The 52260-nt window shown below is 61.5% G+C and carries 40 protein-coding genes, 1 tRNA gene, 4 pseudogenes and 1 CRISPR repeat array (1 of these 46 cut by a window edge); of the genes and pseudogenes, 27 read left to right on the top strand and 18 right to left on the bottom strand.

Annotated features, from left to right (window positions below):
* Window positions 1-578: 578 nt before the first annotated feature.
* From hsdR to IEX25_RS05250, 14 genes are all read left to right on the top strand, one after another.
* A complete protein-coding gene (gene hsdR, locus IEX25_RS05315; protein ID WP_188714305.1) occupies window positions 579-3035 on the top strand; it encodes an EcoAI/FtnUII family type I restriction enzme subunit R in 2457 nt (818 codons plus the stop codon).
* Window positions 3035-3889 (top strand): FRG domain-containing protein, encoded by an 855-nt coding sequence (locus IEX25_RS05310; RefSeq protein ID WP_188714304.1) that lies wholly within the window; start codon window positions 3035-3037, stop codon window positions 3887-3889. The genes hsdR and IEX25_RS05310 overlap by 1 nt, the downstream gene beginning before the upstream one ends.
* On the top strand, window positions 3886-5331 hold the full coding sequence (locus tag IEX25_RS05305; protein ID WP_188714303.1) for a class I SAM-dependent DNA methyltransferase: 1446 nt from the start codon (window positions 3886-3888) through the stop codon (window positions 5329-5331). The genes IEX25_RS05310 and IEX25_RS05305 overlap by 4 nt, the downstream gene beginning before the upstream one ends.
* Window positions 5328-6401, top strand: a complete 1074-nt coding sequence (locus IEX25_RS05300; protein WP_188714302.1) for an endonuclease NucS domain-containing protein — start codon at window positions 5328-5330, stop codon at window positions 6399-6401. Before IEX25_RS05305 ends, IEX25_RS05300 begins: the two co-directional genes overlap by 4 nt.
* Window positions 6398-8128, top strand: coding sequence for a restriction endonuclease subunit S (locus IEX25_RS05295; RefSeq protein ID WP_188714301.1), 1731 nt, complete (start codon window positions 6398-6400; stop codon window positions 8126-8128). Before IEX25_RS05300 ends, IEX25_RS05295 begins: the two co-directional genes overlap by 4 nt.
* Window positions 8129-9285: 1157 nt before the next feature.
* Window positions 9286-10452 (top strand): transporter substrate-binding domain-containing protein, encoded by a 1167-nt coding sequence (locus IEX25_RS05290; RefSeq protein ID WP_229665055.1) that lies wholly within the window; start codon window positions 9286-9288, stop codon window positions 10450-10452.
* Window positions 10449-11075, top strand: a complete 627-nt coding sequence (locus IEX25_RS05285) for an ANTAR domain-containing response regulator (protein WP_229665054.1) — start codon at window positions 10449-10451, stop codon at window positions 11073-11075. Before IEX25_RS05290 ends, IEX25_RS05285 begins: the two co-directional genes overlap by 4 nt.
* Before the next feature lie 32 nt (window positions 11076-11107).
* The gene (locus tag IEX25_RS05280) at window positions 11108-12343 is read left to right on the top strand and encodes an urea ABC transporter substrate-binding protein (RefSeq protein ID WP_103171010.1); all 1236 of its coding nucleotides are present in this window, start codon (window positions 11108-11110) and stop codon (window positions 12341-12343) included.
* Window positions 12344-12396: 53 nt separating this feature from the next.
* Window positions 12397-13269 (top strand): ABC transporter permease subunit, encoded by an 873-nt coding sequence (locus IEX25_RS05275; protein ID WP_103171009.1) that lies wholly within the window; start codon window positions 12397-12399, stop codon window positions 13267-13269.
* 2 nt (window positions 13270-13271) lie between these two features.
* Window positions 13272-14339 carry an ABC transporter permease subunit gene (locus IEX25_RS05270; protein WP_188714299.1) on the top strand — a complete coding sequence of 356 codons (1068 nt, stop codon included), beginning with the start codon at window positions 13272-13274 and terminating at the stop codon, window positions 14337-14339.
* Window positions 14339-15055 (top strand): ABC transporter ATP-binding protein, encoded by a 717-nt coding sequence (locus IEX25_RS05265; RefSeq protein WP_188714298.1) that lies wholly within the window; start codon window positions 14339-14341, stop codon window positions 15053-15055. Before IEX25_RS05270 ends, IEX25_RS05265 begins: the two co-directional genes overlap by 1 nt.
* A complete protein-coding gene (locus tag IEX25_RS05260) occupies window positions 15048-15758 on the top strand; it encodes an ABC transporter ATP-binding protein (RefSeq protein WP_103171006.1) in 711 nt (236 codons plus the stop codon). Before IEX25_RS05265 ends, IEX25_RS05260 begins: the two co-directional genes overlap by 8 nt.
* Before the next feature lie 22 nt (window positions 15759-15780).
* Window positions 15781-16779 (top strand): acetamidase/formamidase family protein, encoded by a 999-nt coding sequence (locus tag IEX25_RS05255; RefSeq protein WP_188714297.1) that lies wholly within the window; start codon window positions 15781-15783, stop codon window positions 16777-16779.
* A 5-nt stretch (window positions 16780-16784) separates the two neighbouring features.
* Window positions 16785-18302 carry an amidase gene (locus IEX25_RS05250; protein ID WP_229665053.1) on the top strand — a complete coding sequence of 506 codons (1518 nt, stop codon included), beginning with the start codon at window positions 16785-16787 and terminating at the stop codon, window positions 18300-18302.
* 109 nt (window positions 18303-18411) lie between these two features.
* Here the strand turns inward: IEX25_RS05250 and IEX25_RS05245 are convergent, their stop codons facing one another.
* From IEX25_RS05245 to IEX25_RS05220, 6 genes are all read right to left on the bottom strand, one after another.
* Window positions 18412-19767, bottom strand: a complete 1356-nt coding sequence (locus tag IEX25_RS05245) for an RtcB family protein (RefSeq protein ID WP_229665052.1) — start codon at window positions 19765-19767, stop codon at window positions 18412-18414.
* Between the two features lie 32 nt (window positions 19768-19799).
* Entirely contained in the window at window positions 19800-20303 is a 504-nt protein-coding gene (locus tag IEX25_RS05240; protein WP_188714295.1) for an SH3 domain-containing protein, read from the bottom strand.
* A gap of 184 nt (window positions 20304-20487) precedes the next feature.
* The gene (locus tag IEX25_RS05235) at window positions 20488-21777 is read right to left on the bottom strand and encodes a TRAP transporter large permease (RefSeq protein WP_188714294.1); all 1290 of its coding nucleotides are present in this window, start codon (window positions 21775-21777) and stop codon (window positions 20488-20490) included.
* A complete protein-coding gene (locus IEX25_RS05230) occupies window positions 21770-22264 on the bottom strand; it encodes a TRAP transporter small permease (RefSeq protein ID WP_188714293.1) in 495 nt (164 codons plus the stop codon). Before IEX25_RS05230 ends, IEX25_RS05235 begins: the two co-directional genes overlap by 8 nt.
* 4 nt (window positions 22265-22268) lie before the next feature.
* A complete protein-coding gene (locus IEX25_RS05225) occupies window positions 22269-23237 on the bottom strand; it encodes a TRAP transporter substrate-binding protein (RefSeq protein WP_188714292.1) in 969 nt (322 codons plus the stop codon).
* Between the two features lie 206 nt (window positions 23238-23443).
* Window positions 23444-24481, bottom strand: coding sequence for a fatty acid desaturase (locus IEX25_RS05220; RefSeq protein ID WP_188714291.1), 1038 nt, complete (start codon window positions 24479-24481; stop codon window positions 23444-23446).
* A 642-nt stretch (window positions 24482-25123) separates the two neighbouring features.
* Here IEX25_RS05220 and IEX25_RS05215 point away from each other — a divergent pair.
* Entirely contained in the window at window positions 25124-25843 is a 720-nt protein-coding gene (locus IEX25_RS05215) for a gamma-glutamylcyclotransferase (protein WP_188714290.1), read from the top strand.
* 271 nt (window positions 25844-26114) lie between these two features.
* Here IEX25_RS05215 and IEX25_RS05210 read toward each other — a convergent pair.
* Both IEX25_RS05210 and IEX25_RS20560 read right to left on the bottom strand, forming a co-directional pair.
* A pseudogene (locus IEX25_RS05210) lies at window positions 26115-26249 on the bottom strand (integrase core domain-containing protein); the annotation flags it as partial.
* Window positions 26250-26268: 19 nt separating this feature from the next.
* Window positions 26269-26478 carry a hypothetical protein gene (locus IEX25_RS20560; protein ID WP_188714289.1) on the bottom strand — a complete coding sequence of 70 codons (210 nt, stop codon included), beginning with the start codon at window positions 26476-26478 and terminating at the stop codon, window positions 26269-26271.
* Window positions 26479-26878: 400 nt separating this feature from the next.
* On the opposite strand from IEX25_RS20560, the gene IEX25_RS05200 reads away from it, so the two are divergent.
* The 7 genes from IEX25_RS05200 (at window position 26879) to cas2 (ending at window position 35038) form a co-directional block, all read left to right on the top strand.
* Window positions 26879-29146 (top strand): CRISPR-associated endonuclease Cas3'', encoded by a 2268-nt coding sequence (locus tag IEX25_RS05200; protein WP_188714288.1) that lies wholly within the window; start codon window positions 26879-26881, stop codon window positions 29144-29146.
* 333 nt (window positions 29147-29479) lie between these two features.
* Window positions 29480-30298 carry a type I-C CRISPR-associated protein Cas5c gene (cas5c, locus tag IEX25_RS05195; protein WP_440589941.1) on the top strand — a complete coding sequence of 273 codons (819 nt, stop codon included), beginning with the start codon at window positions 29480-29482 and terminating at the stop codon, window positions 30296-30298.
* A complete protein-coding gene (gene cas8c, locus IEX25_RS05190) occupies window positions 30295-32043 on the top strand; it encodes a type I-C CRISPR-associated protein Cas8c/Csd1 (protein WP_188714286.1) in 1749 nt (582 codons plus the stop codon). Before cas5c ends, cas8c begins: the two co-directional genes overlap by 4 nt.
* 59 nt (window positions 32044-32102) lie before the next feature.
* Window positions 32103-33059 carry a type I-C CRISPR-associated protein Cas7/Csd2 gene (gene cas7c, locus IEX25_RS05185; protein ID WP_188714285.1) on the top strand — a complete coding sequence of 319 codons (957 nt, stop codon included), beginning with the start codon at window positions 32103-32105 and terminating at the stop codon, window positions 33057-33059.
* Between the two features lie 5 nt (window positions 33060-33064).
* Window positions 33065-33715, top strand: a complete 651-nt coding sequence (gene cas4, locus IEX25_RS05180; protein ID WP_188714284.1) for a CRISPR-associated protein Cas4 — start codon at window positions 33065-33067, stop codon at window positions 33713-33715.
* A complete protein-coding gene (gene cas1c / locus IEX25_RS05175; RefSeq protein WP_188714283.1) occupies window positions 33712-34746 on the top strand; it encodes a type I-C CRISPR-associated endonuclease Cas1c in 1035 nt (344 codons plus the stop codon). Before cas4 ends, cas1c begins: the two co-directional genes overlap by 4 nt.
* Window position 34747: 1 nt before the next feature.
* Window positions 34748-35038 (top strand): CRISPR-associated endonuclease Cas2, encoded by a 291-nt coding sequence (cas2, locus tag IEX25_RS05170; protein WP_188714282.1) that lies wholly within the window; start codon window positions 34748-34750, stop codon window positions 35036-35038.
* A 184-nt stretch (window positions 35039-35222) separates the two neighbouring features.
* A CRISPR array of direct repeats spans window positions 35223-38243; the repeat unit is 32 nt; unit sequence GTCGCCCCCCACGCGGGGGCGTGGATCGAAAC.
* 41 nt (window positions 38244-38284) lie between these two features.
* Here the strand turns inward: cas2 and IEX25_RS05165 are convergent.
* The 8 genes and pseudogenes from IEX25_RS05165 to phaC form a co-directional block, all read right to left on the bottom strand.
* Window positions 38285-39452, bottom strand: a pseudogene (locus IEX25_RS05165) (IS66 family transposase).
* A gap of 59 nt (window positions 39453-39511) precedes the next feature.
* A pseudogene (tnpB, locus tag IEX25_RS05160) lies at window positions 39512-39859 on the bottom strand (IS66 family insertion sequence element accessory protein TnpB).
* Window positions 39856-40221 carry an IS66-like element accessory protein TnpA gene (gene tnpA / locus IEX25_RS20055; RefSeq protein ID WP_440589940.1) on the bottom strand — a complete coding sequence of 122 codons (366 nt, stop codon included), beginning with the start codon at window positions 40219-40221 and terminating at the stop codon, window positions 39856-39858. The pseudogene tnpB and the gene tnpA overlap by 4 nt, the downstream one beginning before the upstream one ends.
* A gap of 186 nt (window positions 40222-40407) precedes the next feature.
* Window positions 40408-41111: pseudogene (locus IEX25_RS05150) on the bottom strand (IS5 family transposase).
* A 77-nt stretch (window positions 41112-41188) separates the two neighbouring features.
* Window positions 41189-41278 (bottom strand) — tRNA-Ser (locus IEX25_RS05145).
* Between the two features lie 39 nt (window positions 41279-41317).
* Window positions 41318-41929, bottom strand: a complete 612-nt coding sequence (phaR, locus tag IEX25_RS05140; protein ID WP_188714280.1) for a polyhydroxyalkanoate synthesis repressor PhaR — start codon at window positions 41927-41929, stop codon at window positions 41318-41320.
* 147 nt (window positions 41930-42076) lie between these two features.
* Entirely contained in the window at window positions 42077-42541 is a 465-nt protein-coding gene (locus IEX25_RS05135; protein WP_103172781.1) for a Phasin, read from the bottom strand.
* Between the two features lie 193 nt (window positions 42542-42734).
* Entirely contained in the window at window positions 42735-44519 is a 1785-nt protein-coding gene (gene phaC, locus IEX25_RS05130; RefSeq protein WP_229665049.1) for a class I poly(R)-hydroxyalkanoic acid synthase, read from the bottom strand.
* Between the two features lie 427 nt (window positions 44520-44946).
* Here phaC and phaZ point away from each other — a divergent pair, with 427 nt between their 5' ends.
* On the top strand, window positions 44947-46254 hold the full coding sequence (phaZ, locus tag IEX25_RS05125; RefSeq protein ID WP_370463835.1) for a polyhydroxyalkanoate depolymerase: 1308 nt from the start codon (window positions 44947-44949) through the stop codon (window positions 46252-46254).
* 31 nt (window positions 46255-46285) lie between these two features.
* Here the strand turns inward: phaZ and IEX25_RS05120 are convergent, their stop codons facing one another.
* Window positions 46286-47239, bottom strand: coding sequence for an alpha/beta hydrolase (locus IEX25_RS05120; RefSeq protein WP_188714278.1), 954 nt, complete (start codon window positions 47237-47239; stop codon window positions 46286-46288).
* Complete coding sequence (locus IEX25_RS05115) at window positions 47226-47966, bottom strand: alpha/beta hydrolase (protein ID WP_188714277.1); 741 nt, start codon at window positions 47964-47966, stop codon at window positions 47226-47228. Before IEX25_RS05115 ends, IEX25_RS05120 begins: the two co-directional genes overlap by 14 nt.
* 119 nt (window positions 47967-48085) lie before the next feature.
* Between IEX25_RS05115 and thrS the strand changes: the two genes are divergently transcribed.
* The 4 genes from thrS to IEX25_RS05095 form a co-directional block, all read left to right on the top strand.
* Complete coding sequence (thrS, locus tag IEX25_RS05110) at window positions 48086-50032, top strand: threonine--tRNA ligase (protein ID WP_188714276.1); 1947 nt, start codon at window positions 48086-48088, stop codon at window positions 50030-50032.
* Window positions 50033-50235: 203 nt separating this feature from the next.
* Complete coding sequence (locus tag IEX25_RS05105) at window positions 50236-50442, top strand: cold-shock protein (protein WP_089388183.1); 207 nt, start codon at window positions 50236-50238, stop codon at window positions 50440-50442.
* 78 nt (window positions 50443-50520) lie between these two features.
* Window positions 50521-51147 (top strand): DsbA family oxidoreductase, encoded by a 627-nt coding sequence (locus IEX25_RS05100; RefSeq protein ID WP_188714275.1) that lies wholly within the window; start codon window positions 50521-50523, stop codon window positions 51145-51147.
* A 60-nt stretch (window positions 51148-51207) separates the two neighbouring features.
* Window positions 51208-52260, top strand: partial view of a multidrug effflux MFS transporter gene (locus IEX25_RS05095; protein WP_229665048.1) — the 5' portion only. It continues 162 nt past the right edge of the window; only the first 1053 of its 1215 coding nucleotides appear in the window; it begins with the start codon at window positions 51208-51210; the stop codon falls past the right edge of the window.

Genomic DNA, 52260 nt, shown 5'->3' with positions numbered 1-52260 from the left:
CGCCGAACGAAGCAGAGGAGGCCTTCTACGCAAGCTTGAACGCAGCCGAAAAAGCAGCCTAATCATTGAACCACAAACTCTCCGGTAAACCCGGGGCGGTTCAGACTCCGTTTTACTGCAAATTCCAGCCCATCATTCCTTTAGTAGATATGACATCTTGTACTGCAAAACCGCCGATGGACTGACTTTGCCCGCGGTGATGGATCGGCCTTCCCCGCTGAGGTGGTTCATTTCCAGTCTTAGTGTATGTCCGGCGGCGGTAAATGGGACTGTAGGACCGTTATGTGATTCAGAGTAGCTCATAGTCCGTCACTCGTTGAAGGCAGCCGTGCTGATCCCCTGCTCGCGCCAAAGCCCGGCACGTGCAGCCGCCTTTGGCTAAGTGCAGCACGCGTATGATCTGAGGCTTGGCGAAACAGTTCTCCTCATCGGCGTCCCTTGGACCGTCTTATTGAGACACCTCTCCTTCCGTATCCTTCGGCCGCAAGGGGAATACCCTAAGATCCGGCGCTGGCAGCCAAGCTTGTGTTGGTGGCCGCGATCTCTACTGTGTGCAGGAGGAACGAGGGTCGGACGAAATGGAAAAGCGGCTTCTTTCGGAGCGGGATATATGCAGCAAGTATATCCTGCCGGCGTTGGTAAGCGCGGGCTGGGATCTGCAAACTCAAATCGCTGAAGAACGCACGCTTACCGCCGGTCGCATCGTGGTGCGTGGAAAGCTGGTCGCGCGGGGCCAGAAGAAGAGGGCTGACTTCGTTCTTTACCTGAAGCCGAGTATTCCGATCGCCGTCATTGAAGCAAAAGATAATCGCCATGCAGCGAGCGACGGAATTCAGCAGGCCCTCAGCTACTCCAAGATGCTGCGCGTGCCTTTCGCGTTCTCTTCGAACGGAGAGAGCTTTGTCTTCCACGACGCGACCGGCCAATCTCACCAGACCGAAACCGAAGTCAGCCTCGACAGCTTTCCATCTCCCGACGAGCTTCGAGCGAAGTTATTGGCGTGGAAAGGACTCACTGAAGCAGAGGCAGGTACGGTCCTCCACCCTTATTTTGATAGCGGGAAAGAGCCTCGCTACTACCAAATGAACGCTGTCAATGCGTCCTTGGAGGCGATCGCGAAGGGTCGGAAGCGGCTGTTGCTCGTCATGGCGACTGGCACCGGGAAGACATTTACTGCCTTCCAGATCATCTGGCGCTTGTGGAGGTCAGGCAAGAACAAGCGGGTCCTGTTTCTGGCAGACAGGAATGTTCTCGTGGACCAGACGATGGTGAACGACTTCCGTCCATTCATCGGATCAATGGCGAAGCTGTCAACTCATTCAAAGACCATCGAGCGCCCGAATGGCACACACGAAAAGCTGGCCGTGGCCATAGACCGGCGTCGACGCATTAATACCGCCTACGAGGTGTACCTCGGTCTTTACCAAGCGCTCACAGGGCCGAACGAAAGCCAGAAGATCTACCGCGAGCTCAGCCCCGACTTCTTTGATTTGATCATCATCGATGAGTGCCATCGCGGCAGCGCGGCTGAGGACTCGGCGTGGCGGGAGATACTCGAACATTTTTCGGATGCGACGCAGATTGGCCTCACGGCGACACCGAAGGAAACCGAATATGCGTCCAACATCAACTACTTCGGCGAGCCCGTCTATTCTTATACCTTGAAGGAAGGCATCAAGGACGGTTTTCTCGCGCCCTACAAGGTCATCAAGTGTCATTTGGATCGGGATGTCGAAGGCTATCGTCCGGAACCGGGGCAACTCGACCGAAACGGCAGCGAAGTTGAGGACCGTATCTACAACATCAAGGACTTTGACCGAACGCTCGTCATCGACGACCGCACCAAACTCGTTGCGCAGCGCGTCACCCAGTTCCTGAAGGAAAGCGGCGATCGGATGCAGAAGACGATCATCTTCTGCGTGGATCAGGAACACGCCGGCCGCATGCGGCAGGCGCTAATCAACGAGAACCAGGATCTCGTCACCAAAGACTCCCGCTACGTCATGCGGATCACCGGGAACGACAAGGACGGGCTGAACGAGCTGGCGAACTTTATCGACCCGGAGTCTGACTACCCCGTCATCGTCACGACATCGCGCCTCTTGAGCACAGGTGTCGACGCCCAGACCTGCCGTCTCATTGTTCTTGACCGAGAGATTGGTTCGATGACCGAGTTCAAACAGATCGTCGGTCGTGGGACGCGCATTCACGAAGACACCGGAAAATACTTCTTTACACTTATGGATTTCCGCGGCGCCACGTCGCACTTCGCTGATCCCGAGTTTGACGGCGATCCGGTTCAAATTTACCAGCCTGGCCCAGATGATCCTGTGATGCCGCCTGACGATGGAGGAACGTCGACAGGCAGGGACGTCAATGGCACCGAAACCATTGTAATCGATCCAGTCGCACCAGGGCAGCCAGGAGAGCCTGCTGGCCCTGATGATCTCGGCGGGGATCAGAGGCCTCGACGGAAGATCTACGTCGACGGGATCGGCGCGACTATTATCAAGGAGCGCGTGGAATATTTGGACGCGGACGGAAAGCTCGTCACCGAGACTTTGCGCGATTTTACCCGGAAGCACCTCACGCGCCGGTTTGCATCCATGGACGATTTTTTGCGCCGATGGCGGGCAGAGGATCGCAAGCAGGTCATTGTCGATGAGCTGGCCGAGGAGGGCCTCGACCTTGAGCTGATCGGCCGGGAAATCGACGCGGGTCTCGATCCCTTCGATCTCGTCTGCCACGTTGCATTCGGCGTCAAGCCTTTGACCCGTCGCGAGCGCGCGGAGAACGTCAAAAAGCGCGATGCCTTTACCCGGTATGGTGAGCAGGCGCGGGCTGTGCTTGAGGCTCTCCTTGACAAGTACGCGGACGAAGGTGTGCTGACCCTCGACGACACGAACATCCTTCAGATAAACCCGTTTTCTAACATGGGAACGCCCGTCGAACTCATGCGTGCCTTTGGCAAGAAGCCCGACTACCTGCGAGCGATTCATGACTTGCAGGGAGCTCTATACGAAGAAAGCGCTTGATGAAAAGAATTGGCGAAGAAAAGCTGACCTATATCGATCCGGAAACGGGGCACACTGAACGTGCGTGCAATAGGACCATTCGGAAGAGTGAAGCTATTCATGTGGAAAACTACCTCGATTTGGCAGACCGAGTAGCAGAGCTCCAATATCTTAATCCACAATACGTGATGATGTTTCGCGGCCAGCGCTTTGACCACAGAGACGGAACTGGTGCAACTACTCTTCGACCAAGTATTTTTCGCGGCGCAGATTTGCAGGTGCGTGACCACATTCTGATGCCGTTGTTCGATCGCTTGCAAAATGCCGAGCGACTTCTGGTAGATGCCTACCAACGGCGTCGGATCGAAAGACGCGAAGAAATTAGGAGATACCGAATCCTTCGCTGGTCTATCCTTCAGCATTATGAGATATGCGCCACCCCACTTCTGGACGTTACGCATTCATTGCGGATTGCTGTGTCTTTTGCGTCTGACAATAATAGAGATGAGGGATATGTATTTGTCTTAGGTATTCCACACTTGGCGGGAGCCATTACCACCAGTATTGATGCTGGACTTCAGGCAATTAGGCTTGCAAATGTCTGCCCTCCTCGCGCGCGACGACCCCACATTCAAGAAGGTTACCTGCTCGGAGAATTTCCTGACATTCAGGCCTACGAGCAAAAGCAGATGTACTCCGCTCATGAAGTTGATTTTGGTAGGCGCTTAATTGGCAAGTTCAAGTTTAACGTTTCTGACTTTTTGGCTGATCCGATTTTTCCGATCGTGCCGCATGATGCCCTGTATCCAAATAACGATGACAGGTTCGTCGAACTTGTGCATGAAATAAATCACAACCTTGGTGCGCAACCATGAGTATGAGAAACCTTGTTAAATCCATCCAGGACATTATGCGCAAAGACGTGGGCGTCGACGGTGATGCGCAGCGCCTGTCGCAGCTTGTCTGGATGTTCTTCCTCAAGATTATCGATGACCAAGATGAGGCGCTCGAATTCACGCGCGACGACTATGTCTCGCCTATCCCCATTCACTTGCAATGGAGGAACTGGGCCGCGGATCCTGAGGGTATTACCGGCGACGAATTACAAGACTTCGTCAACACGCAACTGTTCCCAACCTTGAAGGAGCTCCCGGCCACCTCACCCCGCGCTCGCGTAGTTCGTTCCGTCTTCGAGGATGCCTACAACTACATGAAATCTGGCCAACTTATGCGCCAAGTGATCAACAAGATCTCCGAGGTCGACTTCAACAGCCTGTCCGAGCGCCAGCATTTCGGCGACATCTACGAGCAGTTGCTCAACGACCTCCAGAACGCGGGCAACGCCGGCGAATACTACACTCCCCGCGCTGTCACCGCCTTCATGGTCCAGCAGATAGACCCAAAACCGGGCGAGATCTTGATGGATCCAGCCTGCGGCACGGGCGGCTTTCTGACGTGCGCCCTGCGCCATATGCGGGAACACTACGTAAAGCGCCCTGAGGATGAAGCGAAGATGCAGGCTTCGCTGCGCGCGGTGGAAAAGAAGCCACTGCCACACATGCTCTGCACGACGAACATGCTGCTCCACAACATCGAAGAGCCCTCCTGGGTAAAGCACGACAACACGCTGGCCCGTCCCCTCATCAGTTGGACCAAGGGCGAGCGCGTCGACATCATCCTCTCCAACCCACCTTTCGGTGGCAAGGAAGAGGACGGGATCGAGAATAACTTTCCGCAGTTCAAGACGCGCGAGACCGCCGATCTTTTCCTCGCCCTCATCATCCGGCTGCTGAATAAGAACGGCCGCGCGGCCGTTGTTCTCCCAGATGGCTCGCTCTTTGGCGAGGGGATCAAGACTCGTCTCAAGGAGCACCTGCTGACCGAGTGCAACCTGCACACCATTGTCCGGCTACCAAACTCGGTTTTCAAACCTTACGCCTCCATCGGCACCAACCTGCTGTTCTTCGAGAAGGGCTCGCCGACGGAGGAGGTCTGGTATTGGGAGCACCGGCTCCCAGAGGCGCAGAAATCCTACTCCATGACGAAACCGATCAGACTGGAGCATCTGGACAACTGCACCGCCTGGTGGGGCGGGCCGAAGCGAGCGGGACGCGTGGAGAGCGAGCGCGCCTGGAAGGTCTCCATCGACACAATTAGGGAGCGTGGCTTCAACCTCGACATCAAGAATCCCCATGTAGTCGAGGACGACTGGGGCGACCCGGAGACGCTGCTCAACGATCTTACCAAGACCGAGGCCTCGGTCGAAAGCCTGCGCGCGGAGCTGAAGTCAATTCTTGCTGAGGCGCTGGCCCGATGAACGCTCATAGCTTTTCGGACCTTGCACTCGGCCAACTTCGTGCCGCGAAAGCCGCGATGATTGAGGATGGCGAGATAAAGAAGATCCTGGAGGCTCAAGACGAAGTTCTTGCGCGCTACAGCCCGGCCTTCCAGCCTGGCCGGATCGAAGCCATAGAAGAGGACGTGCTGAGGTCCTTTCTCTACATCGAAAACAACCACCACTGGTCGGGTCTCAACCGTCAGGTAAACCGGGTCTGCGCCGACATGGCCGCCACCCGCGCAGCCCTGGCCGAGTTGGTTGATGAATCGCGCCCCATCGCCGCAAGGATGAAGTCCGCCACCGACATCAAAGGTATGGGAAAAGGCATCATCACAGCGATCCTGCATGTCGCATACCCAGACAGATATGGCGTCTGGAACAACACCTCGAACGATGGCCTGGTGGAACTCGGCCTGTTCCCTCAAGCTGAGCGTGGTGCCAGCTTCGGCGCGCGCTATGCCGCCGTAAACGACGTCCTCGTGGGACTTTCCCACGCTCTTGAGGTCGATCTCTGGACCCTCGATACCATTTGGTGGTTTCTGAACGCTGAAGAGGACGACGTGGGGCCGTCGATACCCTCTGTGGCTGAAGGCGTCCCGGCGGTTCCAAACGTCCGGACCGCCCGCTTCGCGTTAGAACGTCATCTGCACGATTACATATTCGACAATTGGGACATGCTGGACCTCGCACGCGACTGGGAGATTTACGCGCGCGATGGCGAACCCGAAGCAGGTTACGAGTTCCGAACACCGATCGGCCGTATCGACTTGCTGGCCCGGCACAAGCGGGATCGGCGCTGGCTGGTGATCGAACTCAAACGCGAAAAATCCTCCGATGCGGTGGTCGGACAGGTCCTCCGTTACATGGGCTGGGTGCAGCGGCACCTCGTGGAAAATGGCGAAACGGTCGAGGGCCTCGTCGTGGCCACCGAAGGCGATCCACAGCTTCACTACGCGCTCGACGTCGTTCCCGCCGTGTCTTTCAAGTCCTATGAGGTCGAGTTTCGCCTTAAAGCCGGGCCATCCTTCGCGGAGTTCGCCAGGCCATGAATGCCGATCGTCTTTTGGAAGTATACGAGCAGATCAGCGAGGCCCCCGACGCCATAGCGCGGCTGCGGCGGTTCGTGTTGGATTTGGCAGTGCGTGGAAAGTTGGTGGAGCAGGTTGCTGGGGATGAACCTGCTTCGAAGCTTCATTTTCGACTTTCGCAAGGGTTCAAGAATGCCAACAGGACTTCAGGCAGAGGCCGACGCTCAGAATCCGCCGGAATAGTCTCACAACCACCCTTCTCCGTTCCCCCCAACTGGACTTGGGCTGCTATGGGTGAACTTGGCCAGACCAACATCGGCCTAACATACTCACCTGCTGACGTTGGTGAGATCGGTATACCCGTCTTGCGCTCGAACAACGTGCAGAACGGCAAGATTGACCTTAAGAATCTGTTAAGGGTCAATGTTAATCCGAAAAATTCAGTTTTGGTTGCTGAGGGCGACCTTTTGATCTGCGCCAGAAATGGAAGTCGTGCGCTCGTCGGGAAGGCCGCAATTATAAATCAATTGCATGAACCTATGGCGTTTGGCGCCTTCATGGCATTGTTCCGCAGTCCACTTAACCCGTATCTAAATTTATTCTTGGCATCGCCAGTTTTTCGGCAGGTTATCGACGAAGTAAATACTACGACAATCAATCAAATCACGCAGTCTAACCTCAAATCGACTCTTGTTCCGCTCCCACCCCTCGCTGAACAACGTCGGATTGTCGCCAAGGTCGATGCGCTCATGGCGCTAAGTGATCGGCTGGAGGAGGCCCGGAAGACCCGCGAGGAGACGCGTGACAAGCTCACCGTCGCCAGCCTCGCCCGCCTGACTGCCCCCGACACCACCCCCAAGGACCTCACGGCCCACGCCGCCTTCGCCCTCGAAGCGCTGCCCGCCCTCACCAAGCGCCCCGACCAGATTAAGACCCTCCGCCAAACCATCCTCAACCTCGCCGTCCGGGGCAAGCTGGTTGAGCAGGACCCGGCGGATGAACCGGCATCGCATTTGCTCGCGCGGATGGTAAAGGAACGGAGGTCAACCATTGCGAGGCGAAAGATCAGGGGCGCAACGCCCCCGAAGGCACCGTCAGCCGAAATTGAAGGTTTTGATCTTCCCATTTCGTGGGAGCTATGCGCACTCGGGCAGATCACGCTGATCACCGATCCGAACCCGAGTCATCGCTACCCCGACTACACTGGTGGGACCGTGCCCATTCTCTCTACCCGTGAGTTCGCTGGAGACGGAGGATGGAACCCGGAAACAGCGAAGCTTACCACACAAGCGTTCTGGGAATTTCAGAAGGAAATTTGCGACTTCGCTCAAGGTGACATTATCTTCGCGCGAAAGGGTCGCTTGGGACTTCCACGTTTCCTTCCGTCTTTCGAGAAATTCACGTTCAGCCACACGCTATTCTCCATCAAACCGATGACAGGACTCTGTCCGTTTTACCTACTCTGGCTGCTTCGGCGCGATGAGGTGGTGGAATGGCTGACGAACGAGATGAACCAGAACACCGGCGTACCGACCCTCGGGAAAGCAAAGACCGAGCGGTTACCAATCCCCCTTCCACCCCTCCCCGAACAACACCGCATCGTCGCCAAAGTCGACGCCCTCATGGCTCTCTGTGACCAGTTGGAGGCCGCCCTGACCTCTGCCGACTCCACCCGATCCCGCCTCCTTGAAGCCCTTCTCCATGAGGCGCTGGAGCCAGAAACCAAAGTTTTGAAAGCCGCCGAATGACTCTCTCCCCGAACGACGCGGAGCGGAATCTTCTTGCCCGCAATGGCCAACCTGCCAAGCTCCCCACAGACTATGTCATCGGGTTTCGCACCAATGTTGGTCGCGTTCTTGCAATCCACCGTACTGCCCCAGTTACCGCAACGGTGATGGTCGCCTCATAGGCGGCATCGCTCCCGATCACTCGCCGGCGGGCCTTAGGCCGTAATTTGGGCCCATCGCGACGGAGTCAACACTTTGGGAGGCCATCGGGATTGTAAGTTTTCCGTTTCCAAGGATTATTCTCCTGGGCCTCACTCGCGCAGACTGAACGTTTGGAGCGCTTTCCGAACAGTCACATAAGCTGATCGTCGGCTTGCACCGGTGGCCTCCATCAAACATTCTGTCACCAAGGATACAGGCGGAAGGCTTCCTCGTTTCTGCAGTAACTCTGCGATGATCACTTCTGCCTTCAGCCGAGAAGCAGAAATCTGGGGGGACCTTCGCATTTGCCATGGAAAAGGCGCAGAGATTTCAACTATATACGAGTTCTCACTTTCATCTCTGTCGGCCCGCCACTTGTCCCTAAAAATTTTCAATTTTAACATCTTAGCGTTTAATCTGCTGCTATTATACAACCAGAGTGATCGGTTCGTACCGATTTACTGCGGATAAGGACACGTCAATGTAGGCTCCAGACCCACTGTCTTCGAGCGCTTTGCATGGTTCAGGCCCTGCAAGAAGACCTGATCCCTGAGCGATCTTTTCCAACTGATAGAAGTGCAGATGGAGCGCTTAAAGCCCTTCTTTCCAAAAGCCGTGACAAGCCTCGCGTCGATGATCGATGGGTGATCAGCGGCATGATCTTGTTCACCGCAAGGGGTTCTCCACTTCGACCCTCGCACAATGATACAGTCGGGAAAAGGCTCCGACACTTCATCAAACGCCGGGAATACTCTTTACCCTTTTTTTTGCACCCTCCATCCAATTCCCGATGTGCTGCTTAAATTCAAGGCACGCGCCGCCCCTCATCCTCTTTGCTGATTGACAGGTCTGTTCCTGCGGCCCTAGCTTGAGACATGTGCAAGGCAACTGAGCCATTACGCACAGATCTGACGACATCGACATAATGGCAATTCCGCCCTGGGCACTCGCTGCCTCAGGGCTGTTTTCACGTGGACATGAACTTGGAACGCACCTCACTTCAGATCGGTCTGCTGTTCTCAACCGAAGGGCCTTACGCCACGGTTGCTCAAGCACTTCTGAATGGGGCGATGCTGGCGTGCCGGGAGGTGAACGAGGATCCATCCTTGCACCTGCAGCTGGAGCCTCTGCACGTGAACCCTCGGGGACAACTGGACAACTACCGAGACGGAGTCCAGTCGATGCTGGATCGGGGCATTGTCCATATCTGCGGTTGCTATACCTCCTCCAGCCGCAAGGAGGTGCTGCCAATCATCGAGAAGCACGATGCGCTGCTGTGGTATCCCAGCCATTACGAAGGCTTCGAAACCTCGCAGAACGTGATCTACACCGGCTCCTCTCCAAACCAGCATCTGACGCCGCTTATTGGGTTTCTGTTCAAGGAATACGGCAGTACGGGCTATTGCATTGGGTCGAATTACATCTGGGCCTGGGAAAGCAACCGGGTCTTCCGCGAAGGCATTACGCGCCTGGGAGGACGGATCGCAGCCGAACGCTATGTGCCCATCGGGGAAACTGACTTAGACCAGTATGTCATCGAGATCCTGGACCTTCGGCCCGACTACATCTTCAATTCCCTGATCGGGTCTTCATCCTATGAGTTCCTGCGGCGCCTGCGCCGCGCCAGCGCTGCTGCCGGGATTGACCAGCCCCGGAGCATACCGGTGGCAAGCTGCACCTTGTCCGAACCAGAACTGCACGCCATCGGCGCCGAGGCGGCGGATGGACAGATCACCTCCAGCGTCTATTTCTCATCGATCCAAACGGCACGCAATGCTGACTTTGTCGCAGCATATCGCCGTGCGTTTCCGAATGGACCGGCCGCCTGCGCGGACGCAGAATCCAGCTATATTGCCATCCACCTGCTGGCACGCGCCGTCGCGCGGGCAGGCGACGAAGACATTGCAAAGGTTCGTGCCGCTGTGACTGCCTGCCGCTTCGATGCGCCGCAAGGACCGGTGATGATCGATCCAGCAACGATGCACGCCTATCTGACGCCGCATATCGGTATCTCGCGCGCAGATTTCGAATTCGACGTGTTGATCGAAAGTCCGGGGCCGGTGCGGCCGGACCCGTATCTGGTGCAGTGGTCGCGCACCACAGAACCGTCTTCCCTGCCCTCGCAACTGAGGATCGTGAAATGAAACAGCCCCGCGTGACGCAGAACTTCCGCGATTTCCGAGCTTCGATCATCACATCCGACAGCCGTAGCACGAATACATTGCAGATTGTTCTGCCGCGCCTTGGATTGACGGTCGATGCAATCCACCAGAGCTTGATCTTTGAGCCATCGGCTGGCCCCCGCGTGGCCTTCATTGACGGCGACATGGCGCTGCCTGCAGCGGGCGAGGAACCTGACATACCGGCTGATTGCGCCATTGTTGGTCTGGTCGGGTCAGAAGCACCCAGCCGACTGCGCGGGCTGGTCAGCCTTGGTGCACAGGCCTTCCTGACCAAGCCCATCCACAGCGGATCGGTCTATTCCGCCCTCTTTTTGGCGGTCAATTCCCTTACCCGCAGCATGGCGATGCAGGCCCAGATCGAGGAACTGAAGCAGCGGCGAAAAGGCCGCGCCCATGTCCTGCGCGCAGTGACCGACATGGTACTTCGTGACGGCATCGGCCCTGACCAGGCCTATGATCGCCTGCGTCGCAGTGCCATGCACGCCCGGCAGAGTGTCGAGGACTTCTGCGAGGGTCTGCGAGCTTCAAGATATAACGAGGACGAAGAAGCCTCGGCGACTGATGAAAGGCGACGCTGGGCCTGATCCCCACGTCGAGAACCAACAAGGAGTTGTCAATGTTGATCACGTCGAAAAGCGCCGCTTCGGCGCTCGGAGTTCTGTTGCTTGCCGGTGCCGCGTTCGGACAGGATGCCGAACCGATCAAGCTGGGTGTCCTGGAAGACCAGTCCGGCGATTTCGCCCTTGCCACGATCGGCAAGGTCCACGCGATCCAGCTTGCGGCAGAAGAAATCAATGCCGCCGGCGGCATCGACGGCCGCCCGCTGGAACTGGTCGAATACGACACCCAATCCGACAATACCCGCTTCCAGGAATTCATGCGCAGGGTGCTGCAGCGCGACAAGGTGGATGCCGTCTTTGCGGGATTTTCCTCGGCCTCGCGCGAGGCTTATCGGCCCATCGTCAACCAGTTCGACGGGCTGGCCTTCTACAACAACCAGTATGAAGGCGGAGTTTGCGACGCGAACATGATCGTCACGGGCGCCGTTCCGGAACAGCAGTTCTCGACACTATTGCCCTACATGATCGAGAACTATGGGCCCAACGTCTATACGATTGCGGCCGACTACAACTTCGGCCAGATCTCGGCCGAATGGGTGCGCAACATCGTCGCTGAAAATGGCGGCACCATGGTGGGCGAGGAATTCATCCCGCTGGGCGTGTCGCAGTTCTCTCAGACCATCCAGAACATCCAGGCAGCAAAGCCCGATTTCGTAGTGACGCTGCTGGTTGGAACGGCGCAGGCGTCCTACTACGAACAGGCGGGCGCCGCGAACCTGGGCCTGCCGATGGCATCCTCGGTGAACGTGGGCCAAGGCTATGAACACAAGCGCTTCACGCCGCCCAGCCTCAAGGACATGTATGCGACGGTGAACTATGTCGAGGAAGTCGACACCCCCGCCAGCAAGGAGTTCGTCGAGAAGTTCCGCGCGAAGTTCCCCGACGAGCCCTATATCAACCAGGAGGCCAGCAACTCCTACGCCGCCGTCTATCTCTACAAGCAATTGGTCGAACGCGCGAAATCGACCGACCTGGCCGAGATCCGCAAGGTCATCGCCGAAGGGGATGTCTGCGTGGATGGTCCCGGTGGCCAGATGTGCATCGACCCGAAAAGCCAGCACGTCTCGCACACGATCCATCTGGCGCATGTCACCGAAGATCACTCGGTCGAGTTTCCGACCAAATGGGACGCGATCCAACCCTATTGGCTGGGCGAGGCGGGCTGCGATCTGACCGTCAGCGACCCCAGTGAACAGTACACGCCGTCGAACCCGCCCCCGGCCAACGGCTGACCTGTCCGGGCGGCCCGCCCGCCCGGACGCCACCACACCAAAGGGGCCGCCTTGTGGACATCTTCAATCTGATCTTCAGCTTTCTTTACCAGTTTGGCGATGCCTTTGCCTTTCTGGTCCTCAGCGCCTGCGGGCTGGCCGTCATCTTCGGCATGATGGGCGTCATCAACCTTGCCCATGGCGAATTCATCATGTGCGGGGCCTATGTCTCGACCAGTGCGGTCCATGCGGGCCTGCCTCTGCCGCTTGCGATCATCGCGGGCGCCGTTGCCGCGGGCATCGCTGGCATGATCGTCGAACTGGTCGTGATCCGCCCGCTGTATCAGCGTCCGCTGGACACCATCGTCGCGACCTGGGGCATTTCCATGATCGTGACCCAGGGAACGCTGATCGTCCTTGGTCCCAGCATGCAGGGCGTGGGCACCCCCTTCGGCAGCTTCACGATGGGCGGCTATTCTTATTCCATCTACAGGGTCATCCTGATGATCGCCGCTATCGGCACGTTGGCCCTGTTGTGGCTGATGTTCACGCGCACGCGGTTCGGCCTTCTGTCGCGCGCCACGATCCAGGTCCCCCATGTGGCCGAGGCCATGGGCGTCAACACCAACCTGATCTACAGCCTGACCTTCGGCCTGGGTGCGGCCCTGGCCGGACTGGCGGGCGGGCTTTACGCGCCGACCATGACGCTGGTGCCCACCATGGGGGCGTCCTTCATGGTCGAGGCCTTTGTCACCGTCGTTGTCGGCGGGGCGGACATCTTCCTGGGAACGGCCCCTGCCGCCGCTATCCTCGGCATCATCAAGGCCGCGCTGACGGGCTGGCAGGGCCAGCTTGCCGGGCAGATCGGCCTTTTGATCGCCGTCATCATCGTCATCCGCATCCTGCCACGCGGGATCAGCGGCAAGATCCTGAAAGAAAGGGCCTGAGAATGGCCGAGACATCCCGGCTGCGCGGCATCCTGCGCCTGGTCGAGGGGCCGCAGACTCTTGGCCGAGGGCCAAAGTTCTGGGCGGGCTTCGCCCTTGTCCTGGCCTGTGCCTGCGCCTATCCGATGTTTGCCGACAGCTATGACGTTGGCAACAACGTCTACTTCTTCAACTGGCTGTTCATGGCCATGGGGCTCTCGCTGATCTGGGGCTATGGCGGATCGTTGAGCTTCGGGCAGACCGCCTTTTTCGGCATCGCGGGCTATTGCTACGGGGTGCTGACAATCAACCTGGGCGATGCCTACGGACTGACGCTGCTGTCGCTTGTGATGGCCGTGGGCTTCAGCGCATTCTTTGCGGCCGTCCTAGGCTACTTCCTGTTCTTCGGCCGCATCAATGGCGTGTTCCTTGGCATCGTGTCCCTGTCTGTGACCCTGGTGCTGGAACGCTTCATGGCTCAGACCGCAGGACCGCAGTGGGCAATCGGTTCGGCGCGGCTGAACGGGTTCAACGGCATGGGCAGCATGCCGTCCCTGACGATCCCCTGGCCCGGCGGAAGCATCGTCCTGTTCCCTGACCTGCCGCTGTATTACCTGACCCTTGCGCTGCTGGTGGTCGTCTATCTGGCCCTGCGGATGCTGGTGAATTCGCGCTTCGGCAATGTGCTGGTCGCAATCCGCGAGAATCCCCAGCGCGCCGAGATGCTTGGCTATGACATCCGCAAGTTCCAGTTGGGCGCATTTGTCATCGGCTCGTCCCTCGCCGGGCTGTCGGGGGTGCTTTACACCTCGTGGGGCAACTACATCACCCCCGCCTCGATGGGGATGACGGCCGCTGCCTTGCCCATTGTCTGGGTGGCGGTCGGCGGCCGCGGCGACCTGACCACCACGCTGGTAGGCACCTTGGCCGTACTGATCGTGTTCCAGATGCTGACGATCTATGGCAGCCAGTATGCCTTGATCGTCATGGGTGTTCTGCTTGTCGTCACGGTGCTGGTTGCTCCGCGTGGCATTGTGATGGGCATCGTGGACGCATCACGCCGCCTGTTCCGCCGGAAGGAGGCGCGCTGATGACCATTCTGGAAACCCGCAAGCTGAACAAGCATTTTGGCGGCCTGCATGTCACCGGGAACGTGGATTTCACCCTCCAAACCGGAGAGATGCATTGCCTGATCGGCCCGAACGGTGCGGGCAAGAGCACCTTCTTCCGCCTGATCCTGGGCGAACATCAGCCTGACAGCGGCCAAATCCTGTTTGCGGATGAGGATATCACCCGCGCCAAGCCGTTTCAGCGCATCCGCAAGGGGATCAGCGTCAAGTTCCAGGTTCCCGGCATCTTCAAGGAACTCAGCACCCGCCAGAACCTTGTCATCGCCCTGCAGCACCATGTTCCTGCCGGCGATCTGACCGAGGAAGTTGATCGGCTGCTGGAATTCCTGAAGCTGTCGCAGGATCACACCCAACTTGCCGGCAATCTCAGCCACGGCCAAAAGCAGTGGCTGGAAATCGGAATGGCGATCGCCTTGAAGCCGCGCCTGCTGTTGCTTGACGAGCCGACTGCAGGAATGACGCCCGACGAGACCCACGCCACGGGCGAGATGCTGCACCGGCTGAATGCCGAGGGCATGACCGTGCTGGCAGTGGAACACGACATGGCCTTCGTGCGCCAGATCGCCCATCGGGTGACCGTGCTGCATCTGGGCAAGGTTTTCGCCCAAGGCAGCATCAACGAGATCACCGCCGACCCCCGGGTCGCCAAGATCTATCTGGGAGAGGTCCATGCCTGAACCGCTTCTGCAAACATCTGCACTGAACGGCGGATATGGCGGCAAGCCAGTTCTGCAAGGCGTCGACATCGATGTGAAGGAAGGCGAGATCGTCGCCATCATCGGTCGCAATGGCGTGGGCAAGTCCACCCTGATGAAAACGCTGATCGGGCTTCTGCCAAGCCAGCGTGGAGAGATCCGGGTGAAGGGCCGGCAGGTCGACGGCCTTTCGGCGCATCGCCGCGCGCGCCTTGGGATCGGCTATGTCCCCCAGGGTCGGGATGTCTTTCCGCGCATGACCGTGCTGGAAAACCTGATGGTCGGCCAGTCGATTTCCGGCCGCAAGCTGGATGGCAAGCTTGAGGAAGTCTATCACTACTTCCCCATCCTGCAGGAACGCGCCCACCAGCGCGCAGGCACAATGTCGGGCGGCCAACAGCAGCAGCTTGCCATCGGCCGTGTGCTGATGGGCGGGCCGTCTCTGGTCCTTCTGGACGAACCCTCAGAAGGCATCCAGCCCAACATCGTCCAGTCAATCGCCCGGATCATGGTGGAGCTGAACGCCAAGACCGGCCTCAGCGTCGTCTTTGTCGAACAGAACATCGACATGATCCGCGCCATGGCACAACGCTGCTATGTCATGGACAAGGGCCGCATCACCGCCGCGCTGACTCGCGCCGACCTGGACGATCAGGACCTCATCCGCAGCTATCTGTCCGTCTGACCCATCCAAGAAAGGTATTCCCATGAGCTGGTTCGAAGACTCCATCATGGCCCGCAAGGGTGTCGCAAAGGGCGAAGTGCGGGCCGAAGCATCGCTGACCGAAGCGCAGCAGGGCAGCTATCACTACGTCTACAGCGCGGCCATCCCGCCGGTCCTGAAGATTGACCCTGGCACGGTCCTGACCTGCGAAACCCATGACGCCTTCGAGGGGGCGATCACCTCTGAATCCGACACGCCTACCGAGAAGCTGAACTTCCCGTTCCTCAATCCGCAGAACGGACCGGTCTGGATCAACGGCGCGGAAAAGGGTGATACGATCGCTGTCCACATCGACAGCATCGTCCCACGTGGTCCCCAGCCACGCGGCACCACCGTCATCATGCCCGAGTTCGGCGGCTTGGTGCCCACGGCGGACACCGCATTGCTGACGGCGCCCCTGCCCGAACGCGTGCGCAAGCTGCATGTCACCGCCGAGGAAGGCACCGTCTGGAACGACCGCATCACCCTGCCTTACGAGCCCTTCATCGGCACGATCGGCACCGCCCCGCAGATCGAGGCCATCTCCTCGCTGGTGCCGGACTATTATGGCGGCAACATGGACCTGCCGGACGTGGCGCCTGGCGCGGTCGTCTATCTGCCCGTCCAGACCGAAGGCGGGTTCCTGTTCCTGGGCGACTGCCATGCCGCCCAAGGCGACGGCGAATTGTGCGGCGTCGCGATCGAACACCCGACCGTCACCACCGTCCGTGTCGATCTGATCAAGGGCTGGACCATCAAGACCCCGCGGCTCGAGAACGAGAAATTCTACATGACCATCGGTTCCTCGCGCCCGATGGAAGACGCCGCCCGCGGCGCCTATCGCGAGCTGATCCGCTGGATGGCCGCCGACTTCGGCTTTGACGAGATCGACGCCTATATGCTTCTGACGCAGTGCGGCCGGATCCGGCTGGGGAACATGGTGGATCCGAAATACACGGTGGGCGCCTCGGTCCTGAAATCCATCGTTGGAATCGCCCGATGAAGGACATGCTTTCTTCCTTGGGCGAGTTGACGGTGGCCGGCATTCGCGAGGGCCTGGCCAGAGGCGCATTTACCGCCGAGGCAGTGACATCGGCTGCAATCGCCCAGATGCAGGCGACGAACGGCACTTATAACGCGGTGATCTTCGAAAACGACGCGGCACTGGACACCGCCCGCGACATCGACCGCCGGATCGCCGCAGGCGAGAAGGTAGGAGCCTTGGCGGGTGTTCCCATCGTGGTCAAGGATCCCATGGACATGGTGGGCTTTCCATCGACCGCAGGCTGGCGGCTGCTTTATTCCGGTGCGGGCGGCGTCGATCTGATGCCCGAACGCGACAGTCCGGTGGTGGCCCGCATGCGTGCCGCCGATGCCGTCATCATCGGCAAGACCAATGTCCCGATCCTCAGTTGGACCGGAACCCATGCCAATGACAGTTGGGCCGGACCGACGATCAATCCCGCTGCACCCGACCGCGTGCCGGGGGGATCCAGCGCCGGCTCGGCTGCGGCGGTCGCCGCCCACATGGCGGTGATCGGGCTGGCCGAGGAAACGGGCGGATCCATCCAGAACCCCGCCTCGGCACAAGATCTGGTGGGCATCAAACCAACGATCGGGCTGGTGCCCAATGCAGGCGTGGTGCCCCTGTCAGCCAATCGCGACGTGGTGGGACCAGTCGCGCGCACGGTGACCGATGCCGCCGAATGCCTGACGGCGCTGGCGGGCTTCACCACCGAGGATCCGAAGACATTGGCCTCCGTCGGAAAGGTTCCAGCAGACGGCTATGCAGCACGGTTGTCAAATGACGGGCTGCAAGGAAAGCGGCTGGGGCTTTATGGCCCGGGCTGGCGACCGGATCTTCTCTCGGACAAGGCCGCGCGGCTTTACGAGCGTGCAAAGCGCGAACTGGTGGCGGCGGGCGCGATCTTGATTGAGGATCCTTTTGCTGGAACGGATTTCGCCAGCCTGCGCCAGGTCACACCGGGAACACCCTTCTTCGACGGTCGCGGCCTTGAGTCGCTGCCTTATGACATGACCTGCTACCTGCGTCGCCTTGGACCCGACCCCGCGCTTAAATCCTGGAACGAGTTTGTCGCGGCCACGGCGTCCGAGAATGTCCTTGGGAAGGGCGCGATCCTTGGCTATCTGCAAGAACTTCCCGATTTCGCGCCATGTCTTGCCGATCCCGAAACGCCCCCTGCCCTGCCGGCCTTTACAGAACTGAAACGCCGGTACTTGGAGCTGCTGGATCTTGTTTTCGCAAAGCACAGCCTGGACAGCTTGGTTTATCCCCAGATGCTGAATGAGCTTCCCGAACTTCACTCGGGCCAAGCGCTTCGCGAAACCACCGTTGGCGAACTGAACATTGCCGGAATCCCAGGTGTCACTGTCCCTGCCGGTTATTACGCCTCAGGAGCGCCCTTTGGCCTGATCTTCCTTGGGCTGCAATGGTCAGAGGCAGAACTGCTGAACCAGGCTTATGCCTACGAACAGCATACGCGGCACCGCAAACCGGCTGTCTGATGCAGCAGGCGCCAGCAGATCGGGGAAATGGCCTGCTGTCGCCACCTTCATCGTGAATGGCGGTACTGTATCGCACCAACGCAGCAGGCGATAAGCGAAGCCGCGTCGATCAGTCCTTATAGGGATCGAACTCGTCTCCTCCGGCCATACAGACGATCAGCGGCCTGAGCGTGTGGATGATTTTCACGGTGCTGCCATGGTGGGCAAGAACGTCCGAAAGCTTCTTGTAGACTTCGGGCGCCTCATCAGCCCCGGCTCCACGCAGATGTGTTCCCGCTTGCGCGATCCTGAGCCGCACCGCGTCAAAGTCCACCGCGCCGCCCTCGGTGTACCACTGGGTGATCTTCTTCATCTTGCCGTTCGCCTGCTTCTGCTCGACAATGCGCTTGCGCCGCTTGCCGGCGGCCTTGGTCCGCGACATGATCCGGCCCGCCCCGTGGATGGTCGAATAGAAGGCTGCCCGCGACAGATCGCTGTCCACTCCCTCGACGATCACCGAAACATCGCCCATCGACGATCCGATGAAGCTGCGCTGACCGGGGAAGGCCGGCGTGGCACCCTTTCGGACGACCCAATAGCTCTCTCCGCCATGGGTTTCCTGCCACGCAAAGTTATGGTGGTTGTGAACTTCCTCGATGATCTTGCCGCCCAGGATGCCCACCACCGTCTCGCATACCCAGTCGCGACCGGCATAGGCATAGTCGCCGGCCAGCCGCATTGCCTTGATGTAGTCGCGCCCGTGGCGGCTACCGACCTCAAGGGTGTTGGGTGTCTCATCCACGATGTTCGGGTTGTCGCCGGCGCGCTTCATGAAATGCGTGGCGATGGCATGGCCCAGCCCGCGAGAGCCGAAATGCGCGCCCACCCAGATGCGATCGGCCTCGTCCGCAAAGACATCGACATAATGGTTTCCGGAACCGATCGTCCCCAGCTGATCCAGTGCCTTTTTCTTCAGATCGGGATGGCTTTTCAGAAATCCGACCTCATCCCAGGCGGGATCGTCGAAAACACGATGAACGACAGGCGTGGCATTCTTTCGTCCGATCCCGAAGGAAAGGCTTGCGAAGATCTCGTCGGCAAGCCTCGACAGCCGACCTTCGATGTCCCCCAGATTGAGGTTCGTCAGGACAGCCTTGTTCCCGCAGGCGATGTCGAAGCCCACGCCGGCGGGTGGAACCTTGTCCTTGTAGACGGCGACGCCGCCGACAGGCATGCCATAGCCCTTGTGATTATCAGCCATCAGCAACATGGCCTCTGCCTCCAGGGCGCAACGCTCTGCCTGCGCCAGCGTTGCGGCGTCCGCCTCACCGAAGACCGTGACCGTCATTGCCCACTTCTCCCGCGGCTGTCCTCCATCCTGCTGTTTCAGCGTTTCGGGGACGTGCTCAGTTCCAATGGCCGTCGAAGAGCGACGCCCTCTTGGTGCGGCACCGGCGGGATCGGAGCACCCGTATGCTGGCAACATGTCGGATCAGGCGCGGGCGTTGCTGACAGCCATCAGTCTCCCGTGTGGGCCAGTCCCGCCTGGGGCAGCCAGCCCTCCCATCCATCCACGCGGGCCTTCTGCCAACCCTCCACGATGTAGGGAAGCGGCCTGATCCCGCATTGTTTGGCCGGCAACTCGGTCACGATGCGCGAGCCGGAGGACGGCCAGGCGCGGAGGAGCCGCAGTTCGCGCGACGCCGCAGCGGTAAAGCAGAACTCCACGTCAGGCAGCGCGGCGATGTAGTGCCGGTGCACCCAACCCGAATGGTGTCCATCCTCGACCGGACACCATGATCCCTTGCAAGCGGCAGTCACCATGATCCCGCATGAACCATAGGCGAAACGCTCGCGAACCGCGGCTTCCGCCTTGGGCGCGGCCCGGAGGTTCAGCCGGTCATCAGCACGGACGTTTACGACACAGTGCTCTGCGCCCTTTACGACCGGGTCCGCAGCCGACGGCGTGACGGCGCCAAGAAAGACAGCAAGAATGACAAGCGGCAGCGCGGATCTGGGCAAGGGTGGCCTCGTGCAATAGGAGTTCGCGGTTGGAGGTCTGTTGAGTCAAGCGCCGACATAGTCAAGTGGCCCCCATGGGCAGGCGCAATCCGAAGCCCGCGATAAAGCATCCTTGATCAGCCTGTTTCGCTGACACGCCCGCTGAAGAAACTGCCCTGCAAAGTGATGCTCGAAGCGGGGATGGTCACCGGGCGAAACCGCTGATCGCGGGCAGCCAGGTCGACAGCGCGGGCACGAATGTCAGGATCAGCAGCGACGCGATTGCCGCAAGGAAGAAGGGCGGCAACTCGCGCACCAGCGCGGATGGCTTTTGCTTGGTGGCCGAGGCCACGACGAAGATAAGCCCCCCTACCGGCGGAGTCATGAGCCCGAACGTCAGATTGACAATGACAATGATGGCGAAGTGATCCGGCGCGATGCCAAGCCCGTGGGCGATTGGCGCCAAGATCGGAACCAGGATCATGACGCCGGGCAGCGGATCCATGAACATGCCGAAGAACAGCAGCAGCAGGTTGACCATCAACAGGAAGGCGATGGGCGACAGATCCATCGCGATCACCGCATCGGCCATGGCCTGGGGCACACCCTCGATGATCAGCACCCAGGCGAAGGCGCGGGCCGCGGCCAGGATCATCAGCACCGCGACCGACATGATGGCGGACCGAAGGAAAGCGCCCCACAGATCGGCGAAAGTAAAGCCGCGATAGATGACGGCGCTGGCGATGATGGCATAGAAGACGGCCACCACCGATGCCTCGGTCGGCGTGAACAGGCCGCCCCGGATGCCGCCGACGATCAGGACGATCAGCAGCAGCGCAGGCAGGGCGGCAATGGTGTTGCGCAGCATCTGCGAGGCGGGTGGGCGCAGCTCAAGGCTGCGGTAATCCCGCTTGCGGCTGATCCACCAGTTCACTCCGGCGATGAGGGCAGAGATCAGCAATCCCGGCAGCAGGCCCGCCATGAACAGAGACCCGACCGAGACGTTGCGGTCCTGCAGGGCATAGATGATCATCGTGATTGACGGAGGAATGATCGGATCGACAACGGCGACCGAAATGGTCAGCGCCCCGGCATAGGATTTCGAATAGCCGCTGCGCTCCATCATCCGGGCCATCATCGCCCCCGGTCCCGCGGCCGATGCCAGGGCCGAGCCCGAGATCCCCGCAAACAGGGTTCCTGTCAGCACATTGGCATAGCCAAGGCCGCCTCTCAGGTGCCCGACGAACTGCGAGGCGAAGCGCAGGAGCATGCGCGATATCGCGCCCGTGGACATGATTTCCGCGGCCAGGATGAAGAATGGCACCGCCAACAGGGGAAAGCTGTCGAGGCCGGTGAACATCTCCTTGACGACGACGACCATCGGATAGCGCCCGTCGATGGCAACGGCCGCGAAGGTTGCCATGGCCAAGCTGAATGCGACGGGGACCCCCATGACCATCAGGATCAGGAAGGCGACGATCAGGATTTCAGCCAAGGGCGGTCTCTTCCGGGTGTTGCAGGCCAGCGCGCAGATAGCGTGGCGCGATCAGGACCAGATGCACGATCATCAGCGCAAAGCCCACAGGCATTGCGGCATAGACCCACTTCATCGGGATACGCAGGGCGGCGGACCGCTGGACCGCCATCCGATTCATGTAGTCGATCCCGACCCAGACCATGAAAGCGAAGAAGCCCAGCAGCACCAGGAGGATCAGCGCCCGCAGAGCCCGCTGACCCTGGCCGGGAAGGGCCTCCTGGGCGTTGGTGATTGCGGCATGTGCCCCCTCGCGCAGGGCAAGCCCGCTGCCCAGAAAGGTCAGCCAGATCATCGAATAGCGCGCCACCTCGTCTGCCCAGGTCAACGAATTGCCCGTCAGATAGCGGCCCAGGACATTCCAGCCCAGCATGACCGCCATCGCCATCAGCCCCATCACCAGGATGGAGCCGTTCAACGTGACGAAGGCATTCTCGAGGCGGCGCATGCGATCACTCGACCGCCTGGATGCGGTCCATCAGGTCCTTGCCGAACTGCGCCTCATAGTTCTTGTAAGGCTCGGCCAGCGCGTCGCGGAAGGCGGCTTTCTGCTCGGGCGACAGTTCGTTCACCGTCATGCCCGCTTCCTGCATCTGGGCAACACCGGATGCGTCCACCTCGTCCACATAGGCGCGCATGGCCACGACGGCATCATCCGCGGCCTTCTCGAACGCGGCCTTCTGATCATCATCCAGCCTGCCCCAAAGCGACGGCGATACGAGGATGATCGTGGACGAATAAACATGACCGTCCAGCGTCAGGTTCTTCTGAACCTCGTTCAGCTTGGCCGAGACGATGACGGAAAGCGGGTTTTCCTGCCCGTCGATCGCGCCTTGCTGCAACGCGCCGATCACTTCGGGCCAAGCCATCGGCGTAGGGGCTGCGCCAAGCGCGCGAAATGCCTCGATGTGGACCGGGTTTTCCATGGTCCGGATCTTCAGGCCCTCAAGATCGGCCGGGGTTTCGATGGGCCCACGATTGCTGGTGATGTGGCGGAAGCCCTGCTCTCCCCAAGCCAGGGCGTGCAGCCCTGCGTCCTCGAACTTGGCAAGCATCTCCTCGCCGATCTCGCCGTCGAGAACGGCGCGAGCATGTTCCTTGTCACGCAGCAGGAACGGAATTCCCAGGACGCCGACTTCCGGCACAAAGTTCGACAGCGTCCCGTCCGAGGCGATCGTCATCTCGACCGTGCCCAGTTGCAGCCCTTCCAGAACCTCGCGTTCACCCCCAAGACCCGAAGACGGGAAGTGACGGAAGCTGAACTGGTCGCCCAGACTGGCCTTCAGAGACTCCTCGAAAGCGCGGGCGCCTGCGCCGTAATGGCTGTCTTCGGCCAGCGCATAACCGATCTTGATCTCCTGCGCGGCGACAGGCGCGGCAAATACCGAGCCAAGCAAAGCGGCAGCAACAAAATGCTTCATATTTCAGGTCCCTCCCTCGGATCGGGGCAAAACTAGCGTCAGCAGGCGTGCATGCGCAACCTGTGAACGAAGAAGAAGTGAACTGCAGGCATCCGAACCGCCACAAAGGGCACCGTTGATCGGCACCACAGGGGCAATCGAAGTTCTAGGGTGAGACGAGCAATCCTGTGCCGTCACGTCCGTCGCCCTGCTTGCACCCGCCGGACCTATGCAGGACCATATCGCCGCTTTGCCTCTCTGAACGAGGTCAGGCGGTTCAGTTTGTCGTCCCACAGATGCAGGTTCACTGACCGAAGACTTTCGCGCAGCGTCAGCCGCTGGGCGACCGCAAGCTCGGCGTGATCATCCAGTATCTGCGGAAGCCGATAGAACGGGATGCGGCTGTAGAGATGGTGGACATGGTGAATTCCGATGTTGGCGGACAGCCAACGCAGGGGCGCGGGCAGGACGTAATGGGATGATCCCGCAAGCGCCGCTTCGTGCACCTGCCACGCATCGCCTTTCGCCCAGTGAGTGTCCTCGAACTGATGCTGCACATAGAACAGCCACATCCCGATGGTGGCGGCCACAAGGACCGTGGGAAGATAGATCAGCAGCACCGGCTTCATCCCACCCAGCCAGATCATCACCGCAAGAACAAGCGCGATCATGGCATTGGTCCCCATGGCCGAAACCCAATAGCGCCTTCCCGCGGCCATCAGGCCAAGGGGCAAACGGTTCTGCAGCAGGAACAGATAGCCGGGGCCCACTCCGAACAGCACGACCGGGTGACGGTAAAGGCGATACATCAGTCTGCCCAGACGGCTGCGAGCCTGATACTCGGCCACTGTCAGCGTCAGCACGTCACCGATGCCGCGCTGATCCAGGTTGCCATGCTGGGCGTGGTGGAGGGAGTGGGTCCGGCGCCAGACGTCATACGGCGTCAGGGTCAGCACCCCCAGGCAGCGGCCCACCCAATCCTGAACCCTGCGGCTGTGAAAGAACGAGGCATGGCCGCAGTCATGCTGGATGCAGAACAACCGCACCAGGAAAAAGCCGTTCAGGATCGCGATCCCGACCGCCAGCCAGGAACTGATCGACATCGCGGCCCAGGCCAGCACCCAAAGCAACGTGAACGGCACCAGCGTGACAAGAAGCTCAAGGATACTGCGGGCGGTCGAAGGCTCACGATACCTTGCCAGGATCCGGACCCAGTCCTTGGCCGAACGCACTTGCACCTGCATGGTGTCGGAAGAAGTCATCATCACCGCCTTGAAGCTTGAGCCACGTCTGCCCATCGGCCCGCACGGCGTTTTCTTGTGCTGCGTCCTCTAGAACAGGCATTTGGGCCGAGCAAGACACGGACGACGGAAACCTGACAGGCGGGACCCAAGGGTCAGACACAGCCGGCCGATCGGCAGACTGAAAATGCCCGCAGCCCTTCAAGCATTGGCCATGGATGAGCCGACAGCAGGGTTCAGTATCCTCTTGGGCTGCCCTACCACATTTGCTCGCTGGATTGTATGGCCGGCCTTCTTGCCAAGACGGACGGCATAGATGGCGTGCATCTCTCGGCGCAGGCGCATGAGAAGATCGGCCAAGGTGCCGCCGAAAAGGTGAAATCGGTATACGACTAGAAGGATCACACGGCGCGCTTGTTTCGGCTGTGGGCCGTGCGCCCATGGCTACAACCAGGACGGGCGGTTGGCTAAGGCCTTGTCACCCAAGCTGAGCGAGGCCACTGCCCGGGGAAGCTGCAACAGCACCCTTTCACGCTTCCGAATTAAAGCCGCGAAACGGAAGTCATGCCTGAGGACTAAGATGGCAAAAGGCGTGGCTTCTGCGATTGACCTCGTCTTGATAACACCCACATTGCACGAAACCATGCCCGTATCCCAAGGAACTCGATGGCGACGCCCTACCCCATTGTCCTTTCCGACGCTCATGTTGCCCGGATACCTTCTGTCGAGGGGCCCCTGCACGATCCACGCTGGCGGATGCTCGACGACGCCGATCTCGACAGCCTGGCCGAAGATTTGACCCGGGGACGGCCGCGGCCAGTTCCGATCTTTGCCTATGGCTCTCTGATCTGGAACCCCGGCTTTGCCGTGCAGGCACGACGTCGCGCCACAGCCGTCGGGTGGCATCGCAGTTTCTCGATCTCGCTCGATCACTTCCGCGGCTCGCCCGAACGGCCGGGGCTCATGCTTGCCCTTGCTTCGGGTGGGCAATGCGAAGGTCTGGTGCTGGACATTGCCGAGGGGACGGAGGCCGAGTCCCTGCGCGCCATCCTCAAGCGCGAACTTGTGGCCCATGAACTAGCAGCCAATGCCTGCTGGATCGCCGTTGATACCGAGCGTGGTCGCGAGGAGGCCCTGACCTTCTACGCGGACCCGGTGGGAACCCAGATTGCCCAACTGACGATCAAGGAACAGGCGCATCGGCTTGCCCACGCCGCCGGGTCCGCGGGATCTGGGGCAGAGTATCTTTTGCGCACGGTCCGCGGTCTTGTCGAACACGGTATCCACGACGACTACATCTGGGCTCTGCAGCGCCATGTCGCGGAGGAAATAGAGGCCGCATTGACCGAAACGGGTCGCGCGGCAAGCAAGGCGGCGTCCGCATAGATCCATGCCGGCTTTTGCCCCATGCGCTAGAGCTTGCTTGGCATGCCTTGTAGAGGCTCGTTTCCGCATTGAGAGGCTGGAAACTCTGCGCGGCAGCCATGACCTCGCCATGGTTTATGACCCATGCAGGAGCGCCGCCGGGAAACCGGCACTGCAGCACAACTAAGGTGCTGAGAGGTGGTCCGGGATTTCCGACCATTTTGCCGCCTTGCTAAGCTCTGGCATGGGGGTCATGTCAGGCAGCGGCTTTCAGGTTCTGGTTGGCGGTATCATAGGCATCGGCTGGCGTCAGCAATCCATGCGATGAGTGCGGGCGTTTTTCGTTGTAATAGCTGATCCAGGCGCCGATCCCCCCGTGGGCCTCGGACCCGGTCTGGAAGGCGTTCAGGTAGACGCATCCGTATTTCGCTGCGCAGACCTTCGGTTCAGCGACCGCCCAGTGCTTCCTTCAAGGCCTCGACGCAGAAGCTCGCGTCCATGGAAATCACCGGCTCGGCAGCGTTCTTGCCATCAAAGACCGAGGCCATGTTCTCAATCGCGGCTCTTTCCCAGCCCGTGATCATGGTGGGATGGATGTCGTATTTCTTGACCAACTCGGCCGTCGTCAGGTCCTCGCGGATAGCCGCCAACGCCACCTTAGCCTTGAACTCGGCCGAATAGCCTTCCGTCTCGTCAGGCGGATCACTCCTCCGTCAATCGCCAAAGCTTAGCGACTGGTCCGAATTCCTGCGCTACCTCTCAGCGTGACGCTGCTTGCACCTAACGTCATCGAGGACATTCTCAATGCCAAGCACGGACCCGAACTGACGCCGCCCCGCCTGCTGGAGCCTTTTCCCGAGGAGTGGACGGCCCAGCGCGTATGACCGGGACCTGGCGGTAGCGGGACAGCAGTAGCAACTTGCCGATCGGCGAAGGAACCTCCGGGCCGAAGCAGGCCATGGTCTTCAGGACGATCGCCATCTCCAGCAAAGTGCCTGATGCTTTTCAGCTTCCCTGAAGATAGTCTGTGTACGAAGCTTCAGAGCAGGATCGAGAATGCAGTCACACGTGTCATACGCCTGCTTTGCGCACTCTGGAAAGCAAGACGACTGCAGCGATTGGCAAAATCTTGAAGACCATTTATACCACACTGCGCAGCGTGCGGCGGGTACGGCTGATGCTGCTGGCCTGCCGCTCTGTGCCTGCATGGCCGCTCGGTTTCACGACTTTGGCAAATATGACCCTGCCTTCCAAAGGCGCTTGAAGGGCGACAAGACGGCGGTGGATCACTCGACTGCGGGAGCCAGCTTGCTGCTGCAGCGCGCCCGGTCCGGCCCACAGACCTGGGTGGCCGAGGTGCTGGCCCATGCCATCCTGGGCCATCATGCTGGCCTGCCGGATGCCACCGGTTCGGAGGCCGCCCGTATCCGCCGGATCGAGAATTTTCGCCAGCGCGACCCCATCCCGCCTGAAATCAGCGCCGGAGCCGAGGTGGATCTTGGACGGCTGGTGCCGGAACTTCTTGCCAAGATCCGCCCGGGCGCGAACAGCGGCTTCGATCTGTCGCTTTTCGGACGGATGGTGTTTTCCTGTCTCGTGGATGCCGATTTCCGGGATACCGAAGATTATTATGATCGGCTGGAGGGGCGGAAGCATGATCGGGACTGGCCTGCGCTGACCGAAACCCTGCCAAGAATGCGCGAGGCATTCGACAAGAAGATGTCAGGCTATGTCCCTGACTCCGACCTGAACCGGTTGCGGGCAGAGATCCTGTCCAGCATCCGAGCCGGGGCGAAGCTGGCCCCGGGCCTGTTTACCCTCACTGTTCCTACAGGGGGTGGCAAGACGCTGGCATCCATGGGTTTCGCCCTGGATCATGCCGCCCGGCACGGGCATCGACGGATCATATTCGCGATCCCTTACACTTCTATCATCGACCAGACCGTCACGGCGTTCCGCGACCTGTTCCGCGACATCGGCGATCTGGTGCTGGAGCATCATTCCTCGATCGACATGGAACATCCCGGCCAGCAGGGACGCGACAAGCTGCGCCTTGCCATGGAAGACTGGGCTGCGCCCATCGTCGTCACCACCAATGTGCAACTGTTCGAAAGCCTGTTCGCGGCCCGCCCATCGCGTTGCCGCAAGCTGCACAACATCGCCGGGTCCATTATCATCCTGGACGAGGCGCAAAGCCTGCCCCGCCCCTTGCTGATGCCGGCGCTGCGGATGCTTGACGCCCTTGCCGTGCATTACGGATGCACCATTGTTCTTTGCACGGCGACCCAACCGGCTTTCGACAGCAGCCAACTTAAACAGGGCGGCCTGCCGCTTGCGGGGCGCGAACTGGCACCCGATCCTACGGGTCTGGCCCGGCGATTGCGCCGCGCGCGCATCCTCGACGGCGGCCAGATGGATAATGACGCACTGATCGCTGCGCTCGGGGCGGTGCCGCAGGGCATGATGATCGTCAACAGCCGGTCTCATGCGCTGGAACTGTTCCAGGCAGCTCAGGCCGAGGGACTTGCAGGGGTGGTCCATCTGACCACGCGCCAGTATCCTGCCCATCGTCGCCGGATCATTGCCGACGTCCGGCAGCGTCTTGCCGCGGGTCAGCCCTGCCGTCTGATCGCCACCAGCCTGATCGAAGCGGGGGTCGATCTCGATTTTCCCAAAGGCTGGCGGGCCGAGGCGGGCTTGGACAGCATCGTGCAATCGGCAGGACGCGTGAATCGCGAAGGCAAGCGCCCGCTGGAGGACAGCACCTTGACGGTGTTCAGGGCGCCGGACCATCCGCCACATCGGCAGATCAAGCCGCTTGCGGATGCGATGCACGGCACCGCTGCCCGTCTTGGCTATGAGAACCTGCTGGAGACTGCAGCGATCCGCGACTGGTTCGAGCAGGTCTACTGGCGCAGCGGGCCCGAGCAGATGGGCCAACCGATGGTCGCGGCCTTCAAGTTTGCTCCTTCCGGCACGGACTTCCCTTACCGCAGCACCGCCGAAGCCTTTCGCATGATCGAAAGCCCGATGGTTCCCGTCATCATCATGATCGAGGACAAGGCCCGCAAGGCTGTCGAGCGGCTGACGATTGCAGACGTTCCGTCAGGCAGCATCGCACGCGAATTGCAGGTCTTCACGGTGCAGGTCCCCGCCAGGGCACGCGATCTTCTGCTGGCCAACGGCCATGCCCGCTTTCATGCCCCGGAGCTGCGCGGCGACCAGTTCTGCGTGCTGGAAAGCGACGGACTTTATCGCGAGGATTTTGGCCTATGGTGGGAAAGGGCAGATTATCTGGCTGCAGATCAAAGCATTATTGGATGAGGGACCATTGGTATGTCTCGGTACAAGATCATTTATAAAGTGACTTGGCCAAATGGAAAAATCTACATTGGAAGCGACTTGACGGATTCCACAAGTTACTTCGGCAGTCCAAACCCGGCCCGATTGGAGGCTGATTTTCCGACACGAGAATCTCGCCGGCTGATGAGCGTGACCCGCGAGATACTCTGGGAGTCCGCAGATGCCGACGATGCCGAAGTTAGGGCTCGCGAACGGGACTTGATCCTGAGCCATCGGGCCAGCGATCCTGCTATCGGCTACAATCTTGTGCCAAGACCCAGACCAGCCTCACTTGATTAACCAGACGCGAACATCATGCTTGCGCAATTGCGCGAGTTGAATAATCTGGTTGGAAGCGGAGTATTTACATTGTCTTATGGTATTCGACTGCATGTCTGGGGGCGTCATGCCCTGTTTACCCGACCTGAATTGAAAGTCGAACGCACGACTTATGATGTCATGCCGCCTTCGGCTGCGCGCGGGATCCTGGAAGCAATTCATTGGAAGCCTGCGATCCGTTGGGTGATCGACCGCATTCATGTGCTGGAACCGATCCGCTTCCAGTCCATCCGCCGCAACGAGGTGGGCCACAAAGCGCCGGCGGGCACGATCAAGCGGGCGATGAACCGAGGTGATCTGGGCGGCTTGCAGCTTCTGGTCGATGAGGATCGGCAGCAGCGGGCCTCGACCGTGCTGGTGAACCCCGCCTATGTGATCGAGGCGCATTTCGAACTGACCGCCCGCGCCGATGCCTCGGACAATGAAGGCAAGCATCTCGACATCTTCAACCGCCGCGCCGCGCGGGGGCAGTGCTTTCACCAGCCTTGCCTTGGAACCCGCGAATTCGCGGCCAGTTTCGCGCTGATCGAACCCGGCACGCCTTTGCCAAGTCCCCAGGGGCCTTCCTGGGGTGCGCTTTGCCGCAGCGGTGCGGCCAACGCGACGCCCGCCCCGACCCGCGCACCCGAGGCCGAGACGGCCGACCTCGGCTTCGGCAGCCCGCGCGACCTGGGCTATATGCTGTGGGACATCGACCACGCCGTCCCCGGCCGACCCTCGATGTTGTTCCGGGCCGCCCTGCGCGATGGCATGGTCGAGGTGCCGCAGCCCGGCAGCCCCGAGGTGAAGCGATGAGCCTGCTGTCAGCCCTGGTGCGCGCCTATGACCGCCTGCCCGACGCGCCTCCGTTTGGCTATTCGTCCGAAAAGATCGGCTTCTGCGTGGTGCTGAACCGGGATGGTTCGGTGGCCGAGGTGGTGGACCTGCGGGCGGACAACAAGAAGCGCAGTCCGCGAATGATGTTGGTGCCACAGGCGAAAAAGCGGACGGTTGGAATCGACCCGAATGTCTTGTGGGACAAGACGGCCTATGTGCTTGGGGTGACAGGTGGTGAAGGCAAGCGCACCGCCGAGGAACACGCCGCCTTCAAGGCAAAGCACTTGGACTGGCTTTCTGAAAGCGATGATGAAGGGCTTGTGGCGCTGCGCCGCTTTCTGGAAACCTGGACGCCCGATGCCTTTGTGCCCCCGCGCTGGCCGGACGAGATGCGGGACCAGAATACTGTGTTCCGCCTGTCTTCCGAATTCGACTTTCTTCATGATCGTCCTGCTGCGAAGGAGCTATGGCGAAAAATCGGCGCAATGGATGCCTCTGATCCGCAGATCTGCCTTGTCACAGGTGATGCCGCCCCGACGGCCCGGTTGCATCCGTCCATCAAAGGGGTCTGGGGGGCGCAATCCTCGGGCGCCAGCCTGATTTCTTTCAACCTTGATGCCTTTACGTCCTATGGACATGACCAGGGCGACAATGCCCCGGTATCCGAAGCCGCTGCCTTTGCCTACACCACGGCGCTGAACCGTTTCCTTGCCGACAGGAACCACCGCATTCAGATCGGCGACGCCTCGACGGTGTTCTGGGCAGATGCTGCCGACTCTGACGCAGTAAAGGAAGCCGAGGCACTGGCTGCTGGCATGTTCGACGGGCAGGCCTTCTTGGCAGAAGACGATCTTGCCACCGCCAGGGTGCAGGACCGGCTTGAGGCCATTCGTAACGGCCAGAAACTGCCGCAGATCGCGCCCGAACTGGCCCAGGGCGTGCGCTTTCACATCCTTGGCCTGGCGCCCAATGCGGCGCGGCTCTCGGTCAGGTTCTGGTGGGAAAGCGATTTCGGCACCCTGACCGCGAACTATCAACGCTATCTTGCCGAGACCGAATTGCAGCCCCCGCCGCGCGATGGCTGGCCGCCGCTCTGGCGTTATCTTACCGAACTGGCAGTATTGGGAAAGCGCGAGAACGTGCCGCCCCTGATCGCAGGCGACTGGATGCGCGCCATTGTGACCGGAACCCCCTATCCGCTGACGCTGCTGTCCACCGTGCTGATGCGCATCCGCGCCGATGGCGAGGTCAATGCCCTGCGCGCCGCCATCATGAAATCCGTCCTGATCCGCAATCTCAAGAAGGAGGCGCCCGTGGCGCTCGATCCCGCCAATACGAACAAGGGTTATATCCTTGGCCGGTTGTTCGCCGTCTATGAAGAAGTTCAGCGGGCCGCATTGGGCGGCAATGTCAATGCGACGATCAAGGACAAGTTCTATGGATCGGCCTCGGCTACGCCGCAAAAGGTGTTCCGCACGCTGGACGCGGGTTCGCAGAACCATTTCTCGAAGCTGCGCAAGCAGAACCCCGGCCGCGCCGTGAACCTGGAAAGGCTGTTGGTCACGATCACCGACCTTATGGATCCAGGTGACGATCCGATCCCGGCATCCCTGGCCAGTGCGGAGCAGGCCCTGTTCGGCATCGGCTATTACCATCAGCGCAGCGAGTTTTTCCGCAAACGCGAAAACAAGACCGATGACGACCTGATCGGGACTGACACATGACCGGACAGGCCGATCTTTTCATCGAACAGCACCTGCAAACCGCCGAAGGATCCTTGCCTGTGACCACGCTTTCCCGCCGCCATGATTTCGTGCTTGTCTTCGATGTCACCAACGGCAACCCCAACGGCGACCCGGATGCGGGCAACCTGCCACGCCTTGATCCCGAAACCAGTCACGGCCTGGTCAGCGATGTCAGCCTGAAGCGCAAGATCCGCAATTATGTCGAACTGGCCCGCGCGGGTGAGGCCGGGCATCATATCTATGTTCAGGAAGGCGCGATCCTGAACGAAAAGCATCGTCAAGCTTATTTGGATGTGCGTCCCGACGACGCGAAGGCCCGCAAGGACGCCAAACTGAACCCCAAGGACGATGCCGAGGCTCAGGCGCTGCGCAATTTCATGTGCCGCAACTTCTTCGATGTGCGGACCTTTGGCGCTGTGATGTCCACCGGGATCAACTGCGGCCAGGTCAAGGGACCGGTGCAGATGACTTTTGCCAGCTCGGTCGAGCCGATCCTGCCGGTTGAAGTCTCGATCACGCGCATGGCAGCCACGAATGAGGCCGAACAGAAGAAACGCGCAGAAGGTGCGGAGGACGGGGATACCCGAACCGATAACCGTACCATGGGTCGCAAACACATCGTCCCCTATGGCCTTTATGTCGCGCATGGCTTCATCTCGGCCAAGTTCGCGGAACGGACGGGGTTTTCCGAAGCCGATCTTGATCTGCTGTTCGAAGCCCTGACAAACATGTTCGAACATGACCGTTCGGCCGCGCGGGGCGAGATGACGACGCGGCGCCTGATTGCCTTCCGGCATGAAAATGCCCTGGGCAATGCCCCCGCGCACAAGCTGTTCGACCGCGTCAGGATCGGCCGCAACGTCGATGGCGAGTTTCGAGAGCTTGACGACCGCGGCCTGGGCAACCTTGCGCCGGCGCGCAAGTTCTCGGACTATATCGTCCAGATCAACCGCGAAGGGCTGCCTGAAGGCGTTGAAATCCTGGATCTGGTCTGACCGCCATGCCGGTTGCCCTGCCTGCCGATGAGGAACCCATTCCCATCTCGGCGGTGCAACATGCGGTCTATTGTCTGCGGCAGGCAGCCCTGATCCATCTGGAACGGCTTTGGGCCGACAACCGCTTTACGGCCGAAGGCGACGTCCTGCATGCAGTCGCCGACAAGGGCGGCAGCCGCAAGGCAAGAGGGGTGCGGCGGGTACTGGCCCTGCCGCTTGCCTCAAAGCGGCTGAACCTGGCCGGGGTGGCCGATCTTGTCGAATTTGCCCCCGGACCGGATGGTGAAAGGGCCTTTCCCGTGGAATACAAGCGCGGCAAGCCCAAGCTGCACCGCGCCGACGAGGCGCAGCTTTGCGCGCAAGCCCTGTGCCTCGAGGAAATGACTGGCCGCCCTGTGCCTGAAGGCGCGTTGTTCTATGCCCAGACCAAGCGCCGCGTCACCGTGCCCTTCGACCCGGAACTTCGCGCCTTGACCGAGGCTGCGGTGGCAGGTTTGGCGGCCGCCCTTGCCAGTGGAAGCACCCCGCCTCCTACCCCTCACAAGTCCCGTTGCCGCGCCTGTTCGCTGCTGGAACTCTGCCGGCCGGAAACCGTCGCCCGTCCGGTTCGGCAATGGCGTGACCGGATGCTGTCCCGCGCGCTGGAGGCGCCGTGAAGAAGCTTCTCAACACTGTTTACGTCACCACGGAAGGCGCCGCCCTCAAAAAGGACGGTGAAAATCTGGTGGCCGAAATCGAAGGCGCGGAAAGGGCGCGGGTGCCGCTGCACATGCTGGCTTCGGTGGTCGTCTTCGGGCCGATCCTTGTCAGCCCCGCCTTGATCGGCACCTGTGCAGGGCGCGGCATCAGCATCGCGATCCTGGACCGGACTGGGCGCTTCCAGGCCCGGATTGAGGGGCCGGTTTCAGGCAATGTTCTGCTGCGGCGCGCGCAACACCGGCAGGCGGACACCGCCGAGGACATCGTCCGTTCGTTCGTCATGGGAAAGATCGCCAACCAGCGTGCGGTCATTCGCCGTGCCTTGCGCGATTACGGGTCCGAGATGGAGCCTACTGCACGCGCCGCCTTGGACGCCGTCACTGACCGCATGGCGATGATCCTGCGCCGGGTGCAGATGAAGGATGACAGCATCGAACTGCTACGCGGGTCCGAGGGTGAGGCGGCCAACCTGTATTTTGCGGTCTTCGACCACTTGATCCGCTCGCCCGATCCCGAACTGCGTTGGACCGGACGGTCCCGCCGACCGCCGCTGGACGCCATGAATGCAATTTTGTCGTTCCTGTACACGCTTCTGATCCACGACTGTCGTTCAGCCTGCGAGGCGGTTGGACTGGATCCAGCAGTTGGGTTCCTCCACCGCGACCGGCCTGGGCGACCCTCCTTGGCGCTGGATCTGATGGAAGAGTTGCGCGCACCCCTTGCCGACCGGCTGGCCCTGTCGCTGGTCAATCGCCGGCAGCTACGGGCAGGCGATTTCCGCCGGATGGAGGGCGGCGCGGTGCTGTTGTCCGACGACGCGCGCAAGCTGGTGCTGACAGCCTGGCAGGAACGCAAGAAAGAGGAGCGTCTGCATCCTTTTCTTCAGGAAAAGGCACCCTTCGGCCTTGTGCCCTATCTTCAGGCCCAAATGCTGGCCCGTCATCTGCGCGGCGACATCGACGCCTATCCCCCTTGGTTCTGGACCTGAGATGCTGGTTCTGGTCACCTATGACGTGAACACAATGGAAGACGGAGGCAAGAAACGCCTGCGTCAGGTCGCCCGCGCATGCGAGGATTACGGCCAGCGCGTGCAGTTCTCGGTCTTCGAAATCGAGGTCGATCCCGCACAGTGGACGAGGCTCAAGGCACGGCTTGAGGCCATCATCCAACCGGCGCATGATAGCCTTCGCTACTATTATCTCGGCGCGAACTGGTCTCGCCGCGTGGAACATGTTGGCGCCAAACCCGCCACCGATCTAAACGGTCCTTTGATCGTTTGAATCAGCCTTGCGAACCCCAAGCGTGCTTGTTTTCCGATGCAGGTTCGCACCCGCTGCAGCTTTTTGAAATTGTTGATTTGTAAGCTGTGGGGTTTGCCGGCGCTCAAAAAGGCGGCTGGTCGGCCCTGTGTTCGCAATTGGCAGGGGATTTTATTATACAATCAAATTGCTTAAGTCCTTTACAGTCGCCCCCCACGCGGGGGCGTGGATCGAAACACCTGATTGATGATCGCCTTGATTTCCGTCTGAGGTCGCCCCCCACGCGGGGGCGTGGATCGAAACGCCGCTGCCGGTAGGCGACCGCTCAACGGCCAAGTCGCCCCCCACGCGGGGGCGTGGATCGAAACTATGAACCGGCCGTCACTACTGCATTTGGACCGGTCGCCCCCCACGCGGGGGCGTGGATCGAAACCATGATCTCGTAGTTCTGCTTTGGGTCCAAGTGGAGTCGCCCCCCACGCGGGGGCGTGGATCGAAACATTGAGTGCGACAGATGCGGGGAATGCAGCCCTTGTCGCCCCCCACGCGGGGGCGTGGATCGAAACTGGTGCGGGACCGCAGCTTCGCGAACTGCCGGGAAGTCGCCCCCCACGCGGGGGCGTGGATCGAAACGACGTTGGTGCGCTCCTTGCCGTCCTGGCCGATGGTCGCCCCCCACGCGGGGGCGTGGATCGAAACCATCTTGCAGTTTCTGCACAGAAAGGAACGCGCCGTCGCCCCCCACGCGGGGGCGTGGATCGAAACGGCATGAAAATGTCAAGAAAGAGCCGCCGAAACTTGTCGCCCCCCACGCGGGGGCGTGGATCGAAACCTGATCGGCGTGCCGGTCTCCAGCCTCACCGGCGGTCGCCCCCCACGCGGGGGCGTGGATCGAAACCTCAAAAACCAGACGCGAAAGACCCTGAGCGCCCGTCGCCCCCCACGCGGGGGCGTGGATCGAAACTCGCGGAACATCTTCTCGATGAACACGTCCGGGGCCGTCGCCCCCCACGCGGGGGCGTGGATCGAAACTACGACGCGCCCTTCTTTGACGACACGCCGCGCGGTCGCCCCCCACGCGGGGGCGTGGATCGAAACATGCTGATGTCCTCCTGGAGGGCGCACATCTTGAGTCGCCCCCCACGCGGGGGCGTGGATCAAAACTGGCCGAGGCACATGGCTATGACGCCGATGAGGCTGTCGCCCCCCACGCGGGGGCGTGGATCGAAACTTGGCAGCATCGAGCGCCGCCACCAGCGCATTGACCGTCGCCCCCCACGCGGGGGCGTGGATCGAAACCGCGCTGATCTGATAGGCGCTGCTGATCGGGCTGGTCGCCCCCCACGCGGGGGCGTGGATCGAAACCTCGGTCGTCACGCTGGACGGACCGTGGAAGCATCGTCGCCCCCCACGCGGGGGCGTGGATCGAAACGCCCGATAGCCCGGATTATGCCGAGTGCAATGTTGTCGCCCCCCACGCGGGGGCGTGGATCGAAACCAAGTCTTTCAGCGGCAATCGAACGGCTACAACAAGTCGCCCCCCACGCGGGGGCGTGGATCGAAACCCCGTTTCAGGGTCGTAGGTCAGTAATTGACGGAGTCGCCCCCCACGCGGGGGCGTGGATCGAAACACCTACGGGACCTTCGGCGAAGCGTCGCAGCAGTGTCGCCCCCCACGCGGGGGCGTGGATCGAAACCCGTCCACGGGTATCGTGATGAACCCTGCGGATTGTCGCCCCCCACGCGGGGGCGTGGATCGAAACTGCGCGGGGTCAATGTCGAGGTCTCTGCCAAACAGTCGCCCCCCACGCGGGGGCGTGGATCGAAACAGCGGCACGGTGACTGCATCCAGCACATACCGCTCGTCGCCCCCCACGCGGGGGCGTGGATCGAAACACCGTCACCCTTTGGCCCAATGACCGGGGCATCGAGGTCGCCCCCCACGCGGGGGCGTGGATCGAAACATGTGGGATTTCCCTTATGGATACTCAGCCACGGCGTCGCCCCCCACGCGGGGGCGTGGATCGAAACGATCAGTGCATGGTGGCACTGGTTCATAAAGATGGCGTCGCCCCCCACGCGGGGGCGTGGATCGAAACAGTGGGCCGACCGGATGATTTCGCAAGTCTTTGACGTCGCCCCCCACGCGGGGGCGTGGATCGAAACCGCAAGGCGCCTTGATTTGAAAGTCTGACCGATGTCGCCCCCCACGCGGGGGAGTGGATCGAAACCCGCCTCAGCCGAGGCCGCGACCGCCGCGATCGCGTCGCCCCCCACGCGGGGGCGTGGATCGAAACCCCGTGTGGCCTCCTCTCAATACTACGACCGCGCGGTCGCCCCCCACGCGGGGGCGTGGATCGAAACCATGATCCCGTCCACGCTGACCTCTACGTCCTGATCGTCGCCCCCCACGCGGGGGCGTGGATCGAAACAATTCCCTGTCAGGGGCAAACAGATCACGCATCAGTCGCCCCCCACGCGGGGGCGTGGATCGAAACTAGATCGTCAGCTTTTCGCCGCCACTTGCGGCATGTCGCCCCCCACGCGGGGGCGTGGATCGAAACTGCCCGGCAGTCGCCCGGATGCGCCCCCGCCACGTCGCCCCCCACGCGGGGGCGTGGATCGAAACCATGTAAACCCCCCGCGCAACCTCGGCCGGATAGGTCGCCCCCCACGCGGGGGCGTGGATCGAAACCGGTCCTGGACCTGGACGCGGCGGCTTGCCGAGGAGTCGCCCCCCACGCGGGGGCGTGGATCGAAACCATCTCTGGATGATGTGGCGCAGCCCCCAGGCCGTCGCCCCCCACGCGGGGGCGTGGATCGAAACGGTGCGCCTCACGCTCAACGCAGGATATTCGTAGTCGCCCCCCACGCGGGGGCGTGGATCGAAACTACCTGTCTTTCGGCAACCGTGACGTGACCCTGGGTCGTCCCCCACGCGGGGGCGTGAATCGAAACAATCGTGGCCGGATCATCCAGCCACGGCTTGAAGCGTCGCCCCCCACGCGGGGGCGTGGATCGAAACACCATCACGCGCGTGGATCATGTTTATTCTCCGCGTCGCCCCCCACGCGGGGGCGTGGATCGAAACAGTGTCCTGCCGGGCGCGGAAAGGTCGTGGCGTGTGTCGCCCCCCACGCGGGGGCGTGGATCGAAGCAACGCCGCTATCTCACCGAGAAGTCCACCCGGCAGGGTCGTCCCCCACGCGGGGGCGTGGATCGAAACCTGCGATTGCTTGGTCTTGTCGTAAGCGTCCGCTCTGACCGCTACCCGTTCCAGTGCCATGGCAGCAGCTCATCGACCTTGGTGATCTTGTAATCCGGGATGCGCGCAAGGGTGTCGGCGAGCCAAGCCTGTGGGTCGACGCCATTTAGCTTGGCCGTTGCAACCAGGGTGTATGCGATGGCTGCGGCCTTGCCGCCTGCCTCGGAGCCGACGAAGAGGTAGTTTTTCCTGCCGAGGGCGACGCTGCGCATGCCACGTTCGGCGGCATTGTTGTCCAACTCCAGGATGCCGTGTTCCAAGTAGGGGCGCGTTCGCTCCATGCGAGCCAGGGTATAGCGTATGGCAGACGCGAGTGGTGATTTTCCCGAGATCTTGGTCAGCTGCGCGGCCAGCCATTGTTCGAGTTCATCGAAGACCGGAGCAGCATGAGCCCGTCGGAGTTCTGCGCGACGATCTGGCGGTGACCCTCTGGCTTCCTTCTCGTCAGCGTAGAGTTGGGCGATCCGGCCAGCCAAGGGCTCCAGCAAGGCCGTGCTCTTGCCGACCCAGTCTGCCAGCGTGGAGCGGTCCAAGTCGAGCCCTTCGCGGTCGAAGATCTGGCTCTGGCGGTAGAGGGGGAGATGGTCGGCATACTTGCTGACGAGCACATGGGCCAGCAGGCCAGGTCCGGGGCGACCACGCTTGATCGGGCGCGACGGCAGCGGGGCTTGCATGAACCGCTCGCAACAGGCGCAGGTCAGCCGGGGCCGCACAATTCGGTTTACGATGAAGCGGCCCGGTACATATTCCAGCTCTTCGTTCGGCACGGCCTTCAGACCGGTGGCAGGCTCGTGCCTCACCATCCTCGCCGATCCGGCGCAGTTGTCCGCCGCAGTCGGCACAGGCATCTGTGCCGGGCGTCAGTTCCACCTTCATGCGCGGGATATGATCAGGGATCGGACAGCGCTTCGGTTTGTCCTTCTCCTCGATGTCGGGCAGCTTCATCCACGCGGTCATCGCGGCGGCAGCAATCTCGCTGGTTTCCAGGGCCAATTGCAGTTGGTCTGCAGTCTCGGAGGAGGCGCCAAATCGGTGCGCCCGGTGACCGGCCAGTTGATGGCGAAGCTTCTCGATCAGAATTGCCTGCGACTTTACCTCAGCCAGAAGCCGTGCGGTGAAGGCGCGCAGCTTCTCGGGGTCGTCCGGCAAGGTTACGGCCTGATCCAGCATGCAGACAGCTTATTCTGCTGGATCCCTCGTGGGAATCCTTTGATCACAGGCGATGTGGATTATCCTGCCGCCAGAGGTCGCCAGGTTCGTTCTGGCGCCCGCCAGTCGATCCCTTCCAGCAGCATCGACAACTGCGCAGGCGTGAGAGCCACCTTGCCCTCCTTGGCCGCGGGCCAGACGAACCGGCCCCGTTCCAGCCGCTTCATGAACATGCAGGCACCTTGCCCATCCCACCAGATGACCTTTACCAGATCTCCGCGCCGACCGCGGAAGACAAACAAGTGCCCGGCAAACGGATCTTGCTTCAGCACCGCCTCGGCCTAGGCCGCGAGCGCCGCAAAACCCTTGCGCATGTCCGTCACCCCGGCCGCCAGCCAAACCCGTGTGTTGACTGGCATGGGGATCATGCTGTCAGGCCCCGGATCAGGCGCGCCAAAGCATCAGGATCGTAACTGCCGGTGATCCGCAGCCGATGACCGCCCGCAAGCTCGACCTCGATCAGTTCCTGCGGACGTGTCGGCTCGCTGGTCACAACCAGATCATCCTTCCTGACACGGTCTATGATCTCCACGGGCAGGAAGGCAGGGCTAGCCGCCACTGCCGTTGTCTCAGGGGCATAACGCGGATCGCGCAGCCACTTGAACACCATGTTGGCGTTCGCTGCATAACGGCGCGCTACCTGCGCAACCGAAACGCCCAGAGCCGTCGTCTGCAGGCAGATCGACCGCTTCTCTTCGTTCGTCCAAAGCCGCTTTGTCCGACGCGCCACGCTCGCACCATAGTGTCCACCATCTATAGCGGACACTATCTCCCACGCTCACCGCGCGGCAGGGCAGTCAGACCGGACGCTTACGTCTTGGCGATGTAGCGAAAGTCGCCCCCCACGCGAGGGCATGGATCGACCTGTTTTTCCGGCAAAGGGAAAATCCGGCCAAAGCCGAACTTAGAGAAAAGTTTATCTATGGCNGTAGCGCGTGGCGATGGCGCGGAACTCCTTTATTTTCGCGAAGAAGTTTTCGACCAAGTGCCGCCATCTGTAGGCGTGTTTGTCGTAGTCACGCTTGATCTTGCGGTTCGCCTTCGGTGGGATGACTGCACTCGCACCTCGCCCGTCCAGTTGTGCAAGCAGCCCATCGGCATCAAACGCCTTGTCCGCCAGAAGGGCGTCAAAGGCGACGTCCTCGATCAGCGGTGCCACGCCTTTCAGGTCGTGAGCCTGGCCGGGCAGCAGAACAAAGTCGAACAGGTTGCCCAAGGCATCGACCAAGGCCACGATCTTCGTGGTCAGTCCGCCGCGGGAGCGCCCGATGGCCTGAGCCTGAGTCCCCCTTTTGCGCCGCTCGCCTTCTGATGAGCCTGAACAATGGTGCCGTCAATCAGGGCGTATTCGAAATCGGGCTCGCCGCGGATCTCTTCGAAAAGGCGCTCGAAAACACCACCCTTGGCCCATCTGCGAAACCGGCGGAACACGCTGTTCCAGTTCCCGAACTCCGATGGCAGATCCCGCCAGGGCAAACCGGTTCGCACCCGCCAGAGAACGGCCTCCAGGAACAGGCGATTGTCCTTGCCCGTCACACCGCTGTCGCTCTTCTTGCCGGGGAGATGAGGTTCAAGACGCGCCCAGATATCATCCGTCACTACAAACCGCTGCTCGTCCATTCAGACCTCCATTTGGGAGGCCTGAATCACAAATCAGATGGTATGTGAACTACGAATGTCCACGGACCTTAGTAAAATGGCGGACAGTGAGGGATTCGAACCCTCGAGACGGTTCCCCGCCTACACACTTTCCAGGCGTGCGCCTTCGACCACTCGGCCAACTGTCCTTGGGGGGCGGTCTAACGGGTGTGCGCGACGGGCGCAAGTCAGAGCTTTGAAATACGTTGCTGAAGTTCCGCCAGCTGGCGCCGGATTTCCGCCATGTCCTCGGACCCTTCGCCTTCGACGGCGGCATGTCGCTTTGCAGGCTTGCGGATCGATGGAGTGTCGGACGAGGACGCATCCTCCATGCCGTCCGGTTCCGGGCCGGAGGCGCCGGTCCAGCCGCCCATCATTGCCTTGAGGAAAGCCTGTTGCTGACGATGAAGGGCGTCGAAGCCTGGAACACGGGCCATGGGATGGGGCATGACGGCCATGTTCTCCATCAGCTTCGACTGGCTTTCGCGCAGCATCTCGAAACTGGCGGCCAGGAACTGCGGCACCACCGAATGCGCACTGGTGGCATAGCTGCGGACCAGGTCGGTCAGCACGTCAATGGGCAGGACATTCTCGCCCCTGCCCTCGTGTTCGGCGATGATCTGCAGCAGGTACTGCCGGGTCAGGTCGTCCCCGGACTTGAGGTCCACGATCTTGACCTCTCGTCCGGCGCGGATGAAGGTCGCAATATCCTCGAGCGTCACATAGTCGCTGGTTTCGGTGTTATACAACCGCCGACTGGCATAGCGTTTGATGAGAAGCGGCGCGGACGTTGCGGCCATGACGGACCTCGGGCAAGCGATTTACGCCATGATGGGTGCTGCATCCGCAAAAGGCAAAGCAATTTTCTGCACCTGCCAAAGACCTGGCAAGACCGCATGAAAAAAGGGGCGATGACGCCCCTTCCTTCCGATCACTGTCGAATGCGCTTATTTCGCGGCGACGGTCGAAGCAGCGGCAGCGGCTTTCTTCACGGCGACCTGGTTGTCGCGCACGACGGTTTCCGCAACGGTGCGGGCGTCGGCGGCGACGTCCTTGCCGGCGGTCAGCATCAGATCCACGGTGTCCATCTGGACCTTCTTCGCGACTTCCGCGAAGGCAGCCATGTGCTCGGCCGCGACTTCAGCGGAAGCCGAGGCGAAATCGGTCAGCGACTTGGCATAGTCGGAGGGTTCATGCTTGACGACGGCCAGTTCACCCACGCGGGCGATGGTGTCCTTGGCCCACTGGGCCGAAATCTCGGTCGAACGCTCGGCAGCGGCCAGGGCCACGCGAGCCAGCTTTTCACCCAGGACGCCCTGCGACTTGAACGCTTCCTGGAACGACGAGGTGTCGATCGGGAAATTCGCCATCATGTCCTGGAAGTTCTTTGCAAAATCGGGGGTCTTCGCCATGTCATTCACTCCTGTCAACGCCGCGGAAGGACGTATTCGATGAGAGAGGTTTCCGCAGCCAAAGCCATTCTCGTGACCGGAATATGAATGCTGCGCCGCGGCATTTCAAGTATTTTATGCTGCGGCGCAGAAAAATTATGGGCCCCGGTTTCTCGAACCGAAAATCCATTACAAGGCATTGTTTCCTTTTGCCCTAAGCTGCCCTTTCGTGGACATAGCTTCCCGGCGCAGGGCCCAGTCCGGTTCCCGGATCGCGCGCCGGGACCATTCGCCCTGCCCTTTCAGCCAGCCAATCGCCCCAGCGCGACCACCAGGTTCCCGGTGCAAAGCTGGCTGATTCCTTCCAGGATTGGTGCCCTCCGCTGAAATCGGTGCTTCCCATGTAATGGCCGTATTTCTTCTTGGTCGGCGGATTGACGATCCCGGCAATATGGCCCGATTCCGAAAGAATGAACGTCTTGTCGTCCGAACCCATTCCGGCGACTCCCCGCCAGCAATCCTTCCAGGGCGCGATATGATCGGTCTCGCAGGCGATGGCGCAAAGGGGAACCTTGACGTCGGACAGATGCAGCTTGTGGCCCATCAGGTCGAATCCCTCGCCGGCAAAGGCGTTCTGCTGGCACAGGCCGCGCAGATATTGCATGGCCATCTTGCCCGGCAGGTTGGTGCTGTCGCCATTCCAGAACAGCAGGTCGAAGGCCGGCGGCGTCTCGCCCATCATGTAGCTGCGGATGGCCGGCCCCCAGACCAGGTCGTTGGGGCGCAGGAAGCTCATGGTGCGCGACATCAGCCTGGCGCGCAGCAGGCCGTGGCGGCTGACCTCCTCGGCGATGCCATTGACGAAATCGTCCTGCAGGAAGCTGACGAACTCACCCTGATCCGAAAAGTCGGTCAGGGTGGTGAAGAAGGTCGCCGAATTGACCCGGTCATCGCCCCGCTGCTTCAACAGCGCCAGCGTCAGGGCAAGTGTCGTGCCCGCGATGCAATAACCCACGACATTCAGGCGGGGCTGCGCCGTCAGGTCGCGGACCTTGTCCATCGCCTCCAGATAGGCGGCGACATAATCCTCCATCCCGATATCGGCATAGCTGGCATCGGGGTTTTTCCAGCTGACGACGAACAGCGTCTGGCCCTGTTCAACCAGCCATTTGATCAGGCTGTTCTGCGGCTTGAGATCAAGAATATAGAACTTGTTGATCCACGGCGGAAAGATCAGCAGCGGTGTTTCAAAGACCTGGTCGGTGGCGGGTTTGTACTGGATCAATTCGAAAAGCGGCGTCCTGTGAACAACCACGCCTTCCGACGTGCCGATATTCTCGCCCACCGAAAAGGCTTCGCGATCCGCCAGCGACACGACGATATCGCCGCCATGGTGTTCGATGTCGCGGACCAGGTTTTCCAGGCCCCGGACCAGGCTTTCGCCTTCGGTTTCGACGGCGCGTTCCAGGGCGTCGGGATTGGTCGCCAGGAAGTTGGTGGGGGCCATCATGTCGACGATCTGATCGGTCAGCCAGGTGATCCGGCGCCGTGCAGTATCGTCCGGCATCTGCAGGTTCTGCGCCGCATCCTTCAACGCCTTGGCATTGATCAGATACTGCCGCTTGACGAAGTTGAAGTAAGGATGGCTTTGCCACAGAGGGTTCGAGAACCGCTTGTCCTGCGCCGTCTCGTCATCCTCGGCCGGGGCCTGCCCGCGCGCCAGGGCCATGTGGGCATCGGCATAGTTCTTCAGCGTCTCGCCCCAGTAGTTCACCTGGGTTTCCAGAACGCGACCGGGCTGTTCGGACATCGTCTTGACCCAGGCATTCGCGGCGGTCAGGAACAGTTCGGGTCCGGGCGCCTCGATGCCCGGATTGGGAAGGGACCGCGTCGCCAGCGCCACCCGCAGCCGCTGGCCCAGGGCCTCGATCCGTTCGATGTTTTCGGCCAGCTTCCTAGCCGTGGCCTTGGACGATCCCCGCGCCAAGGCGTCGGCCATGGCTTGCGGCCCGCGGCCCGGCTCGGAGGCGGTGTCAGAGGAAACCGGGGCCGCCTGGTCAAGATGCACCTGCGGCGACGCAACTTGGGGATCGGCTGCAGCGGGCGCCGATTCCGTCTTGGCGCGGCGACGACGCGGGGCGGCTGCCTTTTCAGTGCCCGGCTTTTCAGCGTCGGCATCGGCGGCCTGTTTGATTATGTCCGCCTTGCCACGCTTCCCGGCAACTTCCTTGCGGCCAGATCCTGTGCTTCTTGCCATGATGCTGGTTCCCCCCTATTACCCGAACAATGATATGCGCAGGGCCGACATTGCGCAAATGCGGGTTTTGGACCCATTTGCCCAGTGATGCGTTTCTTCCTGACGCAGCAATGAAAGGCTGGCCCCTGTGGCAATCAAAGGTATCAAGGGCATCGTATCCTATGATGCGATGGAAACCATTCGGAATACCAACGAATGGATGGGCGCTTCTGCGCGGGCCATCGCGTCCTATCCGATCTTCGCGCTGAACCCCCACCCCATCTTCAAGCTGATGAGCGCGTGGGGACGGGTCACCGAACGCAGCTTTGCCCGGATGGTCATCAAGCCCGACTGGGAAATTCCCCCCATCGCGGGTGACCAGGGCCAGGACCATATCGTCTATGTGGAACCGGTGATGAAGCGCCCCTTCGGCGACCTGATCCATTTCCGCGTCGCACGCCGCGAAACCCAGCCCCGCAAGGTGCTGCTGATCGCGCCGATGTCGGGCCATTACGCCACGCTGATGCGCTCCACCGTCACCTCGCTTTTGCCCGACTGCGAGGTTTACGTCACCGACTGGCACAATGCCCGCGACATCCCGGTCAGCGAAGGCAAGTTCGACATCGAGGATTACACCCAGTACCTCGTCGATTTCATCCGTCACCTGGGGCCGGACACGAATGTCATCGCCGTCTGCCAGCCTGCCCCGCTGGCCCTGGCCGCCACCGCCATCCTGGCCGAGGATGATCCAGCATCGCAGCCGCGCAGCCTGATCCTGATCGGCGGGCCGGTCGATCCCGATGCCGCCGCGACCGAGGTGACGGATTTCGGCAACCGGATGACCATGGGCGAACTGGAACATCTGGTGATCCAATCCGTGGGCTTCAAATATCGCGGCGCAGGCCGGATGGTCTATCCGGGGCTGGCGCAACTGGCGTCCTTCATCGCCATGAATGCCGAAACCCATGCACGCGCGTTCATGGACAAGATCTGGGGCGAGGCGCGCGGCACCGCGTCCGAAGGCGACAAGCACTACAAGTTCTATGACGAATATCTTGCCGTCATGGACATGACGGCGGAGTTCTATCTTTCGACGGTGGACCGGATCTTCAAGAAGCTGGAAATCGCCCGGAACGAATTTGTCGTGAACGGCCGCCGCGTCGATATCGGCAAGATCAGCGATGTCGCCATCATGACGGTCGAGGGGGCGAATGACGACATCTCGGCCCCGGGGCAATGCGTGGCGGCGCTGGATCTGTGCACGGGCGTTCCCGCGGACAAGAAGAAGCAGCATCTGGAGCCCGGCGCGGGCCATTACGGCATCTTCGCGGGCAAGTCCTGGCGGCTGAACATCCGCCCGCTTGTCCTGGACTTCATCGACGAAAACATGAACGTCCCGGATTCGATCAAGCCCCGCCGACGTCGCACCCGCGGCGGGGTGGCGGCGGATTGCGGCGTCACCGATCCCATCGGCGACAGCAGCAAGATCGCCGTCTGATCCGCCACACCTGAACAGGCCTTGCCCGTGGTCAGGGCAAGGCCTGGATCCAGTTCGAAATGCTTGGCAGAAGATCGCGGGTCAGGTTGGGCGACAAAGCCTCGCCCGCGATCACATGCGCATCGGGGTCGTCGTTCGGTCCCGGTTCAACCTTGATGACGGTGGCCCCGCCGCCCCATTCCGCCGCCACCCGTTCGCTGACCCGGTGGTCGATGATGCGGTCACCCTCGGCCCAGACGAACAGCGCCGGGGGCCGTGCATTCCGGTAATCGCCCTGCCGCCCCTGCCGGATCACCGCCCCAAGCGCCAGCGTGGCCGAGACCGGATAACAGCTTGTCCATCGCCTGCGGTGCATGTCGTTGCGCGTTGCGAAGCACCGCTGGGGATCGCCCAGAAGCCGCAGGACCGGCCGCATGAAGGGCAAACCCAGCATCCATGCATTGCCGGCCTTCAGCGCGAAGTTGGGCGAGATCAGGACCACCGCGTCGATCATCCGGCCCAATTGCGGGTCGCGGGCCGCCTGCGCCGCAAGCGTGGCACCCGTGGACATGCCCAGCACGACCACCCGCCGCCCCATGCCGCGCGCCAGGACCAGGCCTTCCGCCAGATCACGCCACCAGTCCTCGGCCCGGGGCGCAGCCAGTTCGGCACCGCCCTGCCCATGTCCCGTCAGGCGGATCCCCAGCAGGTTCGCGCCCAGCCGCCGCGCCAGATCCTCGGGCAAGGGACGCAGTTCAGCCGGACTGGCCGAAAAGCCGTGGACATAGAGGATTGCCAGGTCGGCCGCCTGACCGGGCTTGTCCGCCCATTGCAGATAGGACGCGACCTCGGGACGGATGCCCGCCTCTCGCCCTGCCAGCCAGGCTTGTGGATCAGACGGCGGATCGACCGGCAGCGAATCCATGCGCAGCCGGTCGCGCGGTCCCAGGACCCACATCAGGCCGAACACCGCAACCAGCCCAAGCGCAACCCTAGGCCAGAACATCGCCGATCGACTGCCCGATCAACGCCAGACATTCCGGGGACGAGAAACGGTGATCGGCGCCCTTCACCAGCGTCAGCCGGATATCGTCGCCCGCCGCGTGATCCAACAGGCGAACGGCCCAATCGGCCGGCACATCCGCATCCGCCGTCCCTTGCAGCATCCGCACCGGGAAAGGCAGGTGCAGGGGTTGGGTCATGACCAGGTGGCGGCGCCCGTCCTCGATCAGGTGGCGGGTGATGACATAGGGCTTGTCGCTGTATTCGCTGGGCAACTCGATCCGCCCGGTCCTTGTCAGGGTCTGTCTTTGCGCATCGCTGAACCCGGCCCAGAAGCCCTGCTCCGTGAAATCCGGTGCCGCCGCGATGGTGACAAGTCCCGCCACGCGCTGCGGCAAGGCGCGTGCGACCAGCAGGGCGATCCAGCCGCCCATGGACGACCCGACCAGCACCTGCGGCCCGTCGGTCAGCGCCTCGATGACATGACGCGCGTCTTCGAACCAGTCGCCCATGCAGCCTTCCTCGAAGCTGCCGCTGCTGTCGCCGTGGCCGGAATAATCGAAGCGCAGGAAGGCGCGGTTCTGCTGCCGCGCCCAGTCGTGCAGCCAGGCGGCCTTGGTTCCTGTCATGTCCGACTTGAACCCGCCCAGGAAGACCACGCCCGGCCCGCGCCCGTTGCTGCGCTGAAAGGCGATGCGCCGACCGGCGGGGGTTTCCAGATATTCGCTCATTCACGGCTCTCCTGCGATGGTGGCGCTTATCTTGACAGTTTTCCCGCCCCGGTCCAATGGAGGGCGCAGATAACCCGCAACCGGGCGTTCCGTGGGCGCCAAACCGACGAGGAGGACCTATGTCCCAGATTTCCCTCACCTTCCCCGATGGCAATTCGCGCGACTATCCCGCAGGCATCACCGCCGCGCAGGTCGCGGAAAGCATCGCGCCCAGCCTTGCCAAACGCGCGATCTCGGCCAGCCTGGACGGGCGGCATATCGACCTGCAATGGCCCATCACCGGCAGCGGCGCGATCAGCATCAACACGATGAAGGACGACGCCCCCGCGCTGGAACTGATCCGCCACGACTTCGCCCATGTCATGGCCCGCGCCGTGCAGGAAATCTGGCGCGACGTGAGGGTCACCATCGGCCCGGTGCGCGACTATGGCTGGTTCTACGACTTCGACCGTGCAGACCCCTTCACCCCCGAGGATCTGGGCCGGATCGAGGCGAAGATGAAAGAGATCATCGCCGCCCGCGATCCCGTACGCACCGAGGTCTGGGACCGCGACCGCGCCATTGCCTATTACAAGGACCGGGGCGAGCCGTTCAAAGTCGAACTGATCGACCGCATCCCCGAAGGCGAGGATCTGCGGATGTACTGGCATGGCGACTGGCAGGATCTGTGCCGCGGCCCGCACCTGCAGAACACCGGCCAGCTTCCCGCCGACGCCTTCAAGCTGACCCATATCGCGGGCGCATACTGGCTGGGCGACAGCACCCGGCCGATGCTGCAGCGCATCTATGGCGTGGCTTTCCGCAACCGCGACGACCTCAAGGCCCACATGACCATGCTGGAGGAGGCCGCCAAGCGCGACCACCGCAAGCTGGGCCGTGAAATGGAATTGTTCCACATGCAGGAAGAGGCGCCGGGCCAGGTGTTCTGGCACCCGAACGGCTGGAGCATCTATACCACGCTGCAGGACTATATGCGCCGCAAGCAGCGCGCCGACGGCTATGTCGAGGTGAACACCCCACAGGTCGTCAGCCGCAAGCTGTGGGAAGAATCCGGCCACTGGGACAACTACCAGGAAAACATGTTCATCGTCGAAGTGGACGAGGAACATGCCAAGACCAAGACGGTCAACGCGCTGAAGCCGATGAACTGCCCCTGCCATGTGCAGGTCTTCAACCATGGCCTGAAATCCTATCGCGACCTGCCGCTGCGCATGGCGGAATTCGGATCCTGCAACCGCTACGAACCCTCGGGCGCGCTGCACGGCATCATGCGGGTGCGCGGATTTACCCAGGATGACGCGCATATCTTCTGCACCGAGGACCAGATCGAGGCGGAGACGAAGAAGTTCATCGAGTTCCTGGCAGGCGTCTATTCCGACCTGGGCTTCACCGACTGGCGCATCAAGCTGTCCACCCGCCCCGAAAAGCGCATTGGCAGCGACGAAAGCTGGGACCGGGTCGAGGCCGCGCTTGGTAATGCCTGCCAGGCGGCGGGATACGATTACGAACTGTTCCCCGGCGAGGGCGCCTTCTATGGCCCCAAGCTGGAATTCGTGCTGCGCGACGCCATCGGTCGCGACTGGCAATGCGGCACGCTGCAGGTGGACCCCAACCTGCCCGAACGACTGGACGCGGAATATGTCGGACCCGACGGCGCCAAGCACCGCCCGATCATGCTGCACCGCGCGGTCCTGGGCAGCTTCGAACGCTTCATCGGCATCCTGATCGAGAACAGCGCGGGCAAGCTGCCCTTCTGGCTGGCGCCGCGCCAGGTGGTCGTGGCCTCGATCGTCTCGGATGCCGATGCCTATGTGGCCGAGGTGGTGGAGACCCTGCGCGCCGCAGGTATTCGCGCCGAGGCGGATACCCGGAACGAGAAGATCAACTACAAGGTGCGCGAACATTCGGTCGGAAAGGTCCCGGCGATTCTTGCCATCGGCATGAAAGAGGTAGAGGATAGGACCGTCTCGCTTCGGCGCCTGGACCAGCAAGGGTCGCGTTCGTTACCGTTAACCGAAGCCATCGACGCACTGAAAGACGAGGCCACGCCCCCCGATCTGCGCTGAATCGCGGCTTTTCAGGGGTTTGTCGCGTGCAGATTTTATCTGCGCGCGTTTCCTTCTTGCGTTTTTTAACGATTCGTCCATCCTCTCACCTGCGTGAGCGAAGCCTTTCTACCGCCTCCCGTTCAGGGCAGCCGGAAGTTCGAAAGCAGGCTGCACGGCCTGGCGCAATCCTGCGTCGGGATGACTTGAAGGAGAGAACGGTTATGGCGACCGGAACGGTTAAATGGTTCAACGCCACCAAAGGCTATGGCTTCATCGCCCCCGATGACGGCGGCAAGGACATCTTCGTCCACATCTCGGCCGTAGAACGCGCAGGGCTGACGGGCCTGAAGGACAACCAGAAGATCGCATACGAGCTGCAGTCGGGCCGCGACGGCCGCGCATCGGCCAGCGATCTGAAGCTGCTCTGAACCAGCTTTGTCAAGGTTGCGAAACGGCCCGTTCGCGGGCCGTTTTCATTTTGCCGAACACGGCGGAAAGGAGGGGCCATGATACCCCTGGACATCTTCGCGGACCCGGTCTGCCCCTGGTGCCTGATCGGCAAGCTGGAACTGGACCGCGCGCTTGAAAGCCGGCCGCTTCATCCGTTCCAGATCACCTGGCATCCCTTCCGCCTGAACCCGCAGATGCCCAAAGGGGGCATGGACCGGATCGAATACCTGCGCGCGAAACTTGGCCCGCGCGCCGAGGACGCGTCCCGTGCCGTGGCCGAACGGGCGGCCGGCCTTGGCCTTGACCTGAACCCCTCGCCCCGCGAACCGGATACGACCGATGCCCACCGGCTGATGCACTGGGCGGGCCTGGAAGGCGCGCAGACCCGTGTGATGTCGGGGCTGCTGCGCGCCCATTGGCAGGAAGCCCGCGACATCGGCGATGCAGCCGAACTGGCGCGCATCGCCGCAGCGGCGGGCATGGACGCCGATCTGGTGACGCGCCTTCTGGCAAGCGACGCCGACCGGGCCGAGGTTGCGGCCCGCGAAGGGCACGCCCGAGAACGCGGCATCTCCTCGGTGCCGACCTTCATCGTCGCCAACCAGCACGCGATCAGCGGCGCGCAGCCGGCAGCCCTGTGGCAGCAGGTCATCGACGAACTGGCGGAAAGCACCCTGAAATAACTTGCACAGTGTGCAATATTCCAGTATAGGCTGCGCCTGACCGAAAGGCCTCCCATGTCCATGACCGCCTCTGACGCGACCGCGCCGCAGCGTCGCCTGCCCTTGCCGGAATTCGTCGCGATGCTGGCGTTCCTGTTCGCCACCGTCGCCTTTTCCATCGACGCGATGCTGCCCGCGCTGCCCGACATCGCGGCAGAACTCACGCCGGACAATGTGAATCGGGCCCAGTTGATCCTGACCGCCTTCATGGCAGGCATGGGACTGGGCACCCTTTTCGCCGGCCCCATTTCGGATGCGGTTGGGCGCAAGCCCGCGATCTACATGGGCTCTGCCATCTATGTCGTGGCAACGGTGGCCGCGATCTTTGCCAATTCGATCGAATTTCTGCTGGCCGCTCGGTTTGTCCAGGGACTCGGCGCCGCAAGCCCGCGCATCGTCGGCATGGCGTTGATCCGCGACCTGTATTCGGGCCGGGAGATGGCGCGGATTTCCAGCTTCGTCATGATGGTCTTCATCCTGATTCCCGCACTCGCCCCGTCAATCGGCGCAGGCATCATCTGGTTTTCGGGCTGGCACGGCGTCTTCGTGGCTTTCATCCTGTTCGCCCTGGTGGGAACCATCTGGCTGGGCCTGCGCCAGGCCGAAACGCTGCCCCCTTCGGCCCGCCGTCCCCTGCGCATCGCCCCCCTCAGCGCCGCCGCGCGCGAGGTGCTGTCGGACGGACAGGTCATGCTTTGCACGCTGGTGCTGACCCTGGGATTCGGGCAGATGTTCGGGCTTCTGTCCTCGGCCCAGCAACTGTTCGGAGAGGCCTATGGCAAGGGCGACAACTTCCCGGCCTGGTTTGCGCTGATGGCCTTGCTGTCGGGCATCGGCACGCTGCTGAACGCCACCTTCGTGATGCGCTTCGGAATGCGGCGGATCGCCAAATGGGCCTATGTCATGCAGACCGTCGTATCGGCCGTGATGCTGGCGCTGACCCTGACGGATGCGCTGCCCCCCAGCCTGCGCTTTCCGGCCTTCTTCTTCTGGGCGGTCAGCGTGTTCTTCATGGCAGGCGTGACCTTCGGCAACCTGAACGCCCTGGCCCTGCAACGCATGGGTCATATCGCG

Origin of the sequence: Paracoccus acridae (assembly GCF_014642735.1) — a bacterium.
Taxonomy (GTDB): domain Bacteria; phylum Pseudomonadota; class Alphaproteobacteria; order Rhodobacterales; family Rhodobacteraceae; genus Paracoccus; species Paracoccus acridae.
Note: the sequence above shows the minus strand (reverse complement) of the source record. Positions and strands in the feature narration are given on the sequence as shown.

Coding starts and splice junctions, on each gene's coding strand:
- IEX25_RS05220 (WP_188714291.1), bottom strand. CDS start 24,481: ATGATGACTTCTTCCGACACCATGCAGGTGCAAGTGCGTTCGGCCAAG.
- IEX25_RS05250 (WP_229665053.1), top strand. CDS start 16,785: ATGCTTTCTTCCTTGGGCGAGTTGACGGTGGCCGGCATTCGCGAGGGC.
- IEX25_RS05135 (WP_103172781.1), bottom strand. CDS start 42,541: ATGGCGAAGACCCCCGATTTTGCAAAGAACTTCCAGGACATGATGGCG.
- cas2 (WP_188714282.1), top strand. CDS start 34,748: ATGCTGGTTCTGGTCACCTATGACGTGAACACAATGGAAGACGGAGGC.
- IEX25_RS05200 (WP_188714288.1), top strand. CDS start 26,879: ATGCAGTCACACGTGTCATACGCCTGCTTTGCGCACTCTGGAAAGCAA.
- IEX25_RS05115 (WP_188714277.1), bottom strand. CDS start 47,966: ATGAGCGAATATCTGGAAACCCCCGCCGGTCGGCGCATCGCCTTTCAG.
- IEX25_RS05290 (WP_229665055.1), top strand. CDS start 9,286: ATGAACTTGGAACGCACCTCACTTCAGATCGGTCTGCTGTTCTCAACC.
- IEX25_RS05270 (WP_188714299.1), top strand. CDS start 13,272: ATGGCCGAGACATCCCGGCTGCGCGGCATCCTGCGCCTGGTCGAGGGG.
- IEX25_RS05215 (WP_188714290.1), top strand. CDS start 25,124: ATGGCGACGCCCTACCCCATTGTCCTTTCCGACGCTCATGTTGCCCGG.
- IEX25_RS05255 (WP_188714297.1), top strand. CDS start 15,781: ATGAGCTGGTTCGAAGACTCCATCATGGCCCGCAAGGGTGTCGCAAAG.
- IEX25_RS05230 (WP_188714293.1), bottom strand. CDS start 22,264: ATGCGCCGCCTCGAGAATGCCTTCGTCACGTTGAACGGCTCCATCCTG.
- IEX25_RS05300 (WP_188714302.1), top strand. CDS start 5,328: ATGAACGCTCATAGCTTTTCGGACCTTGCACTCGGCCAACTTCGTGCC.
- thrS (WP_188714276.1), top strand. CDS start 48,086: ATGTCCCAGATTTCCCTCACCTTCCCCGATGGCAATTCGCGCGACTAT.
- IEX25_RS05280 (WP_103171010.1), top strand. CDS start 11,108: ATGTTGATCACGTCGAAAAGCGCCGCTTCGGCGCTCGGAGTTCTGTTG.
- cas8c (WP_188714286.1), top strand. CDS start 30,295: ATGAGCCTGCTGTCAGCCCTGGTGCGCGCCTATGACCGCCTGCCCGAC.
- cas4 (WP_188714284.1), top strand. CDS start 33,065: ATGCCGGTTGCCCTGCCTGCCGATGAGGAACCCATTCCCATCTCGGCG.
- hsdR (WP_188714305.1), top strand. CDS start 579: ATGGAAAAGCGGCTTCTTTCGGAGCGGGATATATGCAGCAAGTATATC.
- IEX25_RS05310 (WP_188714304.1), top strand. CDS start 3,035: ATGAAAAGAATTGGCGAAGAAAAGCTGACCTATATCGATCCGGAAACG.
- IEX25_RS05100 (WP_188714275.1), top strand. CDS start 50,521: ATGATACCCCTGGACATCTTCGCGGACCCGGTCTGCCCCTGGTGCCTG.
- IEX25_RS05225 (WP_188714292.1), bottom strand. CDS start 23,237: ATGAAGCATTTTGTTGCTGCCGCTTTGCTTGGCTCGGTATTTGCCGCG.
- IEX25_RS05120 (WP_188714278.1), bottom strand. CDS start 47,239: ATGTTCTGGCCTAGGGTTGCGCTTGGGCTGGTTGCGGTGTTCGGCCTG.
- phaC (WP_229665049.1), bottom strand. CDS start 44,519: ATGGCCGACGCCTTGGCGCGGGGATCGTCCAAGGCCACGGCTAGGAAG.
- IEX25_RS05105 (WP_089388183.1), top strand. CDS start 50,236: ATGGCGACCGGAACGGTTAAATGGTTCAACGCCACCAAAGGCTATGGC.
- IEX25_RS05295 (WP_188714301.1), top strand. CDS start 6,398: ATGAATGCCGATCGTCTTTTGGAAGTATACGAGCAGATCAGCGAGGCC.
- cas5c (WP_440589941.1), top strand. CDS start 29,480: ATGCTTGCGCAATTGCGCGAGTTGAATAATCTGGTTGGAAGCGGAGTA.
- IEX25_RS05260 (WP_103171006.1), top strand. CDS start 15,048: ATGCCTGAACCGCTTCTGCAAACATCTGCACTGAACGGCGGATATGGC.
- phaR (WP_188714280.1), bottom strand. CDS start 41,929: ATGGCCGCAACGTCCGCGCCGCTTCTCATCAAACGCTATGCCAGTCGG.
- IEX25_RS05305 (WP_188714303.1), top strand. CDS start 3,886: ATGAGTATGAGAAACCTTGTTAAATCCATCCAGGACATTATGCGCAAA.
- IEX25_RS05285 (WP_229665054.1), top strand. CDS start 10,449: ATGAAACAGCCCCGCGTGACGCAGAACTTCCGCGATTTCCGAGCTTCG.
- IEX25_RS05245 (WP_229665052.1), bottom strand. CDS start 19,767: ATGTTGCCAGCATACGGGTGCTCCGATCCCGCCGGTGCCGCACCAAGA.
- phaZ (WP_370463835.1), top strand. CDS start 44,947: ATGGAAACCATTCGGAATACCAACGAATGGATGGGCGCTTCTGCGCGG.
- IEX25_RS05265 (WP_188714298.1), top strand. CDS start 14,339: ATGACCATTCTGGAAACCCGCAAGCTGAACAAGCATTTTGGCGGCCTG.